At 46.3% G+C, this 54,875-nt stretch carries 54 protein-coding genes, 1 tRNA gene, 1 pseudogene and 1 riboswitch; of the genes and pseudogenes, 34 read left to right on the top strand and 22 right to left on the bottom strand.

Going from position 1 to position 54,875, the window contains the following annotated elements; genetic code table 11:
• The first annotated feature begins 217 nt into the window (after positions 1-217).
• The 5 genes from JJU34_RS21775 to JJU34_RS07170 all read left to right on the top strand — a co-directional run bounded on the left by JJU34_RS21775 (position 218) and on the right by JJU34_RS07170 (position 3,271).
• The gene (locus tag JJU34_RS21775) at positions 218-496 is read left to right on the top strand and encodes a DUF1016 N-terminal domain-containing protein (RefSeq protein WP_366512680.1); all 279 of its coding nucleotides are present in this window, start codon (positions 218-220) and stop codon (positions 494-496) included.
• Between the two features lie 33 nt (positions 497-529).
• On the top strand, positions 530-787 hold the full coding sequence (locus tag JJU34_RS21680) for a PDDEXK nuclease domain-containing protein (protein ID WP_301005338.1): 258 nt from the start codon (positions 530-532) through the stop codon (positions 785-787).
• Entirely contained in the window at positions 777-1,142 is a 366-nt protein-coding gene (locus tag JJU34_RS07180; protein WP_366512679.1) for a PDDEXK nuclease domain-containing protein, read from the top strand. Before JJU34_RS21680 ends, JJU34_RS07180 begins: the two co-directional genes overlap by 11 nt.
• Before the next feature lie 76 nt (positions 1,143-1,218).
• Positions 1,219-1,596, top strand: coding sequence for a GxxExxY protein (locus JJU34_RS07175; RefSeq protein ID WP_228691654.1), 378 nt, complete (start codon positions 1,219-1,221; stop codon positions 1,594-1,596).
• 271 nt (positions 1,597-1,867) lie between these two features.
• Positions 1,868-1,967, top strand: a riboswitch (SAM riboswitch).
• Between the two features lie 128 nt (positions 1,968-2,095).
• Positions 2,096-3,271 (top strand): aminotransferase class I/II-fold pyridoxal phosphate-dependent enzyme, encoded by a 1,176-nt coding sequence (locus tag JJU34_RS07170; RefSeq protein ID WP_228691653.1) that lies wholly within the window; start codon positions 2,096-2,098, stop codon positions 3,269-3,271.
• 55 nt (positions 3,272-3,326) lie between these two features.
• On the opposite strand, the gene JJU34_RS07165 is transcribed toward JJU34_RS07170, so the two are convergent.
• The 3 genes from JJU34_RS07165 to JJU34_RS07155 all read right to left on the bottom strand — a co-directional run bounded on the left by JJU34_RS07165 (position 3,327) and on the right by JJU34_RS07155 (position 7,210).
• Positions 3,327-4,529 (bottom strand): hypothetical protein, encoded by a 1,203-nt coding sequence (locus JJU34_RS07165; protein WP_228691652.1) that lies wholly within the window; start codon positions 4,527-4,529, stop codon positions 3,327-3,329.
• A gap of 58 nt (positions 4,530-4,587) precedes the next feature.
• On the bottom strand, positions 4,588-6,228 hold the full coding sequence (locus JJU34_RS07160; RefSeq protein ID WP_228691651.1) for an amidase: 1,641 nt from the start codon (positions 6,226-6,228) through the stop codon (positions 4,588-4,590).
• 145 nt (positions 6,229-6,373) lie between these two features.
• Positions 6,374-7,210, bottom strand: a complete 837-nt coding sequence (locus JJU34_RS07155) for a sugar phosphate isomerase/epimerase (RefSeq protein WP_228691650.1) — start codon at positions 7,208-7,210, stop codon at positions 6,374-6,376.
• Between the two features lie 78 nt (positions 7,211-7,288).
• On the opposite strand from JJU34_RS07155, the gene JJU34_RS07150 reads away from it, so the two are divergent.
• From JJU34_RS07150 to JJU34_RS07135, 4 genes and pseudogenes are all read left to right on the top strand, one after another.
• Complete coding sequence (locus tag JJU34_RS07150) at positions 7,289-7,825, top strand: DinB family protein (RefSeq protein ID WP_228691649.1); 537 nt, start codon at positions 7,289-7,291, stop codon at positions 7,823-7,825.
• Between the two features lie 46 nt (positions 7,826-7,871).
• A complete protein-coding gene (locus tag JJU34_RS07145; RefSeq protein WP_228691648.1) occupies positions 7,872-9,167 on the top strand; it encodes a serine hydrolase domain-containing protein in 1,296 nt (431 codons plus the stop codon).
• A 30-nt stretch (positions 9,168-9,197) separates the two neighbouring features.
• Positions 9,198-11,288: pseudogene (gene metG, locus JJU34_RS07140) on the top strand (methionine--tRNA ligase); the annotation flags it as partial.
• Positions 11,289-11,496: 208 nt separating this feature from the next.
• Entirely contained in the window at positions 11,497-11,919 is a 423-nt protein-coding gene (locus JJU34_RS07135; RefSeq protein WP_228691646.1) for a DUF4174 domain-containing protein, read from the top strand.
• Here the strand turns inward: JJU34_RS07135 and JJU34_RS07130 are convergent.
• Both JJU34_RS07130 and JJU34_RS07125 read right to left on the bottom strand, forming a co-directional pair.
• Complete coding sequence (locus tag JJU34_RS07130) at positions 11,916-12,845, bottom strand: tetratricopeptide repeat protein (protein WP_228691645.1); 930 nt, start codon at positions 12,843-12,845, stop codon at positions 11,916-11,918. The two genes, JJU34_RS07135 and JJU34_RS07130, sit on opposite strands and share 4 nt — an antisense overlap.
• Positions 12,846-12,858: 13 nt before the next feature.
• On the bottom strand, positions 12,859-13,917 hold the full coding sequence (locus JJU34_RS07125) for an AI-2E family transporter (RefSeq protein WP_228691644.1): 1,059 nt from the start codon (positions 13,915-13,917) through the stop codon (positions 12,859-12,861).
• A 437-nt stretch (positions 13,918-14,354) separates the two neighbouring features.
• Between JJU34_RS07125 and JJU34_RS07120 the strand changes: the two genes are divergently transcribed.
• Positions 14,355-15,371, top strand: a complete 1,017-nt coding sequence (locus JJU34_RS07120) for a cation diffusion facilitator family transporter (RefSeq protein WP_228691643.1) — start codon at positions 14,355-14,357, stop codon at positions 15,369-15,371.
• Positions 15,372-15,899: 528 nt separating this feature from the next.
• Here JJU34_RS07120 and JJU34_RS07115 read toward each other — a convergent pair.
• On the bottom strand, positions 15,900-17,939 hold the full coding sequence (locus JJU34_RS07115; protein ID WP_228691642.1) for a M3 family metallopeptidase: 2,040 nt from the start codon (positions 17,937-17,939) through the stop codon (positions 15,900-15,902).
• Positions 17,940-17,991: 52 nt separating this feature from the next.
• Here JJU34_RS07115 and JJU34_RS07110 point away from each other — a divergent pair, with 52 nt between their 5' ends.
• Both JJU34_RS07110 and trxA read left to right on the top strand, forming a co-directional pair.
• Entirely contained in the window at positions 17,992-18,522 is a 531-nt protein-coding gene (locus JJU34_RS07110; RefSeq protein WP_228691641.1) for a DinB family protein, read from the top strand.
• 64 nt (positions 18,523-18,586) lie between these two features.
• Entirely contained in the window at positions 18,587-18,904 is a 318-nt protein-coding gene (gene trxA, locus JJU34_RS07105; protein ID WP_228691640.1) for a thioredoxin, read from the top strand.
• Between the two features lie 8 nt (positions 18,905-18,912).
• Here trxA and JJU34_RS07100 read toward each other — a convergent pair whose 3' ends face one another.
• Positions 18,913-19,365, bottom strand: coding sequence for a DUF4442 domain-containing protein (locus JJU34_RS07100; protein WP_228691639.1), 453 nt, complete (start codon positions 19,363-19,365; stop codon positions 18,913-18,915).
• Between the two features lie 235 nt (positions 19,366-19,600).
• Between JJU34_RS07100 and JJU34_RS07095 the strand changes: the two genes are divergently transcribed.
• Positions 19,601-20,404 (top strand): M48 family metallopeptidase, encoded by an 804-nt coding sequence (locus JJU34_RS07095; RefSeq protein ID WP_228691638.1) that lies wholly within the window; start codon positions 19,601-19,603, stop codon positions 20,402-20,404.
• A gap of 53 nt (positions 20,405-20,457) precedes the next feature.
• On the opposite strand, the gene JJU34_RS07090 is transcribed toward JJU34_RS07095, so the two are convergent.
• Complete coding sequence (locus tag JJU34_RS07090) at positions 20,458-21,267, bottom strand: 3'-5' exonuclease (protein WP_228691637.1); 810 nt, start codon at positions 21,265-21,267, stop codon at positions 20,458-20,460.
• A 381-nt stretch (positions 21,268-21,648) separates the two neighbouring features.
• On the opposite strand from JJU34_RS07090, the gene dnaB reads away from it, so the two are divergent.
• Entirely contained in the window at positions 21,649-23,256 is a 1,608-nt protein-coding gene (gene dnaB / locus JJU34_RS07085; protein WP_228691636.1) for a replicative DNA helicase, read from the top strand.
• 70 nt (positions 23,257-23,326) lie between these two features.
• On the opposite strand, the gene JJU34_RS07080 is transcribed toward dnaB, so the two are convergent.
• The gene (locus JJU34_RS07080; protein ID WP_228691635.1) at positions 23,327-23,656 is read right to left on the bottom strand and encodes a tetratricopeptide repeat protein; all 330 of its coding nucleotides are present in this window, start codon (positions 23,654-23,656) and stop codon (positions 23,327-23,329) included.
• A gap of 70 nt (positions 23,657-23,726) precedes the next feature.
• Between JJU34_RS07080 and JJU34_RS07075 the strand changes: the two genes are divergently transcribed.
• The 4 genes from JJU34_RS07075 (at position 23,727) to JJU34_RS07060 (ending at position 27,439) form a co-directional block, all read left to right on the top strand.
• Positions 23,727-24,464, top strand: a complete 738-nt coding sequence (locus JJU34_RS07075) for an electron transfer flavoprotein subunit beta/FixA family protein (protein ID WP_228691634.1) — start codon at positions 23,727-23,729, stop codon at positions 24,462-24,464.
• A gap of 16 nt (positions 24,465-24,480) precedes the next feature.
• Entirely contained in the window at positions 24,481-25,446 is a 966-nt protein-coding gene (locus tag JJU34_RS07070) for an electron transfer flavoprotein subunit alpha/FixB family protein (RefSeq protein WP_228691633.1), read from the top strand.
• A gap of 6 nt (positions 25,447-25,452) precedes the next feature.
• Positions 25,453-26,049: a bifunctional nuclease domain-containing protein gene (locus tag JJU34_RS07065; protein WP_228691632.1), complete on the top strand. Its 597-nt coding sequence runs from the start codon at positions 25,453-25,455 to the stop codon at positions 26,047-26,049.
• 106 nt (positions 26,050-26,155) lie between these two features.
• Complete coding sequence (locus JJU34_RS07060) at positions 26,156-27,439, top strand: nucleoside transporter C-terminal domain-containing protein (RefSeq protein WP_228691631.1); 1,284 nt, start codon at positions 26,156-26,158, stop codon at positions 27,437-27,439.
• A gap of 46 nt (positions 27,440-27,485) precedes the next feature.
• Here JJU34_RS07060 and JJU34_RS07055 read toward each other — a convergent pair whose 3' ends face one another.
• A complete protein-coding gene (locus JJU34_RS07055) occupies positions 27,486-27,920 on the bottom strand; it encodes a peptidylprolyl isomerase (RefSeq protein ID WP_228691630.1) in 435 nt (144 codons plus the stop codon).
• A gap of 222 nt (positions 27,921-28,142) precedes the next feature.
• Between JJU34_RS07055 and JJU34_RS07050 the strand changes: the two genes are divergently transcribed.
• Positions 28,143-29,738: a peptide MFS transporter gene (locus JJU34_RS07050; RefSeq protein WP_228691629.1), complete on the top strand. Its 1,596-nt coding sequence runs from the start codon at positions 28,143-28,145 to the stop codon at positions 29,736-29,738.
• A gap of 63 nt (positions 29,739-29,801) precedes the next feature.
• Here the strand turns inward: JJU34_RS07050 and JJU34_RS07045 are convergent, their stop codons facing one another.
• The 4 genes from JJU34_RS07045 to JJU34_RS07030 form a co-directional block, all read right to left on the bottom strand.
• Positions 29,802-29,942, bottom strand: a complete 141-nt coding sequence (locus JJU34_RS07045; protein ID WP_228691628.1) for a hypothetical protein — start codon at positions 29,940-29,942, stop codon at positions 29,802-29,804.
• A gap of 140 nt (positions 29,943-30,082) precedes the next feature.
• The gene (locus JJU34_RS07040; protein ID WP_228691627.1) at positions 30,083-30,289 is read right to left on the bottom strand and encodes a hypothetical protein; all 207 of its coding nucleotides are present in this window, start codon (positions 30,287-30,289) and stop codon (positions 30,083-30,085) included.
• Between the two features lie 64 nt (positions 30,290-30,353).
• The gene (locus JJU34_RS07035; RefSeq protein ID WP_228691626.1) at positions 30,354-30,839 is read right to left on the bottom strand and encodes a hypothetical protein; all 486 of its coding nucleotides are present in this window, start codon (positions 30,837-30,839) and stop codon (positions 30,354-30,356) included.
• A gap of 74 nt (positions 30,840-30,913) precedes the next feature.
• A complete protein-coding gene (locus tag JJU34_RS07030) occupies positions 30,914-31,288 on the bottom strand; it encodes a response regulator (RefSeq protein WP_228691625.1) in 375 nt (124 codons plus the stop codon).
• Between the two features lie 413 nt (positions 31,289-31,701).
• On the opposite strand from JJU34_RS07030, the gene JJU34_RS07025 reads away from it, so the two are divergent.
• A complete protein-coding gene (locus JJU34_RS07025; protein ID WP_228691624.1) occupies positions 31,702-32,184 on the top strand; it encodes a dCMP deaminase family protein in 483 nt (160 codons plus the stop codon).
• Positions 32,185-32,188: 4 nt separating this feature from the next.
• Here JJU34_RS07025 and murB read toward each other — a convergent pair whose 3' ends face one another.
• Positions 32,189-33,202: a UDP-N-acetylmuramate dehydrogenase gene (gene murB, locus JJU34_RS07020; protein WP_228691623.1), complete on the bottom strand. Its 1,014-nt coding sequence runs from the start codon at positions 33,200-33,202 to the stop codon at positions 32,189-32,191.
• 238 nt (positions 33,203-33,440) lie between these two features.
• Between murB and JJU34_RS07015 the strand changes: the two genes are divergently transcribed.
• Entirely contained in the window at positions 33,441-34,379 is a 939-nt protein-coding gene (locus JJU34_RS07015; RefSeq protein WP_228691622.1) for a succinylglutamate desuccinylase/aspartoacylase family protein, read from the top strand.
• A 78-nt stretch (positions 34,380-34,457) separates the two neighbouring features.
• On the opposite strand, the gene JJU34_RS07010 is transcribed toward JJU34_RS07015, so the two are convergent.
• The 7 genes from JJU34_RS07010 to JJU34_RS06980 form a co-directional block, all read right to left on the bottom strand.
• Positions 34,458-34,748, bottom strand: a complete 291-nt coding sequence (locus JJU34_RS07010) for a thiamine-binding protein (RefSeq protein WP_228691621.1) — start codon at positions 34,746-34,748, stop codon at positions 34,458-34,460.
• 5 nt (positions 34,749-34,753) lie between these two features.
• On the bottom strand, positions 34,754-35,314 hold the full coding sequence (pth, locus tag JJU34_RS07005) for an aminoacyl-tRNA hydrolase (RefSeq protein ID WP_228691620.1): 561 nt from the start codon (positions 35,312-35,314) through the stop codon (positions 34,754-34,756).
• 202 nt (positions 35,315-35,516) lie between these two features.
• Positions 35,517-36,098: a 50S ribosomal protein L25/general stress protein Ctc gene (locus JJU34_RS07000; protein ID WP_228691619.1), complete on the bottom strand. Its 582-nt coding sequence runs from the start codon at positions 36,096-36,098 to the stop codon at positions 35,517-35,519.
• A gap of 42 nt (positions 36,099-36,140) precedes the next feature.
• Positions 36,141-37,067: a ribose-phosphate pyrophosphokinase gene (locus JJU34_RS06995; protein WP_228691618.1), complete on the bottom strand. Its 927-nt coding sequence runs from the start codon at positions 37,065-37,067 to the stop codon at positions 36,141-36,143.
• 90 nt (positions 37,068-37,157) lie between these two features.
• A tRNA-Leu gene (locus JJU34_RS06990) sits at positions 37,158-37,239 on the bottom strand.
• 66 nt (positions 37,240-37,305) lie between these two features.
• Positions 37,306-37,806: a GNAT family N-acetyltransferase gene (locus tag JJU34_RS06985; RefSeq protein WP_228691617.1), complete on the bottom strand. Its 501-nt coding sequence runs from the start codon at positions 37,804-37,806 to the stop codon at positions 37,306-37,308.
• A 40-nt stretch (positions 37,807-37,846) separates the two neighbouring features.
• Complete coding sequence (locus tag JJU34_RS06980; protein WP_228691616.1) at positions 37,847-38,332, bottom strand: methylated-DNA--[protein]-cysteine S-methyltransferase; 486 nt, start codon at positions 38,330-38,332, stop codon at positions 37,847-37,849.
• Between the two features lie 302 nt (positions 38,333-38,634).
• Here JJU34_RS06980 and JJU34_RS06975 point away from each other — a divergent pair, with 302 nt between their 5' ends.
• From JJU34_RS06975 to JJU34_RS06915, 13 genes are all read left to right on the top strand, one after another.
• Positions 38,635-39,540 carry a hypothetical protein gene (locus JJU34_RS06975; RefSeq protein ID WP_228691615.1) on the top strand — a complete coding sequence of 302 codons (906 nt, stop codon included), beginning with the start codon at positions 38,635-38,637 and terminating at the stop codon, positions 39,538-39,540.
• Positions 39,530-40,414, top strand: coding sequence for a sulfotransferase domain-containing protein (locus JJU34_RS06970; protein ID WP_228691614.1), 885 nt, complete (start codon positions 39,530-39,532; stop codon positions 40,412-40,414). The genes JJU34_RS06975 and JJU34_RS06970 overlap by 11 nt, the downstream gene beginning before the upstream one ends.
• Positions 40,415-40,448: 34 nt before the next feature.
• Positions 40,449-40,730 (top strand): PqqD family protein, encoded by a 282-nt coding sequence (locus JJU34_RS06965; protein ID WP_228691613.1) that lies wholly within the window; start codon positions 40,449-40,451, stop codon positions 40,728-40,730.
• Positions 40,711-41,157 carry a lasso peptide biosynthesis B2 protein gene (locus tag JJU34_RS06960; protein WP_228691612.1) on the top strand — a complete coding sequence of 149 codons (447 nt, stop codon included), beginning with the start codon at positions 40,711-40,713 and terminating at the stop codon, positions 41,155-41,157. Before JJU34_RS06965 ends, JJU34_RS06960 begins: the two co-directional genes overlap by 20 nt.
• A 15-nt stretch (positions 41,158-41,172) precedes the next feature.
• On the top strand, positions 41,173-43,011 hold the full coding sequence (locus JJU34_RS06955) for an asparagine synthase-related protein (protein ID WP_228691611.1): 1,839 nt from the start codon (positions 41,173-41,175) through the stop codon (positions 43,009-43,011).
• Positions 43,012-43,193: 182 nt separating this feature from the next.
• Positions 43,194-43,928, top strand: coding sequence for a YdcF family protein (locus tag JJU34_RS06950; RefSeq protein ID WP_228691610.1), 735 nt, complete (start codon positions 43,194-43,196; stop codon positions 43,926-43,928).
• A gap of 97 nt (positions 43,929-44,025) precedes the next feature.
• Positions 44,026-44,937, top strand: a complete 912-nt coding sequence (locus tag JJU34_RS06945; protein ID WP_228691609.1) for a hypothetical protein — start codon at positions 44,026-44,028, stop codon at positions 44,935-44,937.
• 515 nt (positions 44,938-45,452) lie between these two features.
• Complete coding sequence (locus JJU34_RS06940) at positions 45,453-47,246, top strand: nucleoside-diphosphate sugar epimerase/dehydratase (RefSeq protein ID WP_228691608.1); 1,794 nt, start codon at positions 45,453-45,455, stop codon at positions 47,244-47,246.
• Between the two features lie 259 nt (positions 47,247-47,505).
• Entirely contained in the window at positions 47,506-49,647 is a 2,142-nt protein-coding gene (locus JJU34_RS06935; protein ID WP_228691607.1) for a hypothetical protein, read from the top strand.
• Positions 49,648-49,747: 100 nt separating this feature from the next.
• On the top strand, positions 49,748-51,460 hold the full coding sequence (locus JJU34_RS06930) for an FAD-dependent oxidoreductase (protein WP_228691606.1): 1,713 nt from the start codon (positions 49,748-49,750) through the stop codon (positions 51,458-51,460).
• A 181-nt stretch (positions 51,461-51,641) separates the two neighbouring features.
• Positions 51,642-52,892, top strand: a complete 1,251-nt coding sequence (locus JJU34_RS06925) for a serpin family protein (RefSeq protein WP_228691605.1) — start codon at positions 51,642-51,644, stop codon at positions 52,890-52,892.
• Between the two features lie 91 nt (positions 52,893-52,983).
• Positions 52,984-53,217: a hypothetical protein gene (locus JJU34_RS06920; protein ID WP_228691604.1), complete on the top strand. Its 234-nt coding sequence runs from the start codon at positions 52,984-52,986 to the stop codon at positions 53,215-53,217.
• A 374-nt stretch (positions 53,218-53,591) separates the two neighbouring features.
• Positions 53,592-54,857: a Gfo/Idh/MocA family oxidoreductase gene (locus tag JJU34_RS06915; protein ID WP_228691603.1), complete on the top strand. Its 1,266-nt coding sequence runs from the start codon at positions 53,592-53,594 to the stop codon at positions 54,855-54,857.
• The last annotated feature ends 18 nt before the right edge of the window (positions 54,858-54,875 follow it).

The following is a 54,875-nucleotide window of genomic DNA, read 5'->3' as shown; positions in this document are numbered from 1 at the left end:
GGTGATTTCTGTCGGATGAAAAAAGGTGCTGGTTGGCGTTGGTTTTGCAGCATTTTGCGTGGTTGTTTCTTTTCTGTATACTTTCTGAGTGGTTTTGTTTTTTGATTTTCCGTTTGTTTTTGGTGATTTGGCTGTTTTTGGCCGGTTGGGCACGCGCTGTTCCGTTCCATCGGAAGGTGGATATCAGTGTGTTGTGTCGGTGTTCATTTTGTTGTTGATGGCCGGTGGCGGCGCATTGGGGTCAAAGTACAGGACGGTCTGCATGACGCCTTTTATAATTGTTAACCTTTCCAAACAGCTTACCCGTGAGTATGGCAAAGGATGGAGTGCTAAACACTTGCAAAATTGTCTCCGCATTATGGAAACTTTTCCAGATGAGCAATTTGTCTCTACACTGTGGAGACAATTATCTTGGTCGCATTTTAAAGTCTTAATGTACTTGGACAGCGATTTGAAACGCGACTTTTATATTGAAATGTGCAGGTTAGAAAAATGAACTATTCGCCAATTTCAGGAAAAAATAGATTCCATGCTTTTTGAAAGGACTACCATTAGCAAAAAGCCAGAAAAATTAGCAGTATTAGAGCTTCGAAAACCAAAATCAGAAGGCACTTTGTCCCCTGATTTGGTTTTTAGAGACCATTATCTCTTCGATTTTTTAAATCTTAATGATGCCTACTCAGAAAATGACTTAGAAACGGCCATTATCAAAGAACTTGAAAAGTTTATTCTTGAATTACAGCGTCGGCTTTACATTTGTGGCTCGACAAAAAAGAATGACTATTGACAATATTGATTTCTATCTTGATTTGTTGTTTTTTCACAGAAAACTCAAAAGACTGGTAGCTATTGAGCTGAAAATTGGTAAGTTCAAGGCCGCATACAAAGGCCAAATGGAATTTTGCTTAAGATGGTTGGAGAAACATGAAATGGAATCACATGAAGAACAACCCATTGGCTTGATATTGTGCGCTTCGGGCAATCAAGAACAAGTAGAACTTCTTCAGCTAGACAAAGCCAACATTAAAGTGGCGGAATATATCCACGAACAATTACCCCGTGAGTTACTTCAACAAAAGCTCCACCAATTCACTGAAAAAGCAAAACAATTAATTGAAAATCGAAAACAAGACAACCTATAAAAACTTAGCGTCTTGGAGCCTTAGCTAGAAATTAAGTCTCGCAAAGCCGCAGAGCCGCAAAGAATAACATAGTAAAATGACAGAGAATGATATTTCAAAAATAGTCGTGAATACCGCCTACGACATCCACGTAAAGTTGGGGCCCGGATTGCTTGAGTCTGTTTATGAAGAAATCATGTTCTTTGAACTTTCTAAACAAGGAATGAATGTTGAAAGGCAAAAAGCAATTCCAGTCATTTGGGATGAATTAAAAATGGACTTGGGCTTTAGAGCAGACATCATTGTGGAGAAAAAAGTAATTGTGGAGTTAAAATCAGTTGAGGCCATCGCCCCCGTACACCCTAAGCAACTTTTGACCTACTTGAAAATAACCGGATTGAAATTGGGTTTACTAATCAACTTCAACGAAAAACTAATAAAAGACGGAATAATACGAATTGTAAATAATCTATAAAATATCTCGCAAAGCCGCAGAGTCGCAAAGAAAAAATAGATTAGCGCTTAGCGAAGGAATTGTTCTCGCAAAGCGACAAGGTTGCAAAGTGATAAAACCATAGCGTCTTGGCGCCTTAGCGAGAGGTTTTTTTACGCAAAACTGCAGAGCCGCAAAGAAGTTGCCTATTTATTTTGTTCAACGTGGGGGCTGTGTTTCTAACGGTATTTAATCGTTAAAATTTGGATTTGCAGTCCCGCTACATTTACTTTGTGGCACACTTCAGGCAACTGATTTATAAAGAAGAGGGGAGAGAACAGGCTCTTAGAACCTCTGGCAACCTTCCACATGGGGAAAGGTGCCAATACCTGCCCGAAAGGGAACGATAAATTAGACGATATGATCCATCAGCTATCCCGTTTTTTTGTTTGTACACCCTTCCGCACGCTGGAAAGGGAGCACTACGCTGTACGATTGGCCTGTTTAGTCCTTACCACCATCGCATATAATCCGATTTTCTATGTCCTATAAAAATTTCGAGACACAGGCTGTTCGAATCGCCGAATCTGCTTCCGATCAGCGTGAGCATTCTTCCCCTATCTACCTCAGTTCCAGTTTTGTATTTGATTCGGCCGAGCAGGCCCGGCAGATGTTTGCCGACGAAATTCCGGGAAATATCTATTCCCGCTATGCCAACCCCAATACGAGCGATCTGATCGCCAAGGTCTGTGCGGCAGAAGGTACCGAATCGGGCCTCACCACCGCCTCTGGGATGGCGGCTATGTTTGGCAGCATGGCAGCGCTCTTGTCTCAAGGAGACCATGTGCTGGCGTCGCGGTCCCTGTTTGGGTCCACGCACCAACTGCTTACCCGTGTCTTTCCCAAATGGGGTATTTCACATACCTACGGCGACATCAAGGACATCGCACGCTGGGAGGAGCTGATTCAGCCGAATACCAAGATGTTGTTCATAGAGACTCCCTCTAACCCGGGATTAGAGATCATTGACCTAGCGTACATCGCGGCCTTGGCGAACGCCCATAACCTGATTCTGGTGGTGGACAATTGTTTCGCTACGCCTTACCTACAGCAGCCGGCCAAATGGGGTGCGCACATCGTTACCCACAGCGCAACCAAGTTTATCGACGGACAGGGAAGAGTGCTCGGAGGGTTGATCCTCGGTCAGAAGAAATACATCGATGAGGTGCAGTTTTTTATGCGGCATACCGGACCTTCCCTCTCGCCCTTTAATGCCTGGGTACTGGCCAAAAGCATGGAGACCTTGGCTGTCCGTATGGACCGGCATTGCGAAAATGCCCTGAAGATAGCGGAATACTTTCAGGAGAGTCCGGATATTGAGGTGGTCAAGTACCCGTTTTTACCCTCCCACCCACAGTACCATCTGGCAAAAAAGCAAATGAAGCAGGGAGGAGGGATCATTACCCTGACGCTAAAAGGGGGGCTTCAGCGCGCAAAGCGGTTTATTGACCACCTGCAAATGATCACGGTAACGGCCAATCTGGGCGATAGCCGCAGTATCATCACGCATCCCGCGTCTACGACCCACAGCAAGCTGACCGAAGAAGAACGGGAGCGGGTAGGTATTTTGAATGGACTCGTGCGCCTATCGGTCGGGCTGGAACATGTGGACGATATCGTGCAGGATATTGAGCAGGCCCTGTTAAATTCCAGGTGAGAGGGCGCTGAAATGGCTCCACTCATGGAACCGACGAATAGATGAATAAAAGTAACTAGTGTACTTTCTTTATCCGGCGTCCGGTGCCTCCTACTCCTATCGTAAAATTATGCAGAGACCCTGCATATCCGTTGTACTTCCGCTCGTAATGTGGGGTCTGATAGGCATATCGAAGGCGCATGAACCAATAACTGTGTTCCTGGCCCTGAGAGATTAGCCCATTTACATTGCCCATTTTAACATCCACATTCAGGCCAACTGTGGGCGTTCTCCTAAAGGTCAGCGTAGCCTCGCTTAGGCTTTGATTTTGCTGTAGGTCGTATGGGGTAGGCCCCAAGTCCATCCAAGCAAATCCTGCGAAAGGAGTGATCGCCAATCTCGGGGAATCAGTGACTTGATAGCCGATACTCAGCTCAGGGAGAAACATCCTAGCCTGGGAGTAGGCCGGCCAAACTCCGCTTGAAATGGGTACATCGTGTTTGTTGCGGGTGATGCCGATATAATTTCGGAGAAACAGTACCCAATCGGTGTAGATAATGTCAAAGGCTATTCCGAATGGGATGCTGTTTTTGAATTCACTACTAAGCTGGTCTGTGTAGCGCCCATATCCGGTAAAGAATTCAGCAGTAAATCCCCATTTGGAGGGTTCAAAGCGCTGACGAATATATTCGCGGGTATATGCTTCATAGGCATTGCCGGGGTAGGAGGACAGGAACTTGTCTGCCAGAAAATTCAACTCCTCCTGGCTGATTTCCGGATAATCCGGGCCTTCCAACAAGTATAGTAGATTCAACGCCAAGAAATCTTTCTCCATGGCGCTTAGCTCGGGGTTGTTTTTCAGTTTGCTGGCTAGGATGGGTTGTTCTTTTCTGGATTCAGTTAGCAACGTTTTGGCAAGCAAATCGCCCATTGGTGCAATTTTTTGGGTGATCAGCATGATTTCCTCCTGATCCATTAAATGGGAATGACCAAGTACCTCTTGGTAATCCCCTGTCCAATAGCTGATCAGCACCCGTTCGATTAGAAATAATGCCAAGTAGTTCTTGTCTTCTACCTCATTCAGTAGGAAGGTCTTGACTTCGGCCATTTTGGATATATCCCGGTTTTCAAACCGATCGAGAAGGAGGCGTCTGCCCCTGCTTATCAATTCGGGTTTTGACTCTTCCATTTCCAGGAGCTCTCTTTTGAGATCGGTTTGTTGCGCATAGTGGTGCGAGGCTGCCAACAAAAGTAACAGGGTGAGATAAAGTGCTTTCATGTAGTTTTTGTGACTAAAAAAGGAGGAATAAAAAAGGCGATTCTAGGTAGTTTGTAGATCAATAACTTTGACGGAGAAATTTAGGTGCTCGCCTGGCTTTTGTTCCCTGTTCAAAGGCATAGGCCAACTCAATCAGCACAGGTTCGGACCAAGCAGTGCTGAAGAAGGAAATCCCTACGGGAAGTTCATCGATCATGCCCATGGGTACTGAGATGCTGGGGTAACCGGCGTGGGCAGCGGGGGAGGAGCTACCCAAGTGGTAATAATCTCCGTTTGTCCAGTCGGTTTTCCATGCAGGGCTGCCAGTGGGTGCTATGATGGCATCTAGGCCATGTTCTTTTAGAGCTTTGTCGATGCCGTTGTCCTGACTGTTCACCCGGAGTTTTTCCAGCGCTTCCAGGTATTGCGGACTGCTTAGGTCTCCTTTTTCCAAGGCGAGTTCCAAGTAGTGCTGGTTATAGTGGGCCAGCTCTATGGGATCCTGTTTGTTGAATTCAATCAGTTCTTCCAGGCTTTTGATTTTTGCGTCTGGACCCAGCGAGCTGAAATACTTATTTAGCCCGTCTTTGTATTCATACAGCATCACCTCAAACGAATAGGATCCGGTTCCGGGAGGCGATACTTCCTGTAAGGGGATGATTTCAGCTCCTTGAGCCTTCATAAAAGCAATGGCTTCTTCCATCAGCTGATCCACCTTGTAGTTGATTCCAGCGGTTGATTTCATCCAGCCGATTTTCTTTCCTTTCAGACCCTCGGCCTTTAAGAACGGGGTGTAATCTGTCAGGTATCGACCGTCACTGGTGCTGGTTTTGGCATCTGCGGGGTCTAGCCCCACCATGGTACCCAAGCTGATGGCGGCATCCCTCACTGTTCGGGTCATCGGGCCGGGTGTGTCTTGGGTAAAGGAAATGGGAATGATACCGGATCTAGAGATCAGGCCTACGGTCGGTTTGATGCCCACAATGCCGTTGGCCGTAGAGGGGCACACGATGGACCCGTTGGTTTCTGTGCCTATTGCCAATACGGCTAAGTTTGCAGATACCGCTACTCCGGATCCTGCACTGCTGCCGCAGGGATTGCGGTCAATGATGTAGGGATTTTTGGTTTGTCCACCCAACCCACTCCAGCCACTGCTAGAGAGCTGTCCCCGAAAGTTTGCCCATTCGCTCAGGTTGGCCTTTCCGATGATGACCGCTCCTGCTTCTCGCAATTTCTTGGCGACGAAACTGTCTTGCAGGGGTTTTGAACCTTCAAGTGCCCGGGAACCAGCTGTGGTATGCATGGCATCGTAGGTGTCTATGTTGTCTTTGAGCAAAACGGGGATGCCGTGCAATGCGCCTTTTTTTCGACCTTCTTGGAGCATTTGGTCCAATTCTCTGGCAATTTCCAATGCTTCGGGATTGACTTCCAGGACGGATCTCAGCTCGGGGCCATTTTGGTCTATCTGTGCAATGCGGTCCAGGTAGGCGCTTACGACTTCCTCTATAGTTAGGCTGCCATTGTCGTAATTCGCATGAAAGTCGGCGATTTCCCATTCCAAATAGGGGAAGGAGGCTGTATCCGAGGCTTCCATGTCTTCGAGGGCCTTTGGCTGGCACGATGCACATGTGGTCCAAATTGCCACAGTAAGTATGAAAAAAAGCAAAGATCCGAGATGCACGCGGCCGGGATGCAACGCACTGGTGTACCGGTTGTTCATGGTGTAGTCGTTAGCCTGTAAAATTCCGAATTCCCCGTCAAAAATTTATCGTATTGCTCATTTTTTTGTTCAAGATCCGCGGTGATTCTCTGGGGAAGTGACCACCGCGGAAGTTGAACTAGGGATTGCTATTGAAACAGGATCGTTAAAACTGTGCGGAAACGTGCTTGAAGTAATCCATGCTTTCTTTTACTTCAGGAAGGCTGTTTTCCCAGTTGTGCTCGTACTCGGCAGAGAAGACACCTTTGAAACCCTGCCGGTGAAGTTCGTGAAGGACGCCAGCTACATTGCAGGTACCGGTTCCCCAGGGTACGTCGTGTGCTGACCGGATACCTCTGCCGTTAAGGTCTTTCATGTGAAGGCTGTGGATGCGTCCTTCCAATCGCTGCAAGGCATCGATGGGATCCACGCCCGATCTGATCCAGTGGCCAATGTCTGCACACACGCCCATAAGCGGACTTCTGCCTTCCAACAACCTGGCTGGAACCTCCGGATGCCAGTAGAAAGAAGGCACCGGGTGATTATGCAATGCCACTTTGATCTGGTGTTCCTCGCAGAGTTTTTCCACTAGGTCAAGCTGATTGGCACGCAGCTCGGTGGTGATTACCTCTATGCCAAGGGCCTTCGCAAAGGCAAACACTTTGGGCCAGTCCTCGTCGTTTGGACTTACCACCCCGTAGGCTACGGCCTGGATGTCGTATTTGGCCAGTAGGGATTTAATCTGATTCAGGTCTTGTGCACTGGCTGTAAAGGCCGTGGTGGCTTCGCCGGACTTGGTGATTTTTTGGCCTGGGTAAAGCTCCACATACTTCACCCCAATGCTGTTGAGTTTTTCGAGGGCCTCTTCAAAGCTAAACAGCCGAAAGGTATATGCTTGACTTCCCAGTTTCCAATCTGCCGGAACACCGCTCTGCGCTTGCGTAATAAAGGTAGCCAGGCAAAATAATGCAGAAAATAACGTTTTGAACATGCGTTGCTTCATAATAAATGAGTATTTTAACAGGATTTTTGAATTAATCTTTGCTAAAAATACCCAAAATTCCGAAAGGACCAATCAGATATGAAGCGGAAAACGAAAACCTTTTTCATCGGGATGTTTTTTTGGGTGGTTTCCGGTGCGTATGCGCAATCCGACCCATTCTTGAGCGAATTTCTGGAGCGATGGGAAGGTTCCAAGCAGTATATGCTCGCGATAGCCTCAGAGATGCCCGAAGAGCTGTATGGATTCCGACCTACTTCGGAGGAAATGTCCTTTGCGGAGCAGTTGATGCATATAGCGGTGACGATAGAGTGGCATATTTTCAGCCGGTTTGATCGGCAAAATACCCCCTATCGGGTACAGGAATACCGGGCAGAAGGCCTGTCCAAACAGGAAATTATCAACGTATTGGAGAAAGAGATGGATAAGGCTGCAGCACACATCGCCCAATTTGACCCATCGCGATTGATTGAGCACAATCAGTACGGAGAGTTGCGCCGTACCAGCCGCCAATTTCTACTTCTTGCAGCAGACCATATCGCCCACCACCGGGGTCAATTGGTGGTGTATTTGCGTATGAACGGCATCAAGCCACCGAACTATATCCTTTACCAGTAAGCATTTAAATTTGTATAGATTGTATTTTCTTAAAAACCCCAGAAGTATGTTCAGATCCATTTTGCTAGTAGCCTGTCTGCTGGCGCAAGTTCATTTTTCCGTAGCCCAAACGGCAACAGGTAAGAAGTCCCTTCCGCTGTCGGATGGTACTCCGGTAAGTGTAGGCATGTCTCCGGCCCGAATTCAACGCATTGACGCCATGTTGCAGCAATCCGTGCAAGACGGGGACATTCCAGGTGTGGTTGCATTGATCGCCCGAAACGGGAAGATCGTTTACCATCAAGCCTATGGTGTAGCCGATGTAGGTTCGGGAAGGGCCTTGAAAAAAGACGATATTTTTCGCATCGCTTCCCAAAGTAAAGCGATCACAGCCACAGCGGTCATGATGCTTTGGGAGGAAGGTAAAATTCGGTTGGACGATCCCATTTCGAAGTATATTCCGGAATTCAAGAATCCGCAGGTGCTACAGAACTTTCGATATGCAGACACCAGTTTCACCGCGCGTCCAGCGATTCGGGAGATTACGATACGCCATCTGTTGACCCATACCTCCGGATTGGGCTATGGGGTCATCGACGGCGATGAACGCATGAAGATGCTATATGCCAAGGCGGGTACCACCGATTTGTTCACCACGGAGGATGTGTCCATCAAGGAGGTGGCGCTGAAACTGGCCAAGTTGCCGCTGCATCACGATCCAGGAGAAAAGTACACCTACAGCATGGGGTTGGATGTACTAGGCTACCTGGTGGAGGTGGTATCCGGAATGCCCTTTGATCGTTTCCTTAGGGAGCGGCTATTTGATCCACTCGGCATGCAGGATACGTGGTTTTACTTACCGGAAGGCAAAGCGAATCGACTGGTGTCCATAAGCCACCGGGTGGATGGTGAATGGAAAAACTACCCAGACACCTTTTATAAGGTAGACTATCCGAAAGAAGGGGCCAAGCGCTTCTTTTCCGGCGGAGCCGGTCTCTCCAGCACGGCCAAGGATTACGCCACGTTCCTACAGATGTACCTCAACGGAGGCGAACTGAACGGGGTCCGAATCCTCAGCCGTACCACCGTGGACATCATCATGGCAAACCATGTAGGAGATCTCTATGGAGGAGGGAATGCTCACTACGGATTGGCGTTTGGCGTGCTTACGCAAAAGGGAAAAGGCCGAGGCGGGGACCTAAGCGAGGGAACCTTCAACTGGGGAGGATACTTTAATACCCAATACTTCGCGGATCCCAAGGAAGGGCTAATCGGTGTAATTCTCAAGCAAACCCAAGGAGGTACCGGCGATCAAACGGGTTGGAAATTCAAACAAATGATGGGCGCGGCAGTCGATGACTAAGCCGTATAAAAGTAACAAAGGGGTGAGTGGAAAAACCATTTTTACCTATCTTTGTGCCCTATGAGCGAAAAAAATTTTAAACGATATACCGTTACTTCTGCCCTGCCATATGCCAATGGTCCCCTCCATATAGGACATCTGGCAGGGTGTTATATACCTTCTGATATTTACGTACGTTATCTCCGATCCAAGGAGCGCGATGTTGCGTATGTGTGTGGGTCTGATGAACACGGCGTGGCGATTACGATCAAGGCCAAGAATGAGGGCGTCAGTCCGCAGGAAATCGTGGACCGATACCATGAACTGATGAAGGCAAGCTTTCAGGAATTTGGAATCAGTTTTAATCATTATTCCCGAACCTCGGCGGCAATACATCACGAAACCGCCGGTCAACTATTCAAAGACCTGTATGACAAGGGTGAGTTTGTGGAGCAGGTTACCGAGCAATATTACGATGCAGAAGCCGGACAATTCCTTGCGGACAGGTACATAGAAGGTACTTGCCCCAAGTGTGGGTATGAGAGGGCCTATGGAGATCAGTGCGAAAAGTGCGGGTCTTCCCTCAGCCCAACGGAACTGATCAATCCAAAATCCAAATTAAGTGGCAATTCCCCTGTGCTGAAAGAGACCAAGCATTGGTTTCTGGATCTGGGGAGATATACCGCATTTTTGAAGAAGTGGATTCTGGAAGACCACAAGGATGATTGGAAAAATAACGTGCTCGGGCAATGCCGCAGTTGGTTAGAAGCGGGTGAAGGATTGCAGCCTAGGTCCATGACCCGGGACATGGATTGGGGCATTCCGGTTCCGCTTCCCGAAGCGGCAGGCAAGGTACTGTATGTGTGGTTTGACGCTCCCATTGGGTATATTTCCTCCACCAAAGAGTGGGCTCGTGAGAAAGGAATCGATTGGGAACCCTACTGGAAGGACAAGGAAACCAAGCTCGTACATTTCATTGGGAAGGATAATATTGTATTTCACTGCATCACCTTTCCGGCCATTCTTAAAACACACGGAGACTTTATCATTCCCGAGAATGTTCCTGCTAACGAGTTTTTGAATTTGGAGGGAGATAAGATTTCTACCTCCAGAAATTGGGCTGTTTGGTTGCACGAATACCTGGAGGAATTTCCAGGCAAGCAAGATGTGCTGCGGTACGTACTGACTGCCAATGCGCCGGAAACAAAGGACAACGATTTCACTTGGAAGGACTTTCAGGCTCGTAACAACTCAGAATTGGTGGCTATCTACGGTAATTTTGTGAATCGGGCGGTAGTGCTCACCCATAAGTACTTTGAGGGGAAAATTCCCCAGCAGGAAGTGTTGTCCCCCTATGATCTGGAGGTGCTGAAGGAGATGTCGGAATTTCCGGAGCGTATCAGTCAGTCTTTGGAGCGGTTTCGCTTTAGGGAGGCCTTGGGCATTGTGATGGATCTCGCTCGCCTAGGCAATAAATACCTGGCAGAGATGGAGCCTTGGAAGGAAATCAAAAAGGATCGAGTGCGTACAGGAACCATCCTGAATGTGGCGTTGCAGATTGCTGCTTCGCTGGCGGTGGTTTCCGAGCCTTTTTTGCCGTTCACCGCTACCAAGCTCCGGCAGGCGATGGACCTGAAGGATGCCAAGTGGAAAGATGCTGGAAAACAGGACCTTTTGCATGCAGGGCTAGCGTTAAGCGATCCCGGCCTGTTGTTCGAAAAAGTGGAGGACTCAGCTATTGAAGCCCAGATACAGAAGTTGTTGGATTCCAAGCGTAAAAACGAGTCGGACGCCGTGCAGGCGGCACCCATGAAGGAGATCATCACCTACGATGACTTCGCTAAACTGGATATTCGCGTCGTAAAAGTACTAGAGGCCGAGCCGGTTAAGAAGTCTAAGAAGTTGCTAAAGCTAACCGTGGAAACAGGACTGGGTAACCGGACCGTATTGAGCGGGGTGGCCGAACACTTTTCACCAGAGGAGTTACTCGGCAAACAAGTGGTTATGCTGATCAATCTGGCGCCCAGAAAGATGGTGGGTATTGATTCGGAGGGGATGATTTTGATGGCCGAAGATGCCGACGGTAGCCTGAAATTGCTTCAGCCCCATCAGTCTGTGAAGCCAGGTTCGGTAATTAGTTAGTACCTGCATTAGCTTTCACCCGCAATCGGTTTGACTAAAAAGCAGGTAATGTTAAATCGAATAAAAGCTTAGTTTTATTTCTAATAATGTAAAGGAGATATTTGTTTTAGTGTTTTTGAAAAAAATATCCATTAAATAGTGCTATTTCGATGAACTTTATCGGTATAATTTCGTTTGAGTTGCTGTGTATTAGTTAGTTCTGCAGTTTATGAAAAGCGCGTTTTTGGTTGTTTTGTTTAGTATGCTATATGCAGATACGATTACCTTGGAAGATCTAAGGTGGAAAAACCGGGTGCTGTTTGTGTTTCCTGCCGAGCACAGGGAAGTTGCGTTTGAATGGGAGGTTTCCGACAGCCTGTTGGTGGAGTTTGAAGAACGGGATTTGCTGTTTTTCGTTTTCGGGGACACGTTAACGTCGAATTCACCCTACCGATTTGAGCTCCAATACGAATCCTTCTTAAAGAAGAAATACGCACTAGGAAGTAAGGATTTGTGTTGGGTACTGATAGGGAAAGACGGTGGTTCAAAGGTTCGCCGGGAGGGAAGTGCTCCGGATTGGAACGAGCTTTTTGGTATTATTGATGCGATGCCGATGCGTGCCCGGGAGATCCGCCGCAGCAACGGAACCTAGCGTACTTTCTCGAGGTATTCGGCCAACATAGGCAACGAATTATTTTTAGACGCCACTTCCCGCAGGTACTGTGCTGCCAACGCCTGTTCCCCCTTTAGGTAATAGTATATTCCTTTGTTTCGGAGCGCATACAGATTGGATGCATCGATATTCAGGCTGTAGTTGATGTCCGATAAACCTTCTTCCAGTTGGTTGTTGAACAGTCTGAACAGCCCCCGGTTGTTATAGAAATACGGTTGATTGGGGTTTAGTTGAATGGCTTTTTCCACCTTTTCCAAGGCCTCTTTGTATTCTTTGCGCTCGAATCGGACCAAAGCCTCCAAGTTGTAGGCATTTGGTTCTTTGTCGTTCAGCGTCAGCGCCTTTTCCAGATCTACCAATGCTCTGTCGTGCTCGCCCTGATAGTACCGAAGCGTTGCCCTGTTTACCCAGAGGTCGGGGTTATGGGGCTCTAGCGCCATGGCTTTTTCAAATGCATCCAAGGCCGGGTCAAAGTCGTTGAGTTCGGTATAGGTAAGGCCCAAGATAAAAAAGCCCTTGGACGCAAAACCCTCCGTTTGACTGAGTTGCCTGGCAGCTTCGAGCGCCTTGTAGTTTTCTCCGTAATCCAGGTTTGCCACCGCTTTCTGATACAATGCTTCCCCATAAGCAGGGTTGATGGACAATGCCTTGGAAAAGTCCGTGATTGCCCGTTCCAGGTTGGCCAACCGTTGGTAGGCAACCCCTCGGTTATAATAGGCTTCGGCGTAAGCGTTGTCTACCCGAATAGCTTCCTCGTAGAATTTGATTGCTCCCTGAATGTCCCCGTCCTCTAATTTAGCGTTTCCTTTCAGTAAAAATCGCCCTTTTTTACTTTCTGCGGAATCGCAGCCGCTGACTAATAGGATTACGAGGGCCAGCCAAAAGCAGGCAAGAAGATTGGTCATTCGCATGATGGTATTATTTCAAATTGCTCTCTTCTCCCAACAAAAAAGAATACGGTTTGGTGCTGTCCTTGAGTTCGAAAATCCGTTTCATGATAGCAAGTGACGGAATAATCAGGATCATTCCAGCTACTCCCCAAATGGCACCTCCAATCAATAGTCCCAAAAAAGTAACCAGTGCATTTAAGTTGACATTGCTTCCGACTATTTTTGGCGTCAGTACGTTGCTTTCTATCAGTTGAATGATAGTGAAAGAAGCGACGACTGCAAACGGGTAAAATAAGCCATCCATCGTCAGAAACGCGAAAATGAAGGGTAAAATAGCTCCTAAGAAAGGCCCCAAATAGGGGATAATATTCAACAGCGCGGCGAACAGTCCAAAAAACAACGCATGTTTTACCCCGATCGCATACAGGGCAGCGGTGTTCAAAACTGCCAGTATAGCCATCACTTTCAATACCCCTAAAATGTAGTATTGCACCACTTTTCGCATAGACCGTATGGTGGATTTTACATTTTCATTGTCATGTTCCGAAAATATCTTGGCCACAAAGTCCGCCAGATGATCTCTATAGATCAACATAAAAAAGATAAACACGGGAACTAAGATTACGCCAGACAGGGAGCCAATAGTTCCTAGGAGAAAATTTGACACCGTTTCGCTGTTGGACTCCAACAATTCGAACAATTGGCTTTTGTCTACGCCGTCCTTGATCCCAAGGTCAGCACCAAAAGTGTCTGTTGCGATGCGGTCTACATCTGCCAAGTAATTGTTTAATCGGTCGGTTACATCTTCAAAATCCCTTGAAAAATTCTTCACCTGCAGTATCACCAGAACCACCAATCCAATTATGACGGTGATGGAACTCAGCAACGCGATCACCGCACTCAGGGTTCTGGGGATTTTTTTCGTCTCCATCCAGTTGCAGACAGGAATCATCAGCATGGCAATATATCCCCCAATGAATAGGGGAATGAGAAGGCTTCTCCCCAGGATCATGATGAAAACGACCACGATAATCAGCAGGAGGATGATTAGAACTTGAAGGTAACTGGGGATTTCTGACTGCTTCATAATGCGGGTTTAGACAGGGGTTGTTTTTAGATAAAATCGAGCCCTCCAAAGGCTGACAAGCGTGACGTAATCGTCATACCGGTAGATCACTATACCACATGCGATTCCGAAGGATCGGGACAGCGATTCCCTGTTAGGCATCTGATCTTCGGCACGGGAAATGTTTTGACCGCTAAAGAAGAAATAATAGACGCATGAAATCTAGGGAAAAGATACTGAATAATAATCCAAAGATACGATACATTTTACCAAATGGTATGCCAATGGTTTGTGGAATCCCCACCTCTACGTAATTGACCGCGAAAGTTGATTGCGTATTCCGAAGGTTCGACCACCGGGAACTAGGTAATCGCTCTCGGCAGTACAATGACTTCCTAGTTTCCTATTGTGAGCGATTTTTTCTATTTTTGGCCTTTTCAGATATAAATACGACTCTGGTGAATAAAGAAAAATGGCGGTTGATCATACTTTCTCTAGTGGTAAGTGTGGGATTGATGATCCTGAAATTTTACTCCTACTATGTAACGGGGTCAACGGCTATTTTGACGGATGCATTGGAGAGCATCGTCAACGTAGTAGCGTCCGGCTTTGCGATGTACAGCATTTACCTGAGCTCTCAACCAAAGGACAGCAATCATCCCTACGGACATGGGAAAATTGAGTTTTTTAGTGCGGGGATTGAGGGTATTCTTATCGTTCTTGCTGGAGTCTTTATCATTTATCAAGCGATTTATACCTTGGTGTTTCCTGAGCCACTTCAAGAATTGCCCATTGGTATGTTGTTGGTAGGATTTTCAGGTCTTGTAAATGGTGCGCTAGGACGTCTATTGCAACAAAAAGGGAAAGCGCTCAATAGTATTACCCTGATTGCAGATGGAAAGCACCTGGCGACGGATGCAGTCAGTAGTTTCGTCCTTATCGTGGGTATTGCGGTAATTTATTTTACAGATTTATACTTTTTGGACAGTGTATTTTCGCTCGTTTTCGCTGGCTATATCATCTACAACGGCTATATGTTAGTTAGGCGGTCTGTAGGGGGGCTTATGGATGAGGTAGATCCCTTGGCGATGGGCATTATGGTTAAGATTTTGAACAAGTACCGGAAGGACAATTGGATAGATATCCATAATATGCGAGTTCAACAATATGGAGGCGATAGCCACATTGATCTTCACTTGACGCTGCCCTATTACTTTGATCTGATTAAGGTCCACGACGAAGTGCACCGGGTAGAGGAAGTGTTGGAGGAAAACCTGCCGGGATACGTGGAGGTCTTTGTGCATGCCGATCCCTGTATTCCGGAGTCTTGCTGCCATTACTGTCAGATAAATTCCTGCCCGGTCCGCAAATTTCCGAAATCAAAGAAGATCAGGTGGGATGAGCAAAATATGGCCAAAAACCAAAAGCATTACCACGAACTGAGTTCGGCTGTTCAAAATGCAAAAGAATCCTAGGCTTTCGAGGCTATATTTGGTTTGAAAAAAAAGGCAAGGGAATTCCGTGTTTTACGCTTTTTCATTATTCAACCGGCTCATTTTCAGCTGGAAATAAGGAATGTATGCAATTTTTTCTCTGTTCAGAGATCAACGATTTTTTTTAAATATTTTCAAAAAAAACAGCAAAATTTCAGTTTTTTCGCAACCAAACGATCCCTTTAGCGGCCTTCTTTGAAAAATTATATTTTGGTAATTCTTGGAAGGCAGAATTTTATTAATCAATAAATTGCTTTTTACATATTAATTTTTTAACTTAACCTGAAATAGATGGTAAAACACATAAAGCTGAACGCCATGAAAGACAAACAGTTTACCCTACTCATCGCTGTAACAGCGATTATTTGGTTGGTGATAATAGGATTTATCATCATCTAGCGCACAATGGATATAATAATTCTGTATTTGTTTCCCTAACCTTTTAAGGCCTGATAATCGTGTTTTTGGAAATAAATTTTTAGGGGCACCCGAAATGCCCCTTTCTTTGTTTTATACGGCTGCTATCAGGCCTGCCCTGCGCAGCAGCGCCTCCGGTTTGGGGTCTCTCCCTCTAAACCGTCGGTATAATATGGCTGGATGCACCCTGCCTCCGGCCGCCAGGATGTGGGTTTTGAATGCGGATGCTGTTTCGGGGTCAAATATGCCTTTTTCAACAAAGAGCTCGAAGGCATCGGCATCTAACACCTCCGCCCACTTGTAGCTGTAATATCCTGCGGCGTAGCCTCCCTGAAAGATATGGGAAAAGGACGTGCTCATCAGCGTTTCTGGTACTGGGGGCAGCAGTTCAGTTTTTTCCATCCTGCTTTTCTCAAATGCTACTATGTCATCCAGTTCATTCGGAGAAGTACTGTGGTAGGCCATGTCCAATAGTCCAAAGCTAATTTGCCGAACGGTCTGGTAACCTTGATGGAAATTTGCCGCTTTTTTGAGTTTTTCGATTAACGCATCGGGTATTTTCTCCTCCGTTTCGTAATGCTTGGCAAAGAGGTCTAGGCATTCCCTTTCGTAGCACCAGTTTTCGAAAATCTGGGAGGGAAGTTCTACAAAATCCCAGAAAACACTTGTTCCCGAGAGGGATTCATATCTCCCATCAGCCAACATGCCATGTAGTGCATGTCCAAACTCGTGAAACAGCGTGGTTACCTCGTTGAAGGTTAACAAAGACGGTTTGGATTTCGTGGGACGTGAAAAATTGCAAACGATCGAAACAAAAGGTCTCTGATTGGTGGGTCCTATTTTGCGTTGTCCCCTGTATGAGGTCATCCACGCTCCGTTTCGTTTTCCAGCCCGCGGAAAAAAATCGGTATAGAACACGGCTACGTGGTTTCCCTCTAGGTCTTGTACCTCGTAGGCAGATACTTCTGGGTGGTAAACCGGTATGGCCTCGTTCTTCACAAACACTAGTCCAAACAACTTTTCAGCGGTTGCAAAAACACCTTGAACCGTATTTTCCAATTCAAAATAGGGTTTTAACAGTTCGTCGTCTACGTCAAATTTCTGTTTTTTCAGCTTTTCTGCATAGAAGCTAACGTCCCATTTCTCCAAATATTCTAGCCCATCCAGCTCCCTGGCAAATTGTGCGAGTTCGTTGATTTCCTCTTCTGCTTTTGGTTTGGATTTTTCGAGTAGGTCATGAAGAAAGGAAAGAACGTTGTCTGGTCCGGAAGCCATTCGCTCTTCTAATACGAAGTCTGCATAGCTGGGGTAGCCAAGCAATGCCGCACGCTCGTTTTTTAGGCGGATGATTGATTGGATGATGGCGCAGTTGTCCAGTTCGTCGCCCTTGCTGCATTTGGTATTATAGGCGAGAAACAATTCTCTTCGCAATTCCCTGTTTTCGGCATAGGTTATGAATGGCACGTAGCTGGGAAATGCGAGTGTAAAGATCCATTTTCCTTCTTTTCCTTTTTCCGCTGCTGTTTGAGCCGCAGCCTCAACTATATTGGGTGGAAGGCCCTTTAGGTCCTCCTGATTTTCTATGACCAGTTCATACCGATTGGTTTCTTTCAAGACATTTTCTCCAAATTGAAGCCCCTGCTTGGACAGTTCCTGGTCGATTTCGCGGAGCCGTGTTTTGTCTTCAGGCGATAACTTGGCCCCGTTTCGAATAAAGGACTTGACCGTTTTTTCGAGCAGTGTGGTTTGTTCCTCATCAAGTGACAACCGGTCCTTTTGTTGAAATACGGTTTCTATTTGGGCGAATAGTTGTTCGTCCAGCAGGATATCGTTTCCGTATTCGGAGAGTAGGGGTGATATTTCTTTGGCGATCTGTTGTATTGTATCGGTGGTTTCTGCAGCATTGAGGTTGAAAAAAATGGAAGAAACCTGAGACAACCGGCTCCCTGATCGCTCTAGAGCTTCGATGGTGTTTTCGAAGCTGGGGGTTAGGTGCGATTTTATGTGTTCAATTTCCTCTTTGGCTTCACGTATGGCCTCCTTGATGGCGGGCAAAAAATGTTCATCTGTAATTTTGTCAAAAGGGGGTGTTTGGAATGGTGTTTGAAATGTTTCCAACAACGGATTTATCATATCTTTAAGTAGCTTTGTGTCAACCCCACAAAAATAACAAAATAAACAGAGTATGCCGGAATTAATAAAGCCTAATCCAGGTGAATACAATCCGTTTTACCAAGGGTATATGGATCAGATGGAAGGCTTTTCCATACAGGAGAGATTGTCCATCCAGAGTTTTTTATTGATGGAGGTCTTGGATTCTTTAGAAGCCGATCGAGTGGACCAGCCGATGGCGGAGGGGAAATGGACGTTCAATCAAGCAATCGGACACCTGTTGGATACGGAGAAGATTATGCATTACCGCATTCTGGCAATTACCAGGGAACCTGGGATCGCATTACGGGGGTTTGATCAGGATTTGTATGTGGACCGGGGAAATTTTGTTGGTTTGGAAGTGTTTCAGGCAAACCTAAATGCCATCTCGCTTAACCGAAACCTGTTGCGCTTTTTTTTGGATGGCATGCAGGATGATCAGGTGCTCCTTTCGGGAACTGTTGACGGACACCCCATGTCGGTGAGGGCCCTTTACTATATCATTTGTGGTCATATGCAGCACCATTTGCTGCTTTTCAGGAAATACCTACAGAAAGATGTGTGATAAACATTACTGATTTGATCCTCCTGCATTGACTAAATTTGTAATCAAATCAAATAGTACGGATATGTCTAAAGCGAAAAGTTTCTCAGATTTGGTGATGGGGGATACCCCGGTGTTGGTAGATTTTTTTGCGGTTTGGTGTGGCCCCTGCCAGATGATGCAGCCGATATTACAGGAGACTGCCCAACGGGTGGGTGATAGGGTGAAAATCGTCAAAGTGGATGTGGATAAAAACCCCATGGCGGCAAACAAATATCAAGTAAGAGGGGTGCCTACCCTTATTCTGTTCCACAAAGGTAAAATTCTTTGGAGGCAGTCCGGAGTGGTTCCCGCCCATCAGTTGGTAAAAGTGGTGGATCAATTTGTCCGCGAAACGGTCTAACGGAGCGGTTACCGATCCCGTTTTTTGAATGACCAGGTAAGTTTAAACGTCGCCACATGCACTCCCTTTTCGGTAATGCCTTCCACCTGCATGGTAAAGGTGCCTGTTTGACCGGGCTGAGTTAGGGTCTGTAACATGGCTGCCAGTTTTTCTCCATCCTCGCATACAAATCGCGTGGCACAATCGGCTTTCTTGTGAAATTGGGCTTCAAATCCGGTAACCAGCATGGAAAAGGAACCACTACCGGCTAGGTGAAGCATGCAAAGAATTCCGGAGGCTAGTTCCCCCGCTCCGGAAAGAGCTGCAAAGTAAATCGAACGAAAGGGGTTTTTTGTGCTCCAACGGAAAGGCATCCAAAGCTCACAGCGTTTGCTTGTCAACTCGGTGACGCGAATACCCCAAAACCACACAGATGGCAACTGAGTGAATAGAAACCATTTAAACTTTAAAGGGCTTCGCATGTTTTTCGTGAATTTCTCTTGTTGACTCGTCATGGGTCGTTTTAAACTGTAATATCCGACTTCTCATCGAATGGCCCAAGGCAATGGTCAATTCTTTTGGCGTTTTGGGAGCAATTTTTCCGGCCATTTTAGCGGCGGATACGGTGTGTGCCAGGAATAGCCGACAAATCTAGCTGTCCATAAAACCAATCTGGCATTTTTTTTGGTAATTTGCTTTTCGATTAAAGAATGAGATATGTATAAGAAAATAGTAGCCCTGTTTTTTCTGGGTACAATGATTTATGGTTGTGCCACCGTGCCTTTGACGGGCAGGAGACAGTTAAGTATAGTGGGAAACAGCGAGATATTGCCGCTTTCCTATGATCAGTATTCGACGGTAATCAAAGACAGCAAGATTGTCACCAATACTCCGGACGGGCAAAAGGTGGTGAATGTGGGGAGAAGAATAGCCTCAGCCGTTGAGCAGTACCTCAAGGAAAATAATTACAAAAATATCACCGAGGGCTTTTCCTGGGAGTTTAACCTAATAGAAAGTGATCAGGTAAATGCTTGGTGTATGCCTGGGGGAAAGGTGGCATTCTATACCGGTATCATGCCGATCTGTCAGGATGAAACCGGTGTGGCGGTCGTGATGGGACACGAAGTTGCCCATGCCATTGCCAATCACGCCAGGGAGCGGATGTCGCAGGGTTTGGTGGCGAATGGTCTTTTGGGCGGCGTGCAAGTAGCCTTGGGCGAAAACCCCTCACTTACCCGAACCATATTTTTGCAGGCGGTAGGCTTTGGTGGTCAGGTGGGTATGTTGAAGTTTTCCAGAGACCAAGAGCTGGAAGCAGACAAATTAGGCCTCATATTCATGTCTATCGCTGGATACGATCCCCGTGAAGCTCCTGCATTTTGGGAGCGTATGAATGCAGGTGCCGGTGGAGCCGGTGTTCCGGAATTCCTGTCTACGCACCCGGGACCGGACAGAAGGATTGAGCGGCTAAATGAACAAATGGCCGATGCAATGGTCTTTTACGAAAGAAACAAGCGGTAAACTATTGGACTAGCTGGAAATCAAAAAGGGGGCATATCACCCCCCTTTTTGATTTAGTTCTTTTTGTTGAAACTTCGAAGTCTCACTTGCGTGAATTTTCGCTTTGTGTCCAGCGGAAAGTCCCCTTTCATCATCCAGTCGTAATAACCAGGCTCCTCTACCAAGACCTGCTCGATGGTCTTTCCTTTCAGTTTGCCGAAGTTAAACACTTCCTCTCCCTTGTCGTTAAAGACGAACCTTCCAGCCAAATCAACCATTTTTTCATTCAGCAAGTTATGCAGCTTGCGCATGTCATTTTCCATGGTGCCCAGAACATTTCCTTGAAGGTCCTCGACCAATTCTCCGTTATAACGGGCGATTTGGGCCTGAAAGACTTCGTAGGAAGCGATGGTGTCCGCCTCGGCACTGTGAGCATTTTCGAGGGTTTTCCCACAGTAAAACTTGTAGGCAGCAGCCAGATTCCTTTTTTCCATCAGGTGAAAGATTTTTTGAGAATCCAGCAGATTACGTTTTTCGATGTCAAAATCTAAGCCCGCTCTCAAAAATTCCTCTACCAAGAGAGGGATGTCGAATTTCAGCACATTAAATCCTGCCAGATCAGCACCTTCAAAGAAGCGGAACAGGTCCGCGGCCACATCTTTGAATTTGGGAGCATTCACTATGTCCTCGTCGTAGATGCCGTGTATCAACGACGCCTCCCTTGGGATGGGAATAGTCGGGTTGATACGGCTCGTTTTGATTTCCCTTCTACCGTCTGGGTGTAACTTGAGGATAGAAATTTCCACAATACGGTCCGTAGAGATATTGATTCCGGTAGCTTCCAAATCGAAAAATGCCAGAGGTGATCTGAGGTTTAGTTCCATGAAGGTAATTATCGTTAAAATCTGTAGCCGTAGTTAATGTCTTGGCTATGTTGACATTTTTTTATACAAATATAGGATTTTTGCGTGGATAAATACGTATACGTCCATGTATCCCTACCAGGTTATTTTTTCGCGGGGTAGGGGAATGAATACTGGTGTCAAACCGTTGTGAAGGAGGCGAGGAATTTAGGGTTATCCCGATAGGAGCGTTGGGTAGGCTGGAAATTTGGGAAATGCGATCTCGAATCTTTTGTAAATGCCTCTTGGCGGTCTAATTAACCGATTCCTGCTCAGTTATTTGGGTGGACTCGCTCACATTGTGGATAAGTGGGTGTATAAAATGTTCAAAACCTTTGGCGTAAACAGGGTACATTTGTTCTTATGGCAGAAAGTAATTTGAGTAAAGGAGAGCGATCTTTGGCAAGGCGTAGAATGCCCGAGCCAGGCATGGCTTTGGGCAAACTTCCTCCCCAAGCCGTGGACTTGGAGGAGGCAGTGTTGGGGGCGTTGATGTTGGAAAAGGATGCGCTTACCGCCGTAGTGGACATACTTTCTGCGGATAGCTTTTACAAAGACTCCCACAAGGTCATCTACGAGGCCATTCTAGACCTGTTTAATGAGGGAGAACCCATCGATATACTCACCGTGACCAACCAGCTCCGTAAAAATGGCAAGTTGGAGTTGGCCGGTGGCGCGTTTCACGTAACAGATCTGACCAGTAAGGTTTCTTCGGCGGCAAACATCGAATACCATGCCCGGATCGTGACCGAACAGGCCATGAAGCGGAACATGATTAAGATTGCCTCAGATATACAGCGGGAAGCTTTTGAAGATACGACAGACGTCTTTGAGCTCCTCGACAAAATGGAGCAGTCTCTTTTTGAGCTTTCTGAGACAAATATCAAGAAAAATTATTCCGATATGCGCTCCATCATGCGAGAGGCTATTGGAGAACTGGAAAGCAAGAAGGGGCAAAAAGATGGCTTAACTGGTGTTCCCAGTGGTTTTACAGCACTAGACCGGGTGACCGCAGGATGGCAAAAATCCGATTTGGTAATCATTGCCGCACGACCCGCTATGGGTAAAACGGCCTTTGTACTGTCCGTGCTTCGAAATGCCGCTGTAGACCACAACCGGCCAGTTGCGATTTTTTCCTTGGAAATGTCCTCTGTTCAGCTGGTCAACCGTCTTATTTCTTCTGAAGCAGAGTTGGATTCGGAAAAAATCAAGAAAGGAAACCTAGCTGATTATGAATGGCAACAGCTTATACACAAGACGAGCAAGCTTTCCACGTCGCCTTTGTTTGTAGACGATACCCCCGCTTTGTCCATTTTGGAGCTGCGGGCCAAGTGCCGAAGGCTCAAAGCCCAGAATGACATTCAACTGATCGTAATTGACTACCTGCAATTGATGTCAGGTGATAGCAAAGGTGGCAGCGGTGGATCTGGAAACCGGGAGCAAGAGATTTCCAGTATTTCCCGGGCGCTAAAGAAAATAGCCAAGGAGCTAAATGTCCCGGTTATTGCGTTGTCTCAGCTTTCCAGAGCGGTAGAAACCCGTGGAGGAGATAAACGGCCACAACTTTCGGATCTGAGAGAATCTGGAGCAATCGAACAGGATGCAGACATCGTCATGTTTTTGTATCGCCCGGAATATTACGGCATCACCGAAGATGAGGATGGCAACAGTACCGCAGGTGTGGGAGAAGTGATCATCGCCAAGCACCGTAACGGAGCGCTGGAAAACGTCAAACTGCGGTTCATCGGCAAGTACACCAAGTTTACAGATTTGGAACTAAATACTCCTTACCTGCCGCAGGACGCCCTCTATGGGAATAGGTTTCCAAGTAGAGCGGGAGGAAACGATTTTGAACAGGGTACCATGATCCGTATGGGTAGCAAGGCCAACGGTCCGGAAGCCCCTCCGTCGGATGGAGCAAATGATGATTTTGCGTCCGGGTTTGGTGACAACGATCCGGCGCCATTTTAATACGGAGGTATTGGCACCGATCGCTCGATGGTGTTGGGCTTATCTCGTTCTGTATGCAGAAGTCTTACCGTTAATCTTCGTGTTCGAGCTGAAAATTCAGGTAAGCGTTTTTTAATTCCCGTTCGGCGTGATGATTTTGTTGGTTTTGGGCCAGGCTGATTCCTTTTTTATATATTTGCCCAGCCTTGTTCACTTCACCCAATTCGATGAAAAATACGGCGGCATGAAAATAAGTGGGCAAGTATTCGGGAAACTGATCCAAAAGCAATTCAAAATATTCTTTTGCATGGTTTTTGTTTTCTGTCTGGTATTCTAATGCCAACGCATAGAAGTTAAAAGGGTCAGAAGGATCCTCTTCTGTAAAGAGGCGTAGTTGTTGAATGCGGTTTAAATTGGCCATGATTCTTTTTTTGAATTCGCATCGGAATCGCTAAATTCACGAAATTTAAAGAAAGTAATAAATTTTACGTATGAAAATTCTCGTTTGTATTACCCATGTGCCGGACACTACTTCCCGGATACAATTTACCGACAACAATACCGCGCTCGATAAATCAGGTGTACAGTTTGTAATAGGACCCTATGACGACTATGCCTTGGCGAGAGCGGTAGAACTACGGGATCAAACAGGGGGTAAACTAACTGTAATAAATGTAGGTGAAGCAGAGACAGATCCTACACTCCGCAAGGCATTGGCTATTGGTGCTGATGAGGCAATCCGAGTAAATGCTTTTCCTTCTGACGCTTACTTTGTAGCGAAGCAACTTGCCCATGTGGCCAAAGAAGGGGCTTTTGATCTGATTTTGATGGGTCGAGAGTCCATCGATTTTAATGGAGGAATGGTACATGGCATGGTAGGTGAGATGTTGGGAATTCCTTCCGTTTCGCCCGTGATGAAGTTGGACATCGAAGGATCCGTGGCCAAGCTCGTTCGGGAAATTGAGGGGGGTAAGGAACATTTAGAACTTGGTCTACCGTTTGTAGCAGGCTGTCAGGAACCCATTGCAGAGTGGAAGATACCCAATATGAGGGGAATTATGTCAGCACGCACCAAACCCCTGAATGTAGTGGATCCTGTGTCGGCGGATCCACTCATCAGTACCGTGTCCTACTCCTTGCCACCGGCAAAGGGAGCAGTGAAACTCATCGACAAAGATAACGTTGAGGAATTGGTGAATTTATTGAAAAACGAAGCGAAAGTGCTTTAATAATAGATACTATAGAATGGCAGTACTGGTTTATTTAGAACATGAGGAGGGGGTAGTCAAGAAGTCATCCCTGGAAGCAATATCGTACGGTAAAAAGCTAGCGGATGCGATGTCAACAGAGGTAAAAGCTCTTGGGCTTGGGACCTTAGCGGCAGGGGAGTGGGATAAGGTAGCGCAGGCTGGTGCTGGCACGGCCCTCCATCTAGCAGATGAACGTCTGAACGCGGGAATCATACAGGCCCATGCCAAGGCAATTGCCCAAGCCTACGAGGCTGTGGAGGCAAAGGTTTTGGTGCTTGCAAAATCATCGTTGGGTGATGCGGTTGCTGCGAGATTGGCTGTTCGGTTGAATGCCGGCCTTGTATCAAATGTCATTGCACTTCCTTCACTTGAAGATGGCTTTCGTGTTAAAAGAAGTATTTATACCGGCAAGGCTTTTGCCATTAGCGAAGTATCCACTGAGCACAAAATTTTGGCTATTCGAAAAAATACCGTAGAGACATTGGAAGAGGATAGACCGATAGATGTTCAGTCCTTTGAAGCAGTGTTGGAGGATTCGGATTTTAATGTGAAAATCACAGATACGGATAAGGCGGTAGGAGAGATTTCCCTGCCGGAGGCAGACATCGTTGTTTCAGGAGGAAGAGGGCTTAGGGGACCCGAAAACTGGGGTATCATACAGGATTTGGCCGAAGCGTTGGGAGCAGCCACAGGTTGTTCGAAGCCGGTTTCAGACATGGATTGGAGACCCCACCATGAGCATGTAGGCCAAACGGGCGTCAAGGTATCCCCGACCCTCTATGTGGCAGTCGGCATATCCGGAGCTATTCAGCACCTTGCCGGAGTGAATTCGTCAAAAAATATTTTGGTAATTAACAAAGACCCCGAAGCGCCGTTTTTTAAAGCGGCAGATTACGGAATAGTAGGAGATGCCTTTGAGGTTTTGCCTAAATTGACGGAAGCCATTAAGGCACAAAAGTAAATGTCTGTGGAAAACGCGATAGAGTTAGAAATAATCGGCCTTACGGCAAGCCATTCCCAATCCGGCTCATTTACGTTGGTGCTAGGGGAGCTGGAAGGGCGGCGTAGACTTCCCATAATCATAGGGATGTTTGAAGCGCAGGCTATAGCCATCGAGCTGGAGAAAATCACGCCCAACCGGCCTATGACCCATGATTTGGTAAAATCCTTTTCGAAACATTTTGATTTTACCGTAGAGTATATTCTTATATCAGATATGAGGGAAGGGGTTTTTTATGCCAAGATCGTTTGTCAGGGACCCTATAAACGAGTGGAAATCGATGCAAGACCTTCCGACGCGGTAGCGATTGCCGTACGATTCGAAGCGCCGGTATACTGTTCGTATCCTGTAATGGAGGAAGCAGGCATAGAGGAGGCAGACAGCGGGGACAGTAGTAAAGCCAAGCACTCAGAAGCGAAAGAAAAGCCCGCAGTCAAGAAAAAGGAGCCCAGTCTGAAGGATTATTCGCTCGAAAAGTTGAATCAACTTTTGGAGAAGGCGATACAAAATGAAGATTATGAGCGGGCGGCTAGGCTTAGGGACGAAATCAACCGTAGGAATTGATCCGATATTTGAAGGTGATTTTCGGGTTGCTCTTGCCTTCAAATAGCTTCCAAATAAAAAACAGATGGTTCTGACGCAGCTATTAAATGCTTTTCCTCGCTAAAATATGGAATACCTCAGAGGTTTACTTGGGATAGCTGTGTTATTGGGCGTTGCCGCGTTGTTTTCGGTAAGCAAAAAATCAGTCGATTGGCGATTGGTGCTAATTGGGGTGACTCTACAGCTTTTGTTTGGTATTCTGATTACCAAAGTGCCTTTGGTCGCAGACATGTTTGCTGCTGTTAGCAGAGTCTTTGTGCGATTTCTAGGTTTTTCCGAAGATGGAGCCACCTTTCTCTTCGGGGACTTGGCGACAGATAGTTTCGGATTTATTTTTGCGTTTAAAGTACTTCCTACCATTATTTTCTTTTCCACGGTTTCAGCAGGTCTGTATTATTTAGGCGTGTTACAGAAGGTGGTATTTGGAATAGCTTGGGTGATGTCCCGTACAATGAGGCTTTCTGGTGCAGAGAGTCTTTCGGCTGCGGGAAACATTTTCTTGGGCCAAACCGAAGCCCCTTTGTTGGTAAGGCCGTTTATTCCGGCCATGACCAGGTCAGAGTTGATGTGTCTGATGACAGGGGGTATGGCTACCATCGCCGGAGGAGTTCTTGCGGGGTATGTAGCGTTTTTGGGAGGAGACAGTCCGGAAGAGCAAAGCCGCTTCGCCACTTACCTGCTCGGTGCGTCTATAATGAATGCTCCCGCTGCAATCGTGATGGCCAAGATCGTGATTCCGGAAACTCATCGCGAGGCGGTGAATGATACCTTGGTCATCAATGCCGAAAACACGGATGTCAACCTAATCGATGCGATGTCTCGCGGGGCGTCGGAAGGGCTGAAGTTGGCGTTGAATGTAGGTGCCATGTTATTGGCTTTTATCGCCGTGATTGCTGCATTGAATTACCTGCTATTAGAGGTAGCAGGAGAGCTTGCGGGAATAAATCCTTGGATTATAGAATCCACCCAAGGACAGTTTAAAGGATTGTCTTTGGAGTATATCCTTGGACAGATATTTAGGGTGTTTGCATGGGTGATTGGGGTAGATTGGCAGGAAACGCTGCCTGTTGGGTCGCTACTGGGGCAAAAGACCGTTATCAATGAGTTTGTTGCATACTTGGGCTTAGCCGAAATGAAGGAAGCGAACATGCTTTCTGACAGGGCAGTTACCATTGCCACCTATGCACTATGTGGGTTTTCTAATTTTTCATCCATTGCCATTCAGGTAGGAGGAATCGGGAGTATCGCCCCCAATCAACAGGGCAATTTATCCAAACTAGGCATGCGTGCACTGTTAGCGGCTACCTTGGCTTGTTTGATGACGGCTACGATCGCCGGAGCCTTATTTTAAAAGGCCTATCTGCGTTTTTTGGTGAACTACAGATAGGCCTGATTGATTACTCATTAATCACAATCTTCTCGATTTTGTCTCCCGCACGGATGGCATCGATGACCTCAAGGCCTTCGGTGACCTTTCCAAAGCAGGTGTGGTTTCGGTCCAAGTGACTGGTATTATCCCTGCTATGGCAGATAAAAAATTGCGATCCTCCGGTATTTCGTCCGGCATGGGCCATAGAAAGTACGCCTCTGTCGTGGTACTGCAATTCACCATTTAGTTCACATTTGATGGTGTATCCCGGGCCACCGGCGCCATTTCCTATCGGGCATCCGCCCTGGATTACAAAATTTGGGATTACCCGGTGGAAGGTTAGGCCGTCGTAGAAACCTTCTTTTGATAGCTTGATAAAATTTTCCACTGTTTTGGGGGCGTCTTCGTCGTAAAAACTCACCTTCATCACGCCCTTCGCGGTATGTATTTCTCCTGTTTGCATGTGTTTTTGGCAAAAATAATCATTATTCCGGATTTAGTCCGGAATAATGTAGCAAAGTGAAATGGGAAATCAGAAATTGGTGTATACTTGTACTTGAAACCTTTGCTGAGCAGTCGGGTAGGAATGTCGGTTTCCTGTCCGGTGCTTTGCCCTGAAAAGCCCGTCAGGAACAAAGGGAATGTACTTGGGTAAATAAGTTTTTCTGACACAAATCACACTCCATTGGAAAAGAGAGATTCTGCCGTTGGCAAGCATGCGATACCTAATCAGGCTTTAGAAATTGAGGGGCCTCAGTTGTTTGGACATCCCAGAGGATTGATGACCCTATTTTTCACCGAGATGTGGGAGCGGTTCAGTTATTATGGGATGAGGGCGTTATTGATCCTGTTTATGACAGCCCCCTTGGTAAAGGGGGGCTTAGGATTGGACGATGTTACCTCCGGCGCAATATACGGTCTGTATACCATGGGAGTGTATTTATTTGCGTTACCTGGAGGCTGGTTTGCTGATCGGTTATTTGGATTGAAGAAGGCCGTTTGGTACGGAGGAATTATCATCACACTGGGCCATTTTACGATGGCCCTCCCTGGGGTATTTCACTTGCTACAGGAACAGACGGCCCCTAAAAGTGAACTTACAGGCTTGGATCTTTATTCCTTTTATGCAGGCTTGGTATTGATAGTGGTGGGAACAGGGTTGCTAAAGCCGAATATCAGTTCTATTGTGGGCAAGCTTTATCCTGAAGGTAGTTCTAAAAGGGATGCTGGATTCTCCATTTTTTATATGGGAATTAATCTGGGTGCTTTGATCGCTCCCATTGCCTGTAGTACTTTGGCTGTCTATGATTGGCATTTAGGTTTTGGTTTAGCGGGTTTTGGTATGTTACTTGGCTTGGTTCAGTATCGGGTCACAGGGCACCATTTGGAGGGAGTAGGTGAGGCACCTGAGGCCAACACACCGGAAGAGGTAGCCGCCAAACGAAAATTGTCTGTTTGGTCTACAGCGATAGTGGGGATTCTTTTGATTATCCTGCTTTTGTTTTTTGGAGGTGTTTTTTCCATTGATGCACCTCGCGTAGCAGCTGCCTCTAACAATATTATCTTGTTGGTAGCATTGCTGTATTTTGGATATTTGGTGCTGTTTGGTGGACTTTCAGTGGTAGATAAAAAGAAAGTGGGGGTAATTGCGATCCTCTTTGTGTTTACCGCATTGTTTTGGTCTGGATTTGAGCAGGCGGGCTCCTCACTGAATCTATTTGCAGAGCGCTTTACGGATCGTAGCGCTTTTGGGATGGAAATTCCAACGGGTTATTTTCAGTCAATCAATTCGCTGTTCATTATCCTATTTGCCCCATTGTTTGGAGCGATGTGGGTTTGGCTGGGTCGTCATAACCTAGAACCTAGCTCTCCGTTGAAGTTTGCCTTGGGGCTTTTGTCGTTAGCAATCGGATTCTTGATTATGTATTTTGCAGCCAAAGTTGCCGCCTCCGGTGATTTGGCGGCACCCTCTTGGTTGATCTTAACGTATTTGTTTCACACCTTTGGCGAACTAAGCCTGAGTCCCGTCGGGTTGAGTCTAACGACTAAATTGGCCCCCGAAAAATACGCCGGACAACTGATGGGGATGTGGTTTTTATCCATTGCCATGGGCAACCTAATAGCAGGAAGAATTGCGGGGGCTACCAGTGGCGGTTCTGCTGAAGCGTTGCAGGGTATGCCAGATCAGTATCTGCGTATCGTATGGATTACGGCAGGCGCTGGCGTATTGCTCTTTTTACTTAGCTTCCCCATTCGGAAGCTAATGGGTGAAGTCAAATAGATAAAAAAAGTCTTGGCTAACATTCTAGCCAAGACTTTTTTTGGATGCTACTTGAGTGGAAGCTTACTCTTCTTTTTTCTTAAAATGGGTGCTTCGGAAGTCAATGGCCGATAAGCCAGCACCAAGTCCTACGAGGATGCATACAATAGTCCAGAATAACTGGGCTCCTGACGCGATTGGAGCACTGAAAATTTCTAACAGCATATCTTAAGGTGTTTGATTTTCGGGATAATTTTAATTTCCCGCAATTTAATACAGGGTATTGGTATAACAAAGAAAGCAGGCCGCTTTCAAGGTCCTGCTTTGATAATTTTGGGATTCAGAAGGGTTTTGCGAAAATTGGACTAAAAATCATCCTCATCGTCCACTTCCTCCTCGCCGTCGTCGAAGTCGTCCTCCAAGTCATCGAAGTCGTCGTCATCAAAATCGGTGAAGATGTCATCTTCCAGTCCATGATCTTCGTCCTCATCAAAAATTTCGTCATCAAATTCATCAGCGAATTCATCTTCCTGATCGTCGAATTCATCAAAATCGTCGTCGAAGTCTTCCATTTCTGTTCTCGTTAATGTTAGCGCAGGTAGTTGTTTTGCCTGCTAATTAATGAAAAATAACTTATTAACTCAATATGGTGAACTGATTTATTTTTTTCTTCGCGGTTTCATTGGGGAGCGCATTCAGAGTTATCCATTGGCGTTCCAGCAGGTTAGCCCACGTTTCCATGTATAAGACGACGTCGTTTCGGTTATTTTTTGACAGGTGATTCCGACGTGCAATGGGGATTTCCGCGAGAATCGCAGGATTAGAGAGTTTTTCGAGATCGGCGAGGTCATCCAACGAAAGTCCTGCCTCAAGCAGTTTGCTAATCATAATGTCCATAGGGAATCCACTGCTAGGACAGTATTCGCGGAGTTGATCGTTCCAATCGCCAACTCCCTGCATGGCCAGTTGGTGGATTTCCCCTTTGTTTAGATTGGTGAGTTCCTGAGCTAAATTGCCACAGTTGCAGGCGCCCATGTGACCCCATTGATAGGGGCTACCATTTTTGAGCCTTTGTGCGGTCTTTCGGATGCTGCTTATCAAGCTTGGTGTAGGTATAGCCATAATAGTAAGATCGGTTTTCTTATAAAACAGAAATTACCAAAAGGAGTTTGCCAGACACCTATAAAATTTTGAAACTAATCGGGCTTTTCGCCGCTTCCGAAAATGGACTTGATGTATTGCTTAATAAGTGGCTTGGATAGGTATTTTTTCACTTGTTTGTATTCGTTGGCTTTATTGATGTCCCGTTCGTCAACCGAACTACTCAATATGTAAATCTCGGGATCATTGTGTCCGGGATTAAATTCCTCCAAAAAATCCCAACCGGTCATTTCCGGCATATTAAGATCTAAGAACAAATAGTTGGGTTTGATTTTATTAACATTTCTCAAAGCATCCTTCGCATTATCAAAGGTGAATATCTCACACGGGATCTTAATATTTTTATGGATAAGCTTTTCAGTGACGAACGTGCTTATGGGGTCATCGTCGATTAGGATAATTTTGACCATTGAATTACAAAAAGGTGTTTTTGAAAAGCATTAAACTAAGTACAAAATTAGTTATTAACTTTGGAATTACTATTGAAAGCAACGAATTATTTTCACCAAGACCTTCGGTTGCAAGAGTCCAAGCCGACACTTGACGCAGGCTTTGTTAGCAGATTCTTGATTCCTCCTGCGAGATAGAGCAAGTAGAGGCGCCAAGTAAGTCTAAGTTTTATTTTGCAAAAATTAGGCCTATTTTTGAAACGGGGGAGAGTTTGTTCATACATTAATAGGTTTGGGACAAGGCTGAATCCGAGTGAAGTATAAATTGCGATGTTTTTTGATTACCTGAATTATTTCCATTTGAGTTCAAAAGACCCTATCCCTACCTTCGAAAATGAATGTGTTCCAACAGATAGCAGTCAACTAGAAAATACATGCAAAGGCCAGATTTTGAAGATATTTTTATGGAATTAGCCGTCAATCTGGCTAAGCGTTCTCATTGTATCAAAAAGCACGTAGGTGCGGTGTTGGTAAAGGACACCCGCATCATTTCTATTGGATATAACGGTCCTCCATCAGGGACCCATAACTGTGACGAAGAGTTTCCAGAAGAGGGATGTAGCAGGGATAGCAAGGGAAGCTGTTCCCTTGCGCTGCACGCAGAACAGAACGCAATATTGTACGCAGTCAAGAACAAAGCAACTGTGGAGGGATCTACCCTGTTTGTGACGTTAGCGCCTTGTCTTCCCTGTGCCAGGATCATTTACTCGATGGGGATCGAAAAAGTTGTTTATTTGTATTCTTACGCAGAATACAAAGGGTTACCGCAGGATGAAGGCCTGGAATTTCTGAAAAAATTTGGGATCGATGTCATAAAATATCCGAAGGCCTTGGAAAAAGAAGATCCGCTGATTTAAGGTACTACCAATGGTTTACTTCGGCCTCTAGCAAAACACCGAACTTTTCCTTTATCGAATTCGAGATGGTCTGGCTGAGATGCACGATATCCCGTCCTTTGCCGGATCCGTAGTTGACAAGTACGAGAGGCTGCCGTTCGTGGACACCGACAGTTCCCCAGCGTTTTCCTTTCCAGCCGCCTTGGTCTATCAGCCATGCGGCAGGGATTTTCATCCCGCCATCGAATGGGAATCCAGGCAATGTGGGGTACTTTTCTTTAAGCGATTGGTAATGCTGCGAGGTAATGACGGGATTTTTGAAAAAACTGCCCGCATTCCCCAGTTTTGCTGGATCCGGTAATTTTTGGCGTCGGATGAAAGAAATTGCCTCACTTACTGCTATCAGGCTGGGCTCCACGTGGCCCAGTTCGTGCATGGTTTCTTCTACTGTCCCGTATGAGAGGTTATAAACGGGCGTTTTAGAGAGTTTAAACGTCACGTAACAAATCACGTAACGGTTCCTTCCCTCACGCTTAAAAAAGCTGTCCCGGTATCCGAAGGCACATGCTTCATGGTCAAATATTAAGGATTCGGCGGAATCTTTATCTATAGCCTCTAAGCGATGAAAGACATCCTTGATTTCCACGCCATAGGCACCAATATTTTGAATGGGCGCTGCTCCAACGGTTCCGGGAATAAGCGAAAGGTTTTCCACCCCTCCCCAGCCCTGCGATATAGCGAATCTTACAAATTCATGCCAGTTTTCACCGGCCCCGACCGTTACAAGCACCTCCAATTCGTTTTCTTCGATCACTTCCCGTCCCTTGATCCCAACTTTTAGGACCAAGCCTTCCAGATCCTTCGTCAGCAGCACATTACTGCCGCCACCCAATATCCAAACCGGCAGGCCTTTTTCTTTGGACCAATTTAACGCCTCTTTTAGTTGCTCCAGCGAATGGACTTCCGTAAAAAACCTGGCCCGTTGGTCCAGTCCAAAGGTATTAAGATGCCGTAGTGAAAAATTCTCTCGTATCTGCATGGGGTGCGAAATAAGACAGTTTTTACGGATTTTTAAAGAATAAATGAAAATTCTTTGCAGGTAAGAATCGCCTGGACGTACTTTACCCCTTGGAAGGGTGGTGAAATGCCGTAAATTAACCTTATGGTACACTCTAGGCTGCACAGCCACGGGTTATTTAACTCCAGATAAACATAGGTAAGGACCGTTTCGGATGGCAGGCGCAAGTTTAAACCATCGAAAATAAACTGATAAGTAGATGAAGGAAATGTTAATTAACGGTGTCCGTATTCGGCCGGGCCAATCTATCAATATCGATATTGCCATTGCCCGTCTGCCTACGCATACACTGATTGATTTGCCGGTGTTTATTCGGAGAGCAAAGACAGATGGGCCAGTAGTACTGGTCAGTGGTGGATTGCACGGCGATGAGATCAATGGAGTGGTCACCGTGAAGCGGATGCTGGAGGAAAGTCTTTTTCAGCTTACCAGGGGCACACTGATTTTTATTCCTTTGGTGAATGTATATGGATTTCTGAGCAATTCTCGGACTTTTCCCGACGGGCGAGACCTTAACAGGAGTTTCCCGGGCAGCAACAAGGGGTCCTTGGCCTCTCAAATAGCCCGTATTTTGACCGAAGAGATCATCCCGTTGATTGATTTGGGGGTTGACTTTCATACCGGAGGAAGGATGTTAAGTAATTTTCCTCAGGTGCGGGTAGACTTTAGGGATACCAAGGGCCTTGAGCTGGCCAAGGCATTCGGTGCGCCCTTTGTGCTGAACTCGCCACACATAGATAGATCCTTTAGAAAGGAAGCATTTAAGCTAGGTAAGCATATATTGGTGTTTGAGGGTGGAGAATCTATGCGCTTGGACAATCAGTCTGTGGAAGAAGGTATCCAATGTACCCGCAGGTTGCTTCGTTACCTGGACATGATCAGTGATGAGCCGCTTCCATCTAGTCCTATGATTCTTCAGGAAAGTTCTTGGTTGAGGGCCCGGGTATCGGGTATCTTTATGCCTACAGTGGGTATAGGTGATCAGGTCAAAAAGGGACAAATCCTAGCAAAAATTTCTGATCCCTATGGCCAGGTTAAGGTGCCGGTAAAAAGTGTGGCAAATGGCTACGTGATTGGATTAAACAATCAGCCTGTAATCAACGCCGGCGATGCCTTGGTCCATATTGGACGTCAGTGAGGAGGAATTCCGGGTTTCCTTTTGCTTCCGTGGTTAGGTAAAACATGACACGAAGAATAAAAGGCTGTATACTTTTTTTTACTGGTATTTTCCCGTTTTTTCATCCATGGTGACATCGGAATCTTTTCGGATTTGCATCCGGTAGTATACCAATACTTCGTCCGCGCCAGCTGCCAGCACAGCATCCTGTGCCTGTTTTGCTATTTCCATCAACCGGTCCTGTGGCCCCTCCATTACAGTTTCAAAGGGAGTGACGGTATAGCTTACACCGGATTGTTGGATGACAGCTATAGCTTCATCCACAAGTGCGTAGCTGTCTAACGTTTTGCTTTTTGGGACTATTTGGATTCCTAAATTAATGAGGTTCATAGGTTTTACTGGTTGTATTGATTCATGGTCTGTTGAATGCCTACGGTACAAAAGGACTCTGTAATTTGAATCGCGCGGTCCATGATTAGGGGCAGTTCTGCCAGTTCGGGTTCGGGTAATCTTCCCAGCACGTAGTCTACCTGACGGCCTTTTGGAAAATCATCGCCAATACCGAACTTAAGCCGTGCGTATGCTTGGGTGCCCAAAGATTCCTCAATATTTTTCAAGCCATTGTGTCCTGCTGCCGATCCTTTTGGACGCATCCGGAGCTTGCCAAAAGGAAGCGCGATATCATCCACGATTACGAGCAAATTATTGAGGTCAATTTTTAGTTCTTTTAGCCAGAAGTTTACCGCCTTTCCACTTAAGTTCATATAGGTGGTCGGTTTGATTAGGTGAATTTGGCGGCCTTTGTGTTTGTAGAAACTGGTAAATGCCAGTCTATTTGACTCCCAGGGCAGTCCCTTGACATCTGCCAGTCTATCAAGGGTTAGGAAGCCTACATTATGGCGGGTTAGCTCATATTGGGGCCCTATGTTACCAAGGCCGGCTATCAGGTATTTCATGTGTCTATAATTGTTTTTCAAAGGTCAGATGGAGTCCCTGCATTCCGGCAGGCAGGCCGCACGTTTTCCCCGATAGCCATCGGGGCATCCCAGTGTGTGACGATCGTCAAGCTCGATTTCATGCCATTGGTGCGATGGTTTAACAAAAAAATCCTGTCTCTTTCTCGGAGACAGGATTCAGAATGATTTCGCAGTTGTTGAATTATGCTTCTTCTCCGGCTTTCTTGCCTCTGAGCGCTCTTGGGATACCGATCGTCACGATTGTCACGTTTGGACTGGTAAGGATTTCAAAGTTCTCGCCCTTCAGGTCAGCCACTTTGGCGGACTTGCCCAAGTCTAGTTTGGAGATGTTAACAGGGATGCTGTCCGGAAGATCTTTTGCTAGTCCTTTTACGGTTAAGGTTCTGGTTTTTATTTCCAATTTACCACCTTTCATGATACCAGGAGAAGACCCGGTGATGGTTACAGGGATTTCCATTTTGATTGGCTTGTCTTCACTGTAAGCCAAGAAATCCGCGTGAAGGATCATTTCACTTACTGGGTGGTATTGGCTTTCTTTCAATACAGCCTTGATCTTGGTTCCCTCGATGTTCAGTTCGACCATGTGCACCTCAGGGGTATAGATCAAGTCTCTGAATAAAATGATGGGAGAATAAAAGTGGATCTGTTCTTTGATTCCGGGACCGTACACTACGCAAGGAACATTTCCTTCTTCCCTGATTTGGGATAGTTCTCTGCTGTCGAGATTTGCTCTTTTAAACCCTATAATCTCAATTGATTTCATAAATACTCGTTGTATAATTGTGGAAAATAATGTTTCTTTTTTCTAAATAAATAACGCGCTGATGGATTCATTTCCCGTCACCGCATGGATAGCTTTGGCAAACAAATCGGCTACCGTGAGAACCTTAATTTTTGACGAAGTTTGTTTCGCTGGGATGGTGTCTGTTATGACCAGTTCAGAGAGTACTGAGTTTTCAATGTTTTCATACGCATTGCCGGATAAGACGCCGTGAGTCGAGATTGCCCGAACCGAGTTGGCACCTTTATCCATGATGATTTGGGCCGCTTTGCAGATGGTTCCCGCAGTGTCCACCAAATCGTCTACCAGTACCACATCCATCCCTTCCACATCTCCGATTATCTGCATGGAAGCCACTTCGTTTGCCCGTTTTCTGTGCTTATCACAGACCACCATTTCTGAATGAAAATACTTGGCATAGGCTCTTGCTCTGCCTACTCCTCCCACATCCGGCGAGGCGAAAATGAGGTTGCCCAAGTCAAGGCTTTTCAAATAGGGCACAAAGATAGCCGATCCATTTAAATGATCCAAAGGAATATCAAAAAATCCTTGGATTTGTCCCGCATGAAGATCGCAGGTCATGATCCTATCTGCACCGGCCGAGGTAAGGATATTGGCGATAAGTTTTGCAGCGATAGATACCCGTGGGCGATCCTTTCGGTCCTGCCTTGCATAGCCGTAGTAGGGTATGACCGCACAGACCTTGTAGGCACTCGCCCGCTTGGCGGCGTCTATCATGAGGCACAATTCCATCAGGTTATCTGCGGAAGGGTTGGTTGATTGGATCAAAAAGACATTACATCCTCGTATGGACTCGTCAAAACTCGGAGAAAGCTCGCCGTCACTAAACTTGCTGATGGTTAACTTTCCCAAATCCTGACCGTAAGCTTTTGCGATTTTTTCTGCTAAAACCGGTGTGTTAGTCCCGGAGAAAATTTTTACCTCAGGCATGGGGTTTTGGTTGATAGTTTTGTGGATGGATTCCTTGGGATGAAGGCCCAAAGGTAATAAAAAAACCTTGCTTTAAGAAGCAAGGCATTGTGCGCACGAGAAGATTCGAACTTCCACACCCGAAGGCACCACCCCCTCAAAGTGGCGTGTCTACCAGTTTCACCACGTGCGCGTTTCTGTATAGGTTTGCAAAAGTAGAAAGGAAAAAGCGGTCATGCAAGCAGGCTGAAGCTAATTTCTAAAAAACAATCTCCATTTTCACGTCACAGCGGGCGTATTTCCCACATTCTATAGGCGTTTCTCGAAATCCCAATTTCTTGTAAAGCGCGATAGCAGGTGCGAGGATTGAATGGCTATATAATACAATTTTTGTAGCGCCTTTTTCCTTCGTCCATGCAATAGCCGCTTGGCCCAGTTTCCATCCGATTTTTTGACCCTGAGCTTCGGGCAACACACCCATCTTAATCAATTCAAAGGTGCCGTCACCCAGCGCCTTGACGGCTACCGTGCCGACCATGTTGCCCTGCCATTCTGCAAACCAAACCTGTCCGCCTGTAAGCACGATCGATTTTAGAGGATCTTCCAATTGCTCTCTATCAAAAGGCTCCATGGAAAAAAAAGACTCTATCCACTGCCTATTGATTTGTAGAAAGTATGGGGCAAGCTCCGGTCTAAAGGGGTGGATTGTAACGTCTACCATGGTGCGAATATAACGTGTTTCGGTATTTGGCAACGGCATGATGCGGATTTTTCGCGCGAGGGGAAGAAAAGAGACTGTACTAAAAGCCCAAGCTATAGGGCTGCCCCGGCTTGTCACGGGCCTCCAGTTGCAAGAGTTTAAGCTTGCGCCATAACCCGCCTGCATAGCCGGTCAGTTCTCCCGATTGGGCGATGATGCGGTGGCAGGGGATAACGATTAGTAGTGGATTGGCACGATTTGCCATACCGACTGCCCGTACAGCCTTAGGCTTACCCAATTTTTTGGCAATATCTTGATAGGTGGCCGTAGACCCATACGGGATTCTATTGACCTCCATCCAAACCCTTTTTTGAAAATCTGTGCCGCCTATAGCTACCCGGATATCAAAAATCCGAAGATCGCCTTTAAAATAGGCGTCCAGCTGAAGCTTTACCTCCAGCAAAAAGGCGCTGTCTCCATCAACCGCTTCGGGATCATCCGTAAACTGCAAGGCAAGCAGGTACCCTGCCTCTGAGATTAATCGGATATTACCGAGCGGAGAGCCGATTACCATGGTTTTTCTCATATGTTTGGGTGATTGGTTAAATGCCTGTGTGTGTTCAGGTGCTGCCTGACTTTTTCACCCTTATGTATTCGGTTCCTACATGCAGCCTGCAAAAGTACATGTGGAACGCACTCGCAAGGTAGTCTTTTTTCAGCGTTTAAATAACAGTGGAGCCTCTGTAGGCCCATATTTAGTGTATTAGTCTCATATAAGATTTTTTGAAAACGTAAGCGTTTGGATAATTAAATGGTTTATATGTTGTTTTTACCTGAGTATTACTCATATATTTGGTCGGCAATTATTATAACATCTTTTACCAACCTATGTTTTATCACCAAGTCTTTGGGCTCAGGTGTGCGTCTGACGTGGAGCTCCCTGCCTTTTTAGCTAGCGATTCAGGCGAGACGGATTTTGAGGTCAAGATTGTCTCGCAGCTGCCTGAATTTAGCAACGCACCGACTGTTGTCAAGCCGTTTTCTTCGTACAACGACAAGGAATTTAGGTATCAGGTGCCCGATACGGCCACTTATTTTGTACGTGAAGGCAAACAGATTTGGATATGTCCAGCTACGGAGGATTGGAGTAGCATATTGTTGTTTTTCTATTCCAATGCCATCGCCGCTATGCTGTTTCAGCGCAACCTAATTCCTTTTCATGTATCGGGGGTGTTGGATGGAGATGGCGTTTGGCTGTTATCAGCCCCCTCCCGGACCGGCAAGTCCACCACAGCGCTCAAATTGAAAGAACGGGGCTACCCCGTTTTTACCGATGATACCGCGTTGGTATTTATGGAAAATGGGCGGTGTATGGCAACCCCTTCTTACCCGATGATTCGGGCGTGGCGAGGAACGCTCGAAAATCAGGAATCCTACGATGAAGCATCTGCCTTTCAAATAAGAGCGGAGGTGGAAAAATTTGGTATTCATTTTCACGAGCAGTTTCAGGCTAGTGCGAAGCCGGTAAAGGGTATTATCTATCTACAGGAGCAGGGAGATGAGATCACTATCAATCCGATAAAGCCCAGTGTAGGAATGCAGCACCTTGGCAACAATGTGTACCGAAGGCAATGGATTTTGGGAATGAACAAACAACTTACCCAGTTCAAACTCATTACCTCAATCGCCAAAAATATACCGTTTTGGATGGCTTGTCGTCCAAAAGGTAAGAAGACGTTTGGGGAGTTTTCGGAAGCTATTGACCTCCAAATTATTTCTCAGTATGGAAAATAAGTTGATTTGGCTGGCTTCCTACCCTAAATCGGGTAATACATGGTTTCGGTCATTTATTACTGCGCTGGAAAAGGGGGAAGTCGATATCAATCGGATGGCTACCCAAGGCATTTTCTCTTCCAAACTAATATGGGAAGAGATTCTGGATACTGATTTTGATGACCTCAGGTCCAGCGAAATTGAAGTATACAGAAAGCAAGCGATACATTATTTCTTATCGGAAGGGGAAAAGCCACGCTTTTTGAAGGTTCACGATGCCTACTCTTACTCAAAATGGGATGGAAAACCCATAATAGCGGACCCTCCTGCTGGTTTTGTCATTTACCTGGTAAGAAATCCTATGGATGTGGTTCTTTCCTTTGCGAACCACAATAATCAAAGTGTTGATCAAACCATCGATAAGTTTATCTGTAATGAGTCAGCTGGGTTTGTGAAAAGAAACCATTCTTGGCAGCAAAGCTATCAGTTACTGAGTACTTGGTCCAAGCATGCGGAAAGTTGGATGTTTCAGCAGAACATCCCGGTCAAGGCCCTCCGTTACGAGGACATGAAGGAACATTCGCTGGAGGCATTTCATCGTACCTTGGAGGCTGCTGGCCTTCACTATTCACCGGAGCAAGTACAGCAGGCGTTGGACTTGGTGCAATTTGAGAAGCTTCAGGAACAGGAAGCTAGTAAAGGATTTAATGAAAAGCCTTATTCTTCGATGAAATTCTTTCATAAAGGGCAAACCGGAAGATGGAAGCAGGAGCTCGACTCTAGGCAAATACAACGGATTATGCAGTGTAGTGAGAAGATGATGAAGTATTTCGGTTACTGGGAGGAAGCCAAAAAACACCTTATAGAAATGAACAGCTGGGTAGGACCCAAATGATTGCTTGCAACATCCACCATTTTATCAATATTATATGGAAAATAAATACTATCAGGTAAATGAAGAAAAGGTTCTCTTTACGGAATTAGACGACGAAGGCGTGTTATTTGACGTAGAGAACAATCAATACCTGAATCTCAATCCGACATTTTGCAGTATTTTCAAGTATTTACAGGAAGGAGAAAGCCTGCTGGAGATCAAAAGCAAACTGATCGATGAGTACGAAGTAGATGAAGAAACCTGCACAAGCCAGCTAATGAAGTCTGTAAATATCCTGCTGGAAAAGGGATACATTCATGAACGTATTGCTGACTAAGGTAGCCAGTTTTTTTCGCTTAAAACGAAGGAGAAGGATTCTTTTTCTACAGGTGGTGTTGCTTTCTGCCTACCGAGGCATGCTAGTGACATTCCGGAGTCCATTGGCATCTTCCGAGCGCCTTTACCAGCAGGACAGCCTTTCTGCGGATCTCCCGGCGTCGGAAGAGCAGATGGAGCTTATTGCGGATATTTCGGCAGCCATCCGTATGGGGGCGAGGTACATCCCATGGCTGAATGTTTGCAGGCATCAAGCTTGGCAAGCTATCCGTCTACTGAGAAAGCACCGTATTCCCTACACCTACCACGTAGGATTGAAAAAAAACTCCTCAAACGGTAAGCGTGAGGCCCATGCATGGGTCTTGGCGGGTGGCCGCTTTGTGAGTGGCCATTGCCGAATCGAGGACTATTTTGAAATCAAATTTTGACGAGCGATACCGATCATGAACACATTTTTGGCGTATTATTGCAAAGATGAAAACCGTTTTTCCGAAAGGGTGGGAGAGATTTCGAGCGGCCCCTGTTCGGTCTTATCTGGTTATTCAAGTACCCTGTCCAATGGTGGGTTTGGTCTATTCGTACGAGTTGGTGAGGGAGGGAGTGCTCCCTTTCGCTTGATTTCGACACTTTCGCGTGAGGGGGTGCTATTGATTGCAGAGTCAAGGTTAGACAATCGGGAGTACTTAAAGACCGCAATCAATGAGCGCGAGCTCGAAAATCCAGATGCTGAAAATGCTTTGTTTCTGTACCATGCTTATCGAAAATGGGGAGAACGTTTTGTCGATCATCTAGATGGAGATTGGTCTGTGGTATTATTCGACGAAACGAAGCAGCAGGTCTTCTTGGCAGTGGATCACCTGGCGACCCGATCCATTTTTTATTCCCGTGTAGGAAATGAAGTGCTGATTTCCAACTCAAAGAAGCTCCTTCTTGCCGCTTGTTTTCAGTCAATGCCTCTTAATGAATTATATATACTTAAAAGGCTACTCATCAGTCGTATTTCGGATCCTGTAACCGTTCACAAAGACGTATTTCCGATTCCTCCGGGGCACTCGCTCCTAATCAAGGCAGATCTATCGCTAGTAAAGAAAAGGTATTGGTTTTTTGATCGTGTAAAAAAAGTGCATTTTGCGAAAGAAGAGGACTACCTGGAAGCATTTTTGGAGGTGTACCGACGAGCGGTTACCGAACGAATGATTCCCGGAGCCCGTTTGAGTTCTCACCTTAGTGGTGGATTGGACTCTGGGTCTGTGTCGGTTTTGGTAGCTGAGGCCCTGCGGCCTTCAGGAGGTAGGCTCCTTTCCTTCACAGGAACCACTAGCGCACCCCCCAAAGAAAGTCAATATAAATTTGAGAATGAAGACTATTATGCCGGGTTGACGGCAAAGTACGCCGGCAATATCGACCAGCAGATTTGCGATGGAACCAGTTACCCATTATTGGACTCCATCGCTTACAGTGTATCCACCTTTCAGGAACTTTCTCATGGTATTGGAAACCTTCACTGGATCTATGAAATTAGTGATCGAGCGAAGCAACTGGGAGCTAACCTGATGTTGGTAGGGCAGCAAGGTAATGCCACCGTCTCCTGGAATGGGGAGCGGCCTGTTAGATGGAAGTCCTCGCTGAAGGAAGTGGCAAAGAGTATCTATTGGGACACCCTACAAGGTAGGAAATCGCTTGGTTCTTTTAAGAAAATTCCCCGCTGCTTTTCGAATATTCCCAGTGAGTCCGTCATCAACCAAGACTTTTTGGCAAGTTTTGTTTTCAATGATTTATCGAGGCAGCAGCCCGATGCACTGGATCGGGAAATTCCCGATTGGGTCGGCGAAAGCCGCTACCGATTGATGGGGCTTCGCAACAATCAGATAAGCATCTTTTGGCAGGCTTTGTCCCAAGAGAAAGGTCTGATCCATTGGGATCCGACCAGCGACGCCGATCTGATGACCTTTTGCTTGGGTGTGCCAGAGGAGTTTTATCGACGGGGTATGCGAAGGCATCTTATCCGGCAATCTATGAAGGGATTGCTGCCCGACGAGGTTGCGTTTAACGCCAAAAAGGGGCTGCAGAGTGCCGATTGGCAGGAACGGTTCGTGAAAGAGCAAGGGGCATTTTGGGAGTTGATAAGAGGTATAGGCCCCAACCACCCGGCAAGGAGATACGTGAACATCAACGCGCTGGAGGCAAAGATGAAGCAGTATAGCGAAAAAGCTTCGGTTTTACTTTCTGGAGATATATCTAGAGCGGTTGGGTTGATATTTCTCTGTGAGTCAAGTAAATAGTACACTATATACGGTTTCATTCAAATGATTCGATGAAATCGAGCATGACGCGACCGTCACACACTGGGTTACCCCGAGCTATCCGGGTAACCAGGCGAGATTCCATCCCGATAAACCGGGACAAGTTGTGACCTGTGAAAAATCAATTATGGACACATGAATGAAAAATAAATTAGTAATTGATGAGAGTTTTTGCCCACTACTTTCTAATTAATCCAGCATTTTGGTTGGTTGCTTTGCTAATTTTAGTGGCGACGCTTAGTTGGAAAAGCCGGAGATGGCTCAGCATTGTTGCACTGGTCTTGTTGCCTTTGTTTTTTGGTACATTACCTAAGTGGATCATCGGTCAGTGGGAGAAGGATCTTCAACCGCTTCGGTTTTTGCAGGCTGGAATGGAAGGCCTGCCTATCCTAGTATTGGGGGCAGGTTCTACGGTAGACGAGCGACTGTCTCCCGTTCAGCAATTGCATATAAATGCTCGACTGCGGTTAATCGAGGGTTGTCGACTATGGCAACTCAGTCCCGAGTCGAGCTTGGTGGTGTCGGGATCCGGGCGTCCAGGTGTTATTTCCCAAGCCGAGGTATATGCACAGGCGGCCGTGGAGCTCGGGGTGGAGAGTGCTAAGATAGAGACCGTGCCTACACCTCAGACCACCTTTGAGGAAGCCCTGCACTTCAAAGAGAAATTTCCATATCATGATAAGCTGATCTTGGTGACTTCGTCTCTGCACATGCGAAGGGCAAAGAAGCTATTTGAAAAGCAAGGAATTGAGGTGGTTCCTTCTCCGCATCATTTAATCGTACCCAAGAACCCAAGTCGAAACCTAGCACAAGAATTTGTCCCCTCGATAGAAGGGATAAACCTGTGGTCCTTGGTTCTTCACGAGTGGATGGGGATGTTGACGCTGGGTTGGTAGATAAGTTGGCTGATCGAATACAGGTAAAATTGAACTATTGAAAGCTACTACTTGGGCGATGGTTCTTCAAAGACGTCTGAAAAGAATATAAACTACTATGAGCTATTTATATACGGCATTCGGATTGGTTATCCAATCAGATATTCCCATGCAGGGAATGATGGGATATACGGGATCTTTGCCAATCGACAGGGTCTTGATTTGCCTCGACGAATCCGGATTGGAGTTATCGTTGATTCAAGAAAAAAGGGGAGAGGCGTTTGATTCCGAGGTGAACGATCGCGAATTACTGTACAAGGTTGAGGGGGTAGCGCATTATTACATCCGAGATGGAAGAGAAATCTTGATTAGACCCTTCACACAGGACATACGCTTGTTGGGGGGATATATCTATGGTCGATGTATGTCAGCGATTTTATTTCAACGGTGTCTTTTCCCGTTTCATGCTTCTGGAGTGCTGGATAGGCAAGGGAAACTTTGGATGATTGTAGGTAGGTCGCATGCTGGGAAATCATCCACCGCTTTGAAGCTTTCTGAACGTGGATACACCCTTTTTTCCGACGATCTGGTGTTAGTTAATTCCCAAGGGGGAAAACTGATGGCCCCACCGACCTATCCGATTGCCGGAATCCGGGAACGAACGATGCAGAATCAGCGGACATTTTCAGTAACAGATGGGATTCCAGCCATTACCGAAGCGGGACGGACGAATGTGTTTTTTCACAATCGCTTTGTCACAGAGGCAAAAGAGCTGGGTGGTGTGATGTTTATTCGAAAGTTTGGAGAAGAAATTTCCATTGAAAAGCTTAGCTCTGTGCAGGGCATGGCTGTATTAAAGAACAACATCAACCTGAGGGTTTGGCTGGAACTGATGGGCAAGGAAAAGGTTCTTTTTCAACTTTTGGCGCAAATTTGCAGGGAAGTACCTTTTTGGTCTGTCATCCGGCCAGCGACGGTACCCACCTACGAGGAGCTTGCAGTTGCTATTGACGAGCGAGTGCTCCAGTAGGGTTTTTTATACTTTTTTTGTAAAAACTTCCCGAGTACAGTTGACTGGGTAATTAGTTTTAGTAATTAGTTAGAAATAGGGGCTTATTAAATAAAAATTAGGTGTTGGATCACTTCGCAATCGGACCAAAATAGGAGTTAGTTAAAAAATATAATCTTATTTTTTTAGAAAATAATTCTTTTTTTCAATGCGATTGAGTTACTTTGTGTGCTAGTTAGTGATTAAAGATTGCAGGCTCACAAAGCTGTAACATTGATATCTCGTATAACTGTCCTTTAAGTGATTAGTGCCTTCCTACATCTTAGTATTTCAGGTGGGTATTTACATTGAAAGGTCATAAAATAGCGGTTGGCATAATATCTATTTTTATGGTTGAATTTGCAGCAAGAGTTTTACGAACAGTACAGATCCTTCCCCGGTTCGCGATTGTATTTATTGACGCGTTAGTGTTATTCATTTCAGCTTTGGCAGCATTCTTTGTGCGATCAAACTTTGAGATGAACCAAATGCTTGATATGCAATTTCTCAGGGGGGCTTTGTTTTACTGCTTTGTTGGAGTTATGGTGATGTATTTCACCAAGATCTATAACGTGATCGTTCGATTTTCTGGTATTCGGGACGGAATCAGGCTTTTTCAGACTTTAGCAATTCAGTTTTTTCTGGTCGCTGTAGCTACCTTATTGATCAATGCATACACGGATATGGGGTTTTTGGTACCTTTGTCCGTACTTATAATTGCCACCATGATATCCTTTATCACGCTTTTCGCCTATAAATTGGCTGTAAAGGATTTTTTATATCGGCTAAAAAACAGTCAACACGACAAACCGATCCGCAGGGTATTGGTCTTCGGTGCTGGAGATGCAGGTGTGCTTACCCACGAAGCGATAAAAAAAGACCATCAATATAAATACATCAACTGTGGATTTTTGGACGATGACCCTCGTAAAAAAGGGAAGTATGTTCAGGGTATAAAGATCCTTGGCGGCATGGAGGTGTTGGATGAAGTGATGCAAAAGCATCAGCCTGATGAGATGATCGTGGCTGCGTTGGAGATTGGCTACGACCGAAAAAAGGAAATCATGGAGGAGGCCTTGGATAAGGGTCTGAAAGTGTATACTATTCCCCCTGTAAATCAATGGATAAGCGGTGAGTTAGAAACCAATTCAATCCGAAAAATCAACATAGAAGACCTGTTGGGCAGAAAGAGTATTAAGTTAAAAAACGAGCTGGTGATCGAAGAACTGCGAGGTAAGGTAGTGCTCGTGAGTGGTGCAGCCGGATCCATTGGAAAGGAGCTTGCCAAGCAGATTTCCCGTGCTGAACCCCATAAGTTGCTGGTTTTAGACATGGCGGAATCTGCACTGTATGATGTCGAACATCTTTTAAAGCGTTGTGCTCCCGAGGTAGATGTAGAGGTGCTGTTGGCAGACGTGAGGAGAAGGCCTATGGTTGATGAAATATTTGATCAGTTTAGACCAGACTACGTGTTCCATGCTGCAGCCTACAAGCATGTGCCCATGATGGAGAAATACCCCAAGGAGGCTTTTATGGCAAATGTGTGGGGTACTAAGAATATGGCTGATGCTGCCTTGAAGTATCGCACGAAGAAGTTCGTAATGGTTTCTACGGATAAAGCCGTGAATCCTACCAATGTGATGGGCGCTTCGAAGCGAATGGCAGAAATGTATATTCAATCCCTAAATCAGCGATTGGCACAGACACAGCCAGGAAATCATCCTTTGTACATCACTACGCGCTTTGGCAACGTACTTGGTTCAAATGGATCAGTGATTCCCTTATTTACCCAGCAAATCGAAGAAGGCGGTCCGGTTACGGTCACAGACGCTGAAATGACCCGTTACTTTATGACCATCCCAGAAGCGTGTGAACTCGTGTTAGAAGCCGGTGTGATGGGAGATGGTGGTGAAATCTATGTTTTTGACATGGGCAAACCAGTGAAAATTATTGACCTTGCCAAAAAGTTGATTCACCTTAGCGGAAAAAAGTTGGGTGTAGATATTGACATCAAGATCGTTGGCTTGAGAGACGGGGAGAAGATGTACGAAGAGTTGCTCAACAACGGTGAATCAACCCATCAGTTCAAAAAGCACGAAAAAATCTTTATCGCCAATGTGATCCCTGGAAATCTGGACGAGATCGATGCATGTATCAAGCGGTGCAAGGACCTGACTGAGGCAAACACAGATTGGAACTTGGTATTAGAAATGAAAAAGATGGTTCCTGAGTATATCAGTGCTAGTTCGCGTTTCGAAGCGCTTGATAAAAAGTTTGTGGACGAGAAGTAGGTATTTAAATACTCGTCAGGGTGGCGGCCTTTATTGCTAGGTCCATTTGATCTTTTTTCGAAAGGTATTCCGTTGCAGGCTGACTAGGAGTGGCTTCAACTGTGTTCTGACACGAACCAATTGATTTTGTAGCAGTAGTTTCTTGCTAACCGGTACCGACTAAGAAACTCTATTTCGATACCCGATTCCCGGAAGAAATTGTTAATTCTGGCGCAATACGTTAATTTGGGTCTTTATCTGGATGTAAACCCATTTTCCTATGCGTTTGAAATCTATTGGCTACTGGATTTTTGTCTTTCTGCTTTCGCTGTCTTTCCTAGGTTGTTCCAATTCTGAAGTTACGCTTAGCGTTGTTGGAGACAGCGACTCGGACCTGATTCGATGGCTGGAAGGCGAGGGCTTCGCAGTTCGTTTTTTTGCCGACGCACTTTCTGCCGCTGAGGCTGCGGGTGAAGGGTCGGTTATTTTTGTGCTAGCCACCGACTATCCCAATACCCGAACGATGGTGTTACCAGAATTCTATGATGTTCTGAAGCAGAAGAAGCAAAGGGCCTATATAGAATATCCAGATTTTGTTCCCGGTTTACATTTAGCTTCGGATAACCTTCAGACCCGATTGGAGCGTGGAGTGGTGGCATCTGCCTACTTCAGTGATGCGTTGGATTCGCTCAAGATTTTGGGGATCAATGATTGTCATATCATCTCTTCCGATGCGGAGAGCCCCTTGCTGGTGTTGGCCAAGGTGGCAGGCCTGGACCGGGCGGAATATGGACTAGCAGGCGTACCCAATTACCCCTTATTGGTCAAAGGTGATTTTGGATTTGTGTCTTTTAGCAAGTTTTCTGATTTTGGAAAGGCCCGTTACGGTCCAGAGGATCATTGGAAAGCCGTGTTGTCGACCCTAGTGTCAGATTTGACAGGAAAGGAGGACTTCTCTTATGGTACCTGGCCGAGGTATCTCTCGCCGACACTGGAAGCGGGAGGAACTGTGAGTGAAGAGGCCAAACGTGCAAGCGTGAAAAGAGGCGTAGATTGGTTTGCCAAAGGTCGGTTTTTCATTCATGCCGACTGGAAGGAAAGGTGGCTAACGTATCAAAGTGACGGGCTAAACCCTGTGGGGCCTCCAGTACCACAGGCGGCACCCGTAGGCGACGGAACTTTGGGGTTGTTGGAAGGGCATTCATCAAATATCTATTTTGATGGTTCGCAACAGTACCGGTATTGGATCCGCGCCGATGTGCAGGGGGAGGGTGCTTATGCCTTGGCAGCCGCTTCACGGTTATCAGGTTCGGAAGCATACCGGCAGCCTGCAATACATCTCATAGATTATATTTTCAAAGAAAACCTCCGAACCGGGCCAAGAAGTCATCCTGATTCTGCCGCCTATGGCCTGATAGGTTGGTCCCATACCCACCCACACGTATATTATGGAGACGACAATGCACGGGCCATTTTGGGTATTCTTGGTGCATCTGCTCACTTGGAGCTCTCTCAGTGGGATAAAGAGATGGTGGAGGCCATACTCGCTAATTTCCGCACGACCGGAAAGTCCGGGTTTCGGCTGAATCGCCTTGAAAACAAAGACCTACACCGTAATGGTTGGAAGTACTATTGGGATAGGGATGTGGTTAATCCTGCCCCCCATTTTGAATCTTGGATGTGGGCTTTGTACCTATGGCTGTATGACAAGACCGGTCACGAACCTCTCTTAGAGAAGGCGAAGTCTGCGATCAAAATCACCATGGAAAGTTACCCGGACGAGTGGCTGTGGACCAATGGGATTCAACAGGAAAGGGCTCGAATGATACTACCATTGGCATGGTTGGTACGTGTGGATGATACTCCAGAACACCGGGAGTGGCTGGATCGGATCGTGAGGAAGTTGCTCGAAAACCAAGTGTCCTCCGGTGCTATCCGCGAGGAGTTGGGAGGAGAAGGCAAAGGGCGTTATGGAAGGACCAAATCCAACGAAGAGTATGGGCTGCACGAGGCGCCGTTGATTTTTGCCAATGGCGACCCCATAGCAGATATGCTGTATACCAGTAATTTTGCCTTTTTTAGCTTGAATGAAGCGGCCCATGCGACGGGAAATAGGGAGTATTTTGCGGCATTGGAAAAACTATCCGACTTTCTTACCCGTATCCAAGTGAAAAGTGATCGGTTTCCGGATTTGGATGGGGCCTGGTTTCGAGCATTTGATTACGAACGTTGGGAGTTTTGGGCATCCAACGCCGACGTAGGATGGGGTGCTTGGGGAACACTCACCGGATGGACCCAAAGTTGGATTGTGGCCACCCAGGTACTTGTTTTGCAAAAGCAAAGTTATTGGGAACTTACTTCGGACTCACAAGTAAAGCAACCTTTCGATGAGGTCTATAAACGGATGTTTAATACGAGATAGTGTATCGTCGGCGCTATGTAAAGTTGACCCTTGCAAGGTAATCCTCAAATACGGAAGTGATGACAGATTGTAAAATAGATGAAATAATAATTGAATATAGATGAACAGAAGAAATTTTATTGGAAACCTGGCCCTCGGAGGCGGGTTGTTGGGGGTTTCTCCCTTTGGTTCCTCGGCTTATGCTGTTCCGGTGACCAAACGAAAGGTGCTCGTTGGTACCGATAGTCTTTCTGCTGACTTGGTAGTGGCAGGTGGGGGCTTGGGCGGGTGCGCCGCCGCATTTGCTGCGCTTCGAAATGGGTTGACGGTGATTTTAACCGAGGAGACGGATTGGGTGGGTGGACAGATTACCCAGCAAGGTGTGCCACCGGACGAACATCAGTGGATAGAGACGCACGGCGCCCCCCAGTTGTACCGTGATTTTCGGACAGCCGTGCGGGAATACTACAAGAAGTTTTACCCTCTCACCGCAGACGCAAAGGCGCAGGAGTTTCTGAATCCGGGTAATGGTTCTGTTTCCAGACTTTGTCACGAGCCCCGGGTAGCACTTGCCGTATTACATGACATGATGGCTCCCTATCTGAGTAATCGGCAGTTGGTACTACTACTCGAACATAAGGCGGTAGGTGCGGAAGTAAATGACAAGAAAGTAAAGGCGTTGCATGTAAAAAGTTTGCGATTCGAAAAAATCTATGCATTGGAAGCTCCTTACTTCGTGGATGCAACCGAATTGGGAGACCTACTCCCTATGACAGGTACGGCCTATGTGACCGGAGCGGAATCCAAGGCACAGACCAACGAGCTGCACGCAGCCGATACAGCAGACCCTACCAACAATCAGGCATTTACCATGTGTTTTGCCATGGACTACGTGCCGGGGGAAGACCACGTGATTCCAAAGCCCCGGGAGTACGATTTTTGGCGCAATCACACCCCACCGCTCAGCCCGCCATGGTCGGGGAAGATTTTGGAACTAAATTACTCCAACCCCAGGGACTTGAAACCCAAAGCACTGGGATTTCACCCCGAGGGGCTTCCCACAGGTGATAGCCTCAACCTTTGGTTGTACCGAAGATTGATCCATAAAGCGAATTTTGTTGAGGGCCATTACCCCGGAGATATCACCATTGTCAATTGGCCGCAAAACGATTACATGCTAGGCAATATCGTGGATGTGGACGATGAGACCTTTCATCATCATGTGGAGCGAGGTAAGCAGCTTAGTCTTTCACTGCTGTATTGGCTGCAAACCGAGGCCCCCAGACCGGATGGGGGACAGGGCTGGCCGGGGCTCAGACTCCGAGGAGATGTGATGGGGACCGAAGACGGCCTAGCTAAGTACCCCTATGTGCGGGAGGCCCGGAGAATCAAGGCGCTGTTTACGGTGTTGGAAGAGCATGTGGGCGCAGAAAACCGAAAAATGGTCATGACTGGAGACGGTCCAGTGAAGGCACCCGATTTTTATGACAGCGTGGGAGTCGGGTATTATCATATCGACCTGCATCCAAGTAGCGGAGGGGATAATTACATTGACTTTGGTTCGCTTCCTTTCCAAATTCCACTTGGGTCGTTGATTCCACAGGAAACAGAAAACCTTTTGCCCGCAAACAAAAATATTGGAACCACCCACATCACCAATGGCTGTTACCGACTACATCCGGTAGAATGGAGTATTGGTGAAGCCGTAGGCATGTTGGGCGCATACTGCCTGGAAACTGGACAACGGCCCATCGCTGTGCGGGAAAATCGCGAGAAGCTAGTTGATTTTCAGCGATTTATTCGGAGTCAGGGGATAGAAACGCATTGGCCCTAGTGGTCTGATTTATGGAGTATGGAGGCCCTTTGATCGTGCTTTATACGTTAGGGCTTCCATTTCTCTGCCTCTTTTCGGATCGATGTGCCATTTTTTGATAAAAAAACTGTGTTTTTTTGTAGCATTTAGGATGGTCTTTGCGTCTTGGTGGTAAGAATGAACCCTAAACCAAATGGATGCTATGAAGCGATTACTGTATGTCCTTTCCTGTATGATAGCGGGAATGCTGCTGGGTTGTGAAAGCAGCAACGAACCAGAAGCTCCGCTTATGCCCAATATTCGTACGCTGCAAGCCTATGAGCGGGAAGTGGTGGATGCCAGTTCCTTATTTGCTTTGGATCTTTTTAGGCAATTGCAGCAGGCTGGTGAGCCCAATCAGTTTTTCAGTCCCTACAGTATTCACCAAGCGCTCAGTATGACCATGAATGGAAACCGGGGCGATATATTGAGGGAATATTTGGAGGTTCTCCGTTTTGGAAACGTGAATCAAGAGGAGGCAAATAAGGGGGCCAAGGAGCTAACGGAATTTTTGCTAGCAGTGGATCCCAAGGTCAAGATGTCCATTGCCAATTCCATCTGGTACCGAGAGGGAATGCAGTTAAATGCAGCATTTCGACAGACCGTAGCTGACTACTATGCCGCTGAGGTAGCCTCGCTGAACATGGGTAGCCCACAGGCGAAGGATATCATCAATCATTGGATAGAATCCAAGACCAACGGTATCATCAAGGATATGCTGGATTATGTTCCCGCAGATGCGGTCATGTATTTGGTAAATGCCATCTATTTCAAAGGGGACTGGAAATATCAGTTTCCGACCTCAAACACCGTAAAGGAGCCGTTTCAAATTGCGTCGGGTCAGCAAGTAGAGGTGGATATGATGTCCTTGGAAAAGGGAGCGGATATTCGCTTTTCCCAACAAGGAGGGGTAACCTACTTGGAAATTCCTTACAGTACGGGACAATACTCGATGGGTGTTTTGGTCAGTGAGGATTTTGAGTTAGAAGAATTGGCATCAAACCTGACCTTGGAGCAATTAAGCACGTATCGGGCCAATGCAATGACGCGGGAGATACAGTTGAGCTTCCCTAAATTTAAGATGCGACAAAAGCAGGATGAACTGAAAGAAGCATTAATTCAACTGGGATTGGAGACACCTTTTTTTTCCCATCCGGAGAATTTCTCGGAGCTGTTTGAGCAAGTGACCGGTGGAATGGAACTTAGTAGGATCATGCACGATGCCTTTATCGAAGTGGACGAAAAGGGGACAGAAGCAGCGGCTGCCACCATCGTGGAGGTGGTTTTGACGTCAGCGCCCAGTGGTCCGATGACTTACCGGGTGGAAAAGCCCTTTTTGTTCTTTATACAGGAGGCCCATAGTGGCGCCATTTTATTTATGGGAAAAATCACTGATCCTTCCAGAACCGATTAAACTTTCATTTTCGGGCAGTACTTGTGGCTTGCTATTTGTGGTAATTTACCTAGACAGCAAGTTTTTTTTGTTATAAAAAGTAGGATTTGTCATGAAAATAGGAATCGTAGTTAAAGTGATGGCAAGTAGTGTATGGCTAATGTATATAGCAATTGGGCATGTTTTTGCCCAGATGCAGCCAGATATACCCCAGCCAAGGGGACCGGTGGATTTAAGCGAAACCTCTAATCTGGTCCTCTTTATCATTTTACCCGTACTGGTTTTTATCGGCTTTTTGTTTTGGAGGAGGGCGATGAAAAAGCGAGCAGAGAAAGGTGAGCAGTAACGTTTATGAATGACCTTCCTCTACTTGCCTTCCCCATTCATTGGTAATTCGGTCCGTTTCCAATCGCAAATTCGAGCCAATAAAGTCGAGAAATTGCCAACTACACGCAGTCTGGGTTTCATCCTAAAATCCCAAGGTAACCATATTGCTCTTTTTGAAAAAAATCACCAAAGGTAGTACTTGATCTACCAATTAAATAAAAAGTTTTTAGAACATGAAGAGGGGTTTGTTATTCCTTGATTAAAGAAATATATTCACAAGTTAAACCAAGCAGAAAGTTGAATTTTCAACGTATTGGTCAAGTCAATTAGTGTAGGCTATCGCAAGTGTACTCATACTCGCGATTGGTCTCGTTCTTACATAACCCTTATAAAATGAATAAAAAAGGAAACGGATCCAGAAGGCGCTTTTTAAAAGGGTCACTTCTGGCTTTGGGGGGTATTTCCATCGTACCCCGGCATGTGTTGGGAAAAGGATACCTGGCACCCAGCGATCACCTGACCAAAGGCATCATCGGTGTTGGCGGCATGGGGCGTGGACATTTTAATTATGCCGGAACCAAGGTCGTGGCGATCTGTGACGTGGACACCCGGCACATTCAGCGTTCCTTGGAGACTTTGGGCACTGGTGTGAAGACTTTTGAAGACTATCGAGAGCTGATTCGTTTGCCGGAGGTGGATATTGTCCACATTGCGACCCCACCTCATTGGCATGGAATTATGGCCTTGGATGCTGCCAGAGAAGGAAAGGATATCTGGTGTGAAAAGCCCATGACTCGTACGATCGGCGAAGGCAAGAAGGTAGTGGAGGCGGTGAAAGCTCACGGCAATATTTTTAGATTGAATACCTGGTTTCGGTTTGATGCCAATTTTTACGGCATGAACACCGAGGTAAAAAACATCAAAAAGCTGGTGGATTCGGGGATGTTGGGCTGGCCGCTCAAGGTAACGGTGGGCAAGCTTACCGGCTTCGATTGGAAATTTTACTGGGTAGGCCGCACCAATTTGCAGCCGGAGACTCCTCCGAAGGAATTGAATTACGACATGTGGTTGGGTCCTGCACCCTACAAGCCCTACAACGAACACCGTACACATGGCACCTTCCGAGGATATTGGGATTATGACGGAGGTGGCCTAGGGGATATGGGACAGCACTATCTCGATCCGATACAATATTTCTTAGGGAAAGACGAAACCAGCCCGGTAAAAGTGGAAATCGATGCCCCTCAGCAGCATCCGGATGCCGTAGGAACCTGGCGAAAAATCACCTACACCTATGAGGATGGGTGTCAGATCATCTTGGATGGAGAGGGAACGATCGAATCCCCCTATATTTCCGGTCCAAAGGGAAACCTATACCGTGGCTTTGAGTGTGATATTCCCGATTTCAGGCGCAAGTTGGCGCAATTTCCGGATCCGACCCCTCAGGTCACAGACTTTGTGGAGGCTGTGAAGACCCGAAAGAAATTTGCGTTAAATGAGGAAAATGGACATCGTTCCTGTACCATGGTAAATATGGGCTTGGTAGCACTGAGATTGGGGAGGAATCTCCAATTTGACCCTGTGAAGCAGGAGTTTGTAAATGATGAGGCGGCAAATCGACTGATCAACCAGCCCATGAGGGCTCCCTATACCGTTTGATCCCATTGTGATTTTTCG

Origin of the sequence: Lunatimonas sp. (assembly GCF_020832325.1) — a bacterium.
GTDB lineage: Bacteria > Bacteroidota > Bacteroidia > Cytophagales > Cyclobacteriaceae > Lunatimonas.
Note: the sequence above shows the minus strand (reverse complement) of the source record. Positions and strands in the feature narration are given on the sequence as shown.

Coding starts and splice junctions, on each gene's coding strand:
- JJU34_RS07180 (WP_366512679.1), top strand. CDS start 777: ATGACTATTGACAATATTGATTTCTATCTTGATTTGTTGTTTTTTCAC.
- JJU34_RS06950 (WP_228691610.1), top strand. CDS start 43,194: ATGAGAGTTTTTGCCCACTACTTTCTAATTAATCCAGCATTTTGGTTG.
- JJU34_RS21775 (WP_366512680.1), top strand. CDS start 218: ATGGCCGGTGGCGGCGCATTGGGGTCAAAGTACAGGACGGTCTGCATG.
- pth (WP_228691620.1), bottom strand. CDS start 35,314: ATGAAATACCTGATAGCCGGCCTTGGTAACATAGGGCCCCAATATGAG.
- JJU34_RS07010 (WP_228691621.1), bottom strand. CDS start 34,748: ATGAACCTCATTAATTTAGGAATCCAAATAGTCCCAAAAAGCAAAACG.
- JJU34_RS06920 (WP_228691604.1), top strand. CDS start 52,984: ATGAAAATAGGAATCGTAGTTAAAGTGATGGCAAGTAGTGTATGGCTA.
- JJU34_RS07035 (WP_228691626.1), bottom strand. CDS start 30,839: ATGGCTATACCTACACCAAGCTTGATAAGCAGCATCCGAAAGACCGCA.
- JJU34_RS06955 (WP_228691611.1), top strand. CDS start 41,173: ATGAACACATTTTTGGCGTATTATTGCAAAGATGAAAACCGTTTTTCC.
- JJU34_RS07045 (WP_228691628.1), bottom strand. CDS start 29,942: ATGCTGTTAGAAATTTTCAGTGCTCCAATCGCGTCAGGAGCCCAGTTA.
- JJU34_RS07080 (WP_228691635.1), bottom strand. CDS start 23,656: ATGGCCAATTTAAACCGCATTCAACAACTACGCCTCTTTACAGAAGAG.
- trxA (WP_228691640.1), top strand. CDS start 18,587: ATGTCTAAAGCGAAAAGTTTCTCAGATTTGGTGATGGGGGATACCCCG.
- JJU34_RS07170 (WP_228691653.1), top strand. CDS start 2,096: ATGTCCTATAAAAATTTCGAGACACAGGCTGTTCGAATCGCCGAATCT.
- JJU34_RS06960 (WP_228691612.1), top strand. CDS start 40,711: ATGAACGTATTGCTGACTAAGGTAGCCAGTTTTTTTCGCTTAAAACGA.
- JJU34_RS06965 (WP_228691613.1), top strand. CDS start 40,449: ATGGAAAATAAATACTATCAGGTAAATGAAGAAAAGGTTCTCTTTACG.
- JJU34_RS06940 (WP_228691608.1), top strand. CDS start 45,453: ATGCAATTTCTCAGGGGGGCTTTGTTTTACTGCTTTGTTGGAGTTATG.
- JJU34_RS06970 (WP_228691614.1), top strand. CDS start 39,530: ATGGAAAATAAGTTGATTTGGCTGGCTTCCTACCCTAAATCGGGTAAT.
- JJU34_RS07175 (WP_228691654.1), top strand. CDS start 1,219: ATGACAGAGAATGATATTTCAAAAATAGTCGTGAATACCGCCTACGAC.
- JJU34_RS06930 (WP_228691606.1), top strand. CDS start 49,748: ATGAACAGAAGAAATTTTATTGGAAACCTGGCCCTCGGAGGCGGGTTG.
- JJU34_RS07090 (WP_228691637.1), bottom strand. CDS start 21,267: ATGGAACTAAACCTCAGATCACCTCTGGCATTTTTCGATTTGGAAGCT.
- JJU34_RS07060 (WP_228691631.1), top strand. CDS start 26,156: ATGGAATACCTCAGAGGTTTACTTGGGATAGCTGTGTTATTGGGCGTT.
- JJU34_RS07135 (WP_228691646.1), top strand. CDS start 11,497: ATGAAAAGCGCGTTTTTGGTTGTTTTGTTTAGTATGCTATATGCAGAT.
- JJU34_RS07025 (WP_228691624.1), top strand. CDS start 31,702: ATGCAAAGGCCAGATTTTGAAGATATTTTTATGGAATTAGCCGTCAAT.
- JJU34_RS07070 (WP_228691633.1), top strand. CDS start 24,481: ATGGCAGTACTGGTTTATTTAGAACATGAGGAGGGGGTAGTCAAGAAG.
- JJU34_RS06985 (WP_228691617.1), bottom strand. CDS start 37,806: ATGCCGTTGCCAAATACCGAAACACGTTATATTCGCACCATGGTAGAC.
- JJU34_RS06975 (WP_228691615.1), top strand. CDS start 38,635: ATGTTTTATCACCAAGTCTTTGGGCTCAGGTGTGCGTCTGACGTGGAG.
- JJU34_RS07100 (WP_228691639.1), bottom strand. CDS start 19,365: ATGCGAAGCCCTTTAAAGTTTAAATGGTTTCTATTCACTCAGTTGCCA.
- JJU34_RS07040 (WP_228691627.1), bottom strand. CDS start 30,289: ATGGAAGACTTCGACGACGATTTTGATGAATTCGACGATCAGGAAGAT.
- JJU34_RS07125 (WP_228691644.1), bottom strand. CDS start 13,917: ATGAAGCAGTCAGAAATCCCCAGTTACCTTCAAGTTCTAATCATCCTC.
- JJU34_RS07055 (WP_228691630.1), bottom strand. CDS start 27,920: ATGCAAACAGGAGAAATACATACCGCGAAGGGCGTGATGAAGGTGAGT.
- JJU34_RS07075 (WP_228691634.1), top strand. CDS start 23,727: ATGAAAATTCTCGTTTGTATTACCCATGTGCCGGACACTACTTCCCGG.
- JJU34_RS06935 (WP_228691607.1), top strand. CDS start 47,506: ATGCGTTTGAAATCTATTGGCTACTGGATTTTTGTCTTTCTGCTTTCG.
- JJU34_RS07130 (WP_228691645.1), bottom strand. CDS start 12,845: ATGACCAATCTTCTTGCCTGCTTTTGGCTGGCCCTCGTAATCCTATTA.
- JJU34_RS07015 (WP_228691622.1), top strand. CDS start 33,441: ATGAAGGAAATGTTAATTAACGGTGTCCGTATTCGGCCGGGCCAATCT.
- dnaB (WP_228691636.1), top strand. CDS start 21,649: ATGGCAGAAAGTAATTTGAGTAAAGGAGAGCGATCTTTGGCAAGGCGT.
- JJU34_RS07150 (WP_228691649.1), top strand. CDS start 7,289: ATGAAGCGGAAAACGAAAACCTTTTTCATCGGGATGTTTTTTTGGGTG.
- JJU34_RS07030 (WP_228691625.1), bottom strand. CDS start 31,288: ATGGTCAAAATTATCCTAATCGACGATGACCCCATAAGCACGTTCGTC.
- JJU34_RS06915 (WP_228691603.1), top strand. CDS start 53,592: ATGAATAAAAAAGGAAACGGATCCAGAAGGCGCTTTTTAAAAGGGTCA.
- JJU34_RS07095 (WP_228691638.1), top strand. CDS start 19,601: ATGTATAAGAAAATAGTAGCCCTGTTTTTTCTGGGTACAATGATTTAT.
- JJU34_RS07165 (WP_228691652.1), bottom strand. CDS start 4,529: ATGAAAGCACTTTATCTCACCCTGTTACTTTTGTTGGCAGCCTCGCAC.
- JJU34_RS07110 (WP_228691641.1), top strand. CDS start 17,992: ATGCCGGAATTAATAAAGCCTAATCCAGGTGAATACAATCCGTTTTAC.
- JJU34_RS07155 (WP_228691650.1), bottom strand. CDS start 7,210: ATGAAGCAACGCATGTTCAAAACGTTATTTTCTGCATTATTTTGCCTG.
- JJU34_RS06945 (WP_228691609.1), top strand. CDS start 44,026: ATGAGCTATTTATATACGGCATTCGGATTGGTTATCCAATCAGATATT.
- JJU34_RS07115 (WP_228691642.1), bottom strand. CDS start 17,939: ATGATAAATCCGTTGTTGGAAACATTTCAAACACCATTCCAAACACCC.
- JJU34_RS07160 (WP_228691651.1), bottom strand. CDS start 6,228: ATGAACAACCGGTACACCAGTGCGTTGCATCCCGGCCGCGTGCATCTC.
- JJU34_RS07000 (WP_228691619.1), bottom strand. CDS start 36,098: ATGAAATCAATTGAGATTATAGGGTTTAAAAGAGCAAATCTCGACAGC.
- JJU34_RS06980 (WP_228691616.1), bottom strand. CDS start 38,332: ATGAGAAAAACCATGGTAATCGGCTCTCCGCTCGGTAATATCCGATTA.
- JJU34_RS06995 (WP_228691618.1), bottom strand. CDS start 37,067: ATGCCTGAGGTAAAAATTTTCTCCGGGACTAACACACCGGTTTTAGCA.
- JJU34_RS07145 (WP_228691648.1), top strand. CDS start 7,872: ATGTTCAGATCCATTTTGCTAGTAGCCTGTCTGCTGGCGCAAGTTCAT.
- murB (WP_228691623.1), bottom strand. CDS start 33,202: ATGCAGATACGAGAGAATTTTTCACTACGGCATCTTAATACCTTTGGA.
- JJU34_RS21680 (WP_301005338.1), top strand. CDS start 530: ATGCTTTTTGAAAGGACTACCATTAGCAAAAAGCCAGAAAAATTAGCA.
- JJU34_RS06925 (WP_228691605.1), top strand. CDS start 51,642: ATGAAGCGATTACTGTATGTCCTTTCCTGTATGATAGCGGGAATGCTG.